54 protein-coding genes (1 of these 54 running past the window's edge) are annotated in these 57,671 nt (G+C 52.9%); 14 read left to right on the top strand and 40 right to left on the bottom strand.

From position 1 onward, the window contains the following. From ACFO1S_RS13825 to ACFO1S_RS13805, 5 genes are all read right to left on the bottom strand, one after another. Positions 1–894 carry the 5' portion of an NAD(P)/FAD-dependent oxidoreductase gene (locus ACFO1S_RS13825; RefSeq protein ID WP_204605989.1) on the bottom strand. 9 nt of this gene lie to the left of the window's left edge, so only the first 894 of its 903 coding nucleotides appear in the window; its start codon is at positions 892–894; the stop codon falls past the left edge of the window. 164 nt (positions 895–1,058) lie between these two features. Next, positions 1,059–1,673, bottom strand: coding sequence for a DUF1349 domain-containing protein (locus tag ACFO1S_RS13820; protein ID WP_204605988.1), 615 nt, complete (start codon positions 1,671–1,673; stop codon positions 1,059–1,061). A 91-nt stretch (positions 1,674–1,764) separates the two neighbouring features. Further along, the gene (locus tag ACFO1S_RS13815; protein ID WP_204605987.1) at positions 1,765–2,667 is read right to left on the bottom strand and encodes a cation diffusion facilitator family transporter; all 903 of its coding nucleotides are present in this window, start codon (positions 2,665–2,667) and stop codon (positions 1,765–1,767) included. Positions 2,668–2,911: 244 nt separating this feature from the next. Further along, positions 2,912–3,613: a type 1 glutamine amidotransferase gene (locus ACFO1S_RS13810; protein ID WP_204605986.1), complete on the bottom strand. Its 702-nt coding sequence runs from the start codon at positions 3,611–3,613 to the stop codon at positions 2,912–2,914. 26 nt (positions 3,614–3,639) lie between these two features. Further along, entirely contained in the window at positions 3,640–4,050 is a 411-nt protein-coding gene (locus ACFO1S_RS13805; protein ID WP_204605985.1) for a MarR family winged helix-turn-helix transcriptional regulator, read from the bottom strand. Between the two features lie 234 nt (positions 4,051–4,284). Between ACFO1S_RS13805 and ACFO1S_RS13800 the strand changes: the two genes are divergently transcribed. Next, the gene (locus ACFO1S_RS13800; RefSeq protein ID WP_204605984.1) at positions 4,285–8,424 is read left to right on the top strand and encodes a sulfite reductase subunit alpha; all 4,140 of its coding nucleotides are present in this window, start codon (positions 4,285–4,287) and stop codon (positions 8,422–8,424) included. A 23-nt stretch (positions 8,425–8,447) separates the two neighbouring features. On the opposite strand, the gene ACFO1S_RS13795 is transcribed toward ACFO1S_RS13800, so the two are convergent. Next, positions 8,448–9,443, bottom strand: coding sequence for an AraC family transcriptional regulator (locus ACFO1S_RS13795; RefSeq protein ID WP_378126960.1), 996 nt, complete (start codon positions 9,441–9,443; stop codon positions 8,448–8,450). 195 nt (positions 9,444–9,638) lie between these two features. Here ACFO1S_RS13795 and ACFO1S_RS13790 point away from each other — a divergent pair, with 195 nt between their 5' ends. The 5 genes from ACFO1S_RS13790 to ACFO1S_RS13770 all read left to right on the top strand — a co-directional run bounded on the left by ACFO1S_RS13790 (position 9,639) and on the right by ACFO1S_RS13770 (position 14,220). Beyond that, complete coding sequence (locus ACFO1S_RS13790; RefSeq protein ID WP_204606003.1) at positions 9,639–10,316, top strand: response regulator transcription factor; 678 nt, start codon at positions 9,639–9,641, stop codon at positions 10,314–10,316. Continuing rightward, on the top strand, positions 10,313–11,689 hold the full coding sequence (locus ACFO1S_RS13785; RefSeq protein ID WP_204605982.1) for a sensor histidine kinase: 1,377 nt from the start codon (positions 10,313–10,315) through the stop codon (positions 11,687–11,689). Before ACFO1S_RS13790 ends, ACFO1S_RS13785 begins: the two co-directional genes overlap by 4 nt. 65 nt (positions 11,690–11,754) lie before the next feature. Next, entirely contained in the window at positions 11,755–12,879 is a 1,125-nt protein-coding gene (locus tag ACFO1S_RS13780; protein WP_204605981.1) for an ABC transporter permease, read from the top strand. Beyond that, positions 12,876–13,553, top strand: a complete 678-nt coding sequence (locus ACFO1S_RS13775) for an ABC transporter ATP-binding protein (protein WP_204605980.1) — start codon at positions 12,876–12,878, stop codon at positions 13,551–13,553. Before ACFO1S_RS13780 ends, ACFO1S_RS13775 begins: the two co-directional genes overlap by 4 nt. 142 nt (positions 13,554–13,695) lie before the next feature. Next, a complete protein-coding gene (locus ACFO1S_RS13770) occupies positions 13,696–14,220 on the top strand; it encodes a Hint domain-containing protein (RefSeq protein ID WP_204605979.1) in 525 nt (174 codons plus the stop codon). A gap of 72 nt (positions 14,221–14,292) precedes the next feature. Here ACFO1S_RS13770 and ACFO1S_RS13765 read toward each other — a convergent pair whose 3' ends face one another. From ACFO1S_RS13765 to ACFO1S_RS13745, 5 genes are all read right to left on the bottom strand, one after another. Further along, positions 14,293–15,945, bottom strand: coding sequence for a helix-turn-helix domain-containing protein (locus ACFO1S_RS13765; RefSeq protein WP_204605978.1), 1,653 nt, complete (start codon positions 15,943–15,945; stop codon positions 14,293–14,295). Between the two features lie 200 nt (positions 15,946–16,145). Continuing rightward, positions 16,146–17,183 carry an ABC transporter substrate-binding protein gene (locus ACFO1S_RS13760; protein WP_204605977.1) on the bottom strand — a complete coding sequence of 346 codons (1,038 nt, stop codon included), beginning with the start codon at positions 17,181–17,183 and terminating at the stop codon, positions 16,146–16,148. Between the two features lie 318 nt (positions 17,184–17,501). Continuing rightward, positions 17,502–18,572, bottom strand: a complete 1,071-nt coding sequence (locus ACFO1S_RS13755) for a hypothetical protein (RefSeq protein WP_204605976.1) — start codon at positions 18,570–18,572, stop codon at positions 17,502–17,504. Between the two features lie 213 nt (positions 18,573–18,785). Continuing rightward, the gene (locus ACFO1S_RS13750; RefSeq protein ID WP_204605975.1) at positions 18,786–19,703 is read right to left on the bottom strand and encodes an aldo/keto reductase; all 918 of its coding nucleotides are present in this window, start codon (positions 19,701–19,703) and stop codon (positions 18,786–18,788) included. A gap of 122 nt (positions 19,704–19,825) precedes the next feature. Further along, positions 19,826–20,698 carry a hypothetical protein gene (locus ACFO1S_RS13745; protein ID WP_204605974.1) on the bottom strand — a complete coding sequence of 291 codons (873 nt, stop codon included), beginning with the start codon at positions 20,696–20,698 and terminating at the stop codon, positions 19,826–19,828. Positions 20,699–20,875: 177 nt separating this feature from the next. Here ACFO1S_RS13745 and ACFO1S_RS13740 point away from each other — a divergent pair, with 177 nt between their 5' ends. Next, positions 20,876–21,625: a M15 family metallopeptidase gene (locus ACFO1S_RS13740; protein ID WP_204605973.1), complete on the top strand. Its 750-nt coding sequence runs from the start codon at positions 20,876–20,878 to the stop codon at positions 21,623–21,625. Between the two features lie 77 nt (positions 21,626–21,702). Here the strand turns inward: ACFO1S_RS13740 and ACFO1S_RS13735 are convergent, their stop codons facing one another. The 4 genes from ACFO1S_RS13735 to ACFO1S_RS13720 form a co-directional block, all read right to left on the bottom strand. Beyond that, entirely contained in the window at positions 21,703–22,356 is a 654-nt protein-coding gene (locus ACFO1S_RS13735; RefSeq protein ID WP_204605972.1) for a FusB/FusC family EF-G-binding protein, read from the bottom strand. Positions 22,357–22,641: 285 nt separating this feature from the next. Continuing rightward, the gene (locus tag ACFO1S_RS13730; protein ID WP_378126957.1) at positions 22,642–23,664 is read right to left on the bottom strand and encodes an ABC transporter substrate-binding protein; all 1,023 of its coding nucleotides are present in this window, start codon (positions 23,662–23,664) and stop codon (positions 22,642–22,644) included. Between the two features lie 189 nt (positions 23,665–23,853). Beyond that, positions 23,854–24,525 (bottom strand): bacillithiol biosynthesis deacetylase BshB2, encoded by a 672-nt coding sequence (bshB2, locus tag ACFO1S_RS13725; RefSeq protein ID WP_204605970.1) that lies wholly within the window; start codon positions 24,523–24,525, stop codon positions 23,854–23,856. A gap of 24 nt (positions 24,526–24,549) precedes the next feature. After that, positions 24,550–24,894: a YojF family protein gene (locus ACFO1S_RS13720; RefSeq protein ID WP_204605969.1), complete on the bottom strand. Its 345-nt coding sequence runs from the start codon at positions 24,892–24,894 to the stop codon at positions 24,550–24,552. A 193-nt stretch (positions 24,895–25,087) separates the two neighbouring features. Here ACFO1S_RS13720 and ACFO1S_RS13715 point away from each other — a divergent pair, with 193 nt between their 5' ends. Then, positions 25,088–25,522, top strand: a complete 435-nt coding sequence (locus ACFO1S_RS13715; RefSeq protein ID WP_378126955.1) for a hypothetical protein — start codon at positions 25,088–25,090, stop codon at positions 25,520–25,522. Positions 25,523–25,612: 90 nt separating this feature from the next. Here ACFO1S_RS13715 and ACFO1S_RS13710 read toward each other — a convergent pair whose 3' ends face one another. The 11 genes from ACFO1S_RS13710 to ACFO1S_RS13660 all read right to left on the bottom strand — a co-directional run bounded on the left by ACFO1S_RS13710 (position 25,613) and on the right by ACFO1S_RS13660 (position 39,570). Beyond that, positions 25,613–26,260, bottom strand: coding sequence for a carboxylesterase family protein (locus tag ACFO1S_RS13710; RefSeq protein ID WP_204605967.1), 648 nt, complete (start codon positions 26,258–26,260; stop codon positions 25,613–25,615). A 10-nt stretch (positions 26,261–26,270) separates the two neighbouring features. Beyond that, on the bottom strand, positions 26,271–26,867 hold the full coding sequence (locus ACFO1S_RS13705; protein ID WP_378126953.1) for a hypothetical protein: 597 nt from the start codon (positions 26,865–26,867) through the stop codon (positions 26,271–26,273). Positions 26,868–27,367: 500 nt separating this feature from the next. Further along, positions 27,368–29,080 (bottom strand): ABC transporter ATP-binding protein, encoded by a 1,713-nt coding sequence (locus ACFO1S_RS13700; RefSeq protein ID WP_204605965.1) that lies wholly within the window; start codon positions 29,078–29,080, stop codon positions 27,368–27,370. A gap of 5 nt (positions 29,081–29,085) precedes the next feature. Then, positions 29,086–30,828 (bottom strand): ABC transporter ATP-binding protein, encoded by a 1,743-nt coding sequence (locus ACFO1S_RS13695; protein ID WP_204605964.1) that lies wholly within the window; start codon positions 30,826–30,828, stop codon positions 29,086–29,088. Positions 30,829–30,841: 13 nt separating this feature from the next. After that, positions 30,842–31,300 carry a RidA family protein gene (locus ACFO1S_RS13690; RefSeq protein ID WP_204605963.1) on the bottom strand — a complete coding sequence of 153 codons (459 nt, stop codon included), beginning with the start codon at positions 31,298–31,300 and terminating at the stop codon, positions 30,842–30,844. 44 nt (positions 31,301–31,344) lie between these two features. Next, positions 31,345–33,054 (bottom strand): FAD/NAD(P)-binding protein, encoded by a 1,710-nt coding sequence (locus tag ACFO1S_RS13685; RefSeq protein ID WP_204605962.1) that lies wholly within the window; start codon positions 33,052–33,054, stop codon positions 31,345–31,347. A gap of 32 nt (positions 33,055–33,086) precedes the next feature. Beyond that, positions 33,087–34,883: an NAD(P)/FAD-dependent oxidoreductase gene (locus tag ACFO1S_RS13680; RefSeq protein ID WP_204605961.1), complete on the bottom strand. Its 1,797-nt coding sequence runs from the start codon at positions 34,881–34,883 to the stop codon at positions 33,087–33,089. 18 nt (positions 34,884–34,901) lie between these two features. Then, positions 34,902–36,401, bottom strand: coding sequence for a class I adenylate-forming enzyme family protein (locus ACFO1S_RS13675; RefSeq protein WP_378126950.1), 1,500 nt, complete (start codon positions 36,399–36,401; stop codon positions 34,902–34,904). Between the two features lie 18 nt (positions 36,402–36,419). After that, the gene (locus ACFO1S_RS13670) at positions 36,420–36,641 is read right to left on the bottom strand and encodes an acyl carrier protein (RefSeq protein ID WP_204605959.1); all 222 of its coding nucleotides are present in this window, start codon (positions 36,639–36,641) and stop codon (positions 36,420–36,422) included. 89 nt (positions 36,642–36,730) lie between these two features. Next, positions 36,731–38,041, bottom strand: a complete 1,311-nt coding sequence (locus ACFO1S_RS13665) for a phenylacetate--CoA ligase family protein (protein ID WP_204605958.1) — start codon at positions 38,039–38,041, stop codon at positions 36,731–36,733. Between the two features lie 248 nt (positions 38,042–38,289). Next, on the bottom strand, positions 38,290–39,570 hold the full coding sequence (locus tag ACFO1S_RS13660; protein ID WP_204605957.1) for a hemolysin family protein: 1,281 nt from the start codon (positions 39,568–39,570) through the stop codon (positions 38,290–38,292). A 247-nt stretch (positions 39,571–39,817) separates the two neighbouring features. On the opposite strand from ACFO1S_RS13660, the gene ACFO1S_RS13655 reads away from it, so the two are divergent. The 3 genes from ACFO1S_RS13655 to ACFO1S_RS13645 all read left to right on the top strand — a co-directional run bounded on the left by ACFO1S_RS13655 (position 39,818) and on the right by ACFO1S_RS13645 (position 41,855). Further along, positions 39,818–40,612 carry an undecaprenyl-diphosphate phosphatase gene (locus ACFO1S_RS13655; protein ID WP_204605956.1) on the top strand — a complete coding sequence of 265 codons (795 nt, stop codon included), beginning with the start codon at positions 39,818–39,820 and terminating at the stop codon, positions 40,610–40,612. Between the two features lie 222 nt (positions 40,613–40,834). Further along, positions 40,835–41,467, top strand: a complete 633-nt coding sequence (locus ACFO1S_RS13650) for an SCO family protein (protein ID WP_378126948.1) — start codon at positions 40,835–40,837, stop codon at positions 41,465–41,467. A 25-nt stretch (positions 41,468–41,492) separates the two neighbouring features. Then, complete coding sequence (locus ACFO1S_RS13645; RefSeq protein ID WP_378126947.1) at positions 41,493–41,855, top strand: c-type cytochrome; 363 nt, start codon at positions 41,493–41,495, stop codon at positions 41,853–41,855. A 68-nt stretch (positions 41,856–41,923) separates the two neighbouring features. On the opposite strand, the gene ACFO1S_RS13640 is transcribed toward ACFO1S_RS13645, so the two are convergent. The 6 genes from ACFO1S_RS13640 to ACFO1S_RS13615 form a co-directional block, all read right to left on the bottom strand. Further along, the gene (locus ACFO1S_RS13640; RefSeq protein ID WP_204605955.1) at positions 41,924–42,469 is read right to left on the bottom strand and encodes a TlpA family protein disulfide reductase; all 546 of its coding nucleotides are present in this window, start codon (positions 42,467–42,469) and stop codon (positions 41,924–41,926) included. Then, entirely contained in the window at positions 42,466–43,179 is a 714-nt protein-coding gene (locus tag ACFO1S_RS13635) for an ABC transporter ATP-binding protein (protein ID WP_204605954.1), read from the bottom strand. The genes ACFO1S_RS13640 and ACFO1S_RS13635 overlap by 4 nt, the downstream gene beginning before the upstream one ends. Beyond that, the gene (locus ACFO1S_RS13630; RefSeq protein WP_204605953.1) at positions 43,172–43,993 is read right to left on the bottom strand and encodes an ABC transporter permease; all 822 of its coding nucleotides are present in this window, start codon (positions 43,991–43,993) and stop codon (positions 43,172–43,174) included. Before ACFO1S_RS13630 ends, ACFO1S_RS13635 begins: the two co-directional genes overlap by 8 nt. A 116-nt stretch (positions 43,994–44,109) precedes the next feature. After that, a complete protein-coding gene (locus ACFO1S_RS13625) occupies positions 44,110–44,658 on the bottom strand; it encodes a nitrous oxide reductase accessory protein NosL (RefSeq protein ID WP_204605952.1) in 549 nt (182 codons plus the stop codon). Between the two features lie 2 nt (positions 44,659–44,660). Next, positions 44,661–46,031 carry a right-handed parallel beta-helix repeat-containing protein gene (locus ACFO1S_RS13620; protein ID WP_204605951.1) on the bottom strand — a complete coding sequence of 457 codons (1,371 nt, stop codon included), beginning with the start codon at positions 46,029–46,031 and terminating at the stop codon, positions 44,661–44,663. Continuing rightward, entirely contained in the window at positions 46,028–46,426 is a 399-nt protein-coding gene (locus ACFO1S_RS13615) for a hypothetical protein (RefSeq protein WP_204605950.1), read from the bottom strand. Before ACFO1S_RS13615 ends, ACFO1S_RS13620 begins: the two co-directional genes overlap by 4 nt. Positions 46,427–46,632: 206 nt before the next feature. On the opposite strand from ACFO1S_RS13615, the gene ACFO1S_RS13610 reads away from it, so the two are divergent. Next, positions 46,633–47,055, top strand: a complete 423-nt coding sequence (locus ACFO1S_RS13610; protein ID WP_204605949.1) for a FixH family protein — start codon at positions 46,633–46,635, stop codon at positions 47,053–47,055. A 19-nt stretch (positions 47,056–47,074) separates the two neighbouring features. On the opposite strand, the gene ACFO1S_RS13605 is transcribed toward ACFO1S_RS13610, so the two are convergent. The 5 genes from ACFO1S_RS13605 to ACFO1S_RS13585 all read right to left on the bottom strand — a co-directional run bounded on the left by ACFO1S_RS13605 (position 47,075) and on the right by ACFO1S_RS13585 (position 52,010). Next, the gene (locus tag ACFO1S_RS13605; RefSeq protein WP_204605948.1) at positions 47,075–47,758 is read right to left on the bottom strand and encodes a sulfite exporter TauE/SafE family protein; all 684 of its coding nucleotides are present in this window, start codon (positions 47,756–47,758) and stop codon (positions 47,075–47,077) included. After that, positions 47,755–49,959: a heavy metal translocating P-type ATPase gene (locus tag ACFO1S_RS13600; RefSeq protein WP_204605947.1), complete on the bottom strand. Its 2,205-nt coding sequence runs from the start codon at positions 49,957–49,959 to the stop codon at positions 47,755–47,757. The genes ACFO1S_RS13605 and ACFO1S_RS13600 overlap by 4 nt, the downstream gene beginning before the upstream one ends. Positions 49,960–50,174: 215 nt before the next feature. Then, complete coding sequence (locus tag ACFO1S_RS13595; RefSeq protein ID WP_204605946.1) at positions 50,175–50,825, bottom strand: response regulator; 651 nt, start codon at positions 50,823–50,825, stop codon at positions 50,175–50,177. 34 nt (positions 50,826–50,859) lie between these two features. Next, positions 50,860–51,279: a disulfide oxidoreductase gene (locus ACFO1S_RS13590; RefSeq protein WP_204605945.1), complete on the bottom strand. Its 420-nt coding sequence runs from the start codon at positions 51,277–51,279 to the stop codon at positions 50,860–50,862. Between the two features lie 224 nt (positions 51,280–51,503). After that, entirely contained in the window at positions 51,504–52,010 is a 507-nt protein-coding gene (locus tag ACFO1S_RS13585) for a C40 family peptidase (protein WP_204605944.1), read from the bottom strand. A gap of 175 nt (positions 52,011–52,185) precedes the next feature. Here ACFO1S_RS13585 and ACFO1S_RS13580 point away from each other — a divergent pair, with 175 nt between their 5' ends. Next, positions 52,186–52,575 carry a VOC family protein gene (locus ACFO1S_RS13580; RefSeq protein WP_204605943.1) on the top strand — a complete coding sequence of 130 codons (390 nt, stop codon included), beginning with the start codon at positions 52,186–52,188 and terminating at the stop codon, positions 52,573–52,575. Positions 52,576–52,591: 16 nt separating this feature from the next. On the opposite strand, the gene ACFO1S_RS13575 is transcribed toward ACFO1S_RS13580, so the two are convergent. The 3 genes from ACFO1S_RS13575 to ACFO1S_RS13565 all read right to left on the bottom strand — a co-directional run bounded on the left by ACFO1S_RS13575 (position 52,592) and on the right by ACFO1S_RS13565 (position 54,793). Further along, a complete protein-coding gene (locus ACFO1S_RS13575) occupies positions 52,592–53,338 on the bottom strand; it encodes a spermidine synthase (RefSeq protein ID WP_204605942.1) in 747 nt (248 codons plus the stop codon). Positions 53,339–53,444: 106 nt separating this feature from the next. After that, on the bottom strand, positions 53,445–53,861 hold the full coding sequence (locus tag ACFO1S_RS13570) for a VOC family protein (RefSeq protein ID WP_204605941.1): 417 nt from the start codon (positions 53,859–53,861) through the stop codon (positions 53,445–53,447). 98 nt (positions 53,862–53,959) lie between these two features. Next, positions 53,960–54,793 carry a helix-turn-helix domain-containing protein gene (locus ACFO1S_RS13565; RefSeq protein WP_204605940.1) on the bottom strand — a complete coding sequence of 278 codons (834 nt, stop codon included), beginning with the start codon at positions 54,791–54,793 and terminating at the stop codon, positions 53,960–53,962. 193 nt (positions 54,794–54,986) lie between these two features. Between ACFO1S_RS13565 and ACFO1S_RS13560 the strand changes: the two genes are divergently transcribed. Further along, complete coding sequence (locus tag ACFO1S_RS13560; protein WP_204605939.1) at positions 54,987–57,212, top strand: heavy metal translocating P-type ATPase; 2,226 nt, start codon at positions 54,987–54,989, stop codon at positions 57,210–57,212. Positions 57,213–57,671: the final 459 nt, after the last annotated feature.

Raw genomic sequence — 57,671 nt, 5'->3', positions numbered from 1 at the left:
TTGCTCCTCGGTCAGGTCCATGTTGACCCCGACAGCCGCCCGGCTGCCGTCCGCTGCGGCGTAGATGAGCTGGGAGGGCATAACATACGAGGCATCTCCGGCCGAATACAATCCGGGTACCGACGTTCTGCCCCATTCATCCGTCTTGATTCCCCCGATCTCCAGCCTTTCGCATCCCAGCTCGTCCGAGAACGCGACGCTCTGCACGAGGGTTGGCGTCGCAAAGCCGCCCGTTCTGGGGATTTCGGTGCCGTCCGCCAGTCGAACGTATTCCAACTGGCCATTCTGTCCGACGAGAGCGGCAATCGGCCGCTCCTCAACGGTGATCCCCTTGGACTTCAGATGCGTCTTCTGCTCCTCCGATAACGTCTGCTTTCCGTTCGTGCAAATCACCAGATCCTTGCTCCAATTGTAGAGCGCTTTGATCATATGATAGACCGCCGGCGTTTCCGATATGACGACAAGCGGCTGATCCCGCAGCTCCCAGCCGTCGCAGTAAGGACAGTTGAACAGGCTCTTGCCGTAGAACGAGTGAAAGCCTTCGATCTCAGGGAAGATTTCCTTGACTCCCGTCGCCAGAATCAGCCTGCGCGCCTGAATGCGAAGATTATCCGAATCAAGCAGCTCGAATCCGGCTTCGCTTCGGTTCACCGCTACAATCTCCGTCTGGCGGTAATCGACGGACGGATACCGCTGCACCTCTTCAGTGGCGATTCTGCGAAACTCGGCGGGCGTGACGCCATCTCTTGTAATAAAGCCGTGCGAGGCATGGGTTACCGCATTGCGGGGTCGATTGCTGTCGAGCAATGCCACGCTCCTCCTTGCACGCCCCAGTACTAGAGCTGCATTCAGCCCGGCGGGGCCTCCCCCGATAATAGCGCAATCGTAGATCATATGGGATCTCCTTTTCTTATATAGATATTAAGGACTCTTTATGTCTTTAATATAAATGAATTATTCCCATTGTCAACCCCTTTCATTCCCAGAGCAATAAAACAGCGCTAACTTCGACTTGTCCAAGTTGAGCGCTGTCCCTTAAGTCCATATTCGCTTGTTCCTCAAGACGGATTTACGTTGCGAACGTCGCCCGATGTCCACTTGCTCAGCGAGAAACGATCGAAGGTCACCTTGCAGCCTTCACCGATCGGAGATTGCGCGACAAAACCAACCTTGATCTCCTCGCCGCAGGCCAAGCCGAAATAGCGTACCAGCTTCCATCTCTCGCCATCCAACGAATAATAGAATGCAAAGCAATTCCCCGCCTTGACGATTCGCAAATAGGGATTGTCCGAGCCCGCTTCTCCCGAAACGCAGTCATCCGAATGACCTCGAGTAACGACGCTCAAGATGGAAGGCTTGTTCTCGAAATACTCATAGCATACCTTGGCCCAATGAGCTTCGTCCGCCATCACCATCAGACATCCCGAGTCGTATTGGCGCTTCATCTCGACGGCCACTCTCGTTACGTAATCGAAGTCTCCCCGAATCTTTCGGAAGAGAAATGGCGCGCTTGCTTTGTTCGTCTCTCCCGAGGGGTCCCGGAAAAAATCGGTCATCCCCGAGGTCCGTACGGTTAAGGAATCGCTTCCGCTTCTCTCCCATTGCTTCGGCTCGTTCAACCATTGCCATCCCGAATTCGAATCCATACCCAGCTGCCCGTCTTGCTCACTCATCCTGCTTCCCTCCTGAATCGACGCTTCTATTAAAATAACGAATGAGGGAGATTTTGTAAACCATCAATCGGGATTTTATGTGCCGGACCGTCTAGCTTCCGCTTTGCGATATCAAGGGGTCGGAACTTGCCTCGTACGGCTCGATGTGAATATGTACGTGCGAGATGTTTCGCTCGGTTCTCATCCGCTCTTCGATCCGTTCGGTGATTGCATGGCTTTCAACGACGTTCAGATGATGGCTGACTTGAATAACCGCATCGACAAGAATCCGATTCCCGTGAACGCGGGCCTTAATATCCGTCACTCGTTTTACGCCTTTGCAATCCAGTATCGTGCGGCGGATTTCGGCCAGCTCCTTCTCGTCGAAGCCGTCGGTCAACGCATGGGAAGCGTCTTTGAAAATGTGCCAGGCCGTTCTGCATATGATCACTCCGACGACAACCGCCGTAAGCGGATCGAGCCAGGCCAAGCCGAACTGGGAACCGACAATCCCGACGAACGCCCCGATGCTCACCAATGCATCCGAACGGTTGTCCTGCGCCGCCGCCATCAGAGCATGGCTGTTGATTTTTCTCGCAAGCCGATAATTGTAGCGATAGACGAATAACATCGCGATGGCGCACAGAATGGCCGTCCATGCGGAGATCATGTCCGGGGATTGGATCTCCGGCTCCCAAAACTTCGAAACCGCTTCGTATAACACTTGGAAGCCTACCGCGATCATAATGAACGAAGCGATCAGCGCAGCTACCGTTTCCGCCCGAAAATGGCCATACCGATGATTGCGATCCGGCGGCTTGCGCGAAATTCTCAACCCGACAAGCACCGCTATCGATGCAACGATGTCGGTGGAATTGTTCAACCCGTCGGCCATCAGCGCCTCCGAGCCCGACAGCCTTCCGATCGTCAGCTTGACGGCGGATAGGACGATGTAAGCCAGGATGCTGACCCATGCCCCTTTCTCGCCCTGCTTAATCTCATTGTATGCTTCCACGCTGCTCCCCCTCTTATCCGGTCTTCAACATCATACAGAACGGATATCGTGTGGGTCTAGAGAAACAGTGTTGGCGCCAACCGTAAGAGTAGGAAGCGGGTAAAAGAGTGTTGTTCATATAAATTTGTTGCTTTTATCCAACACGAGAACAACCCTCCCCTCCGACCGCTCGTGGATCGTCTGCTCGCAATAAATAAGCCGGCCGCCTCAAGGAATGAGACGACCGGCTATTCAGGCGGAAAATCTAGGAGTGGTTCATGCGTACTAGGCCGTCTAGAAAGCGAACAAGAAGCGCATTCGACTCGGCCATCGTTTCCGACGCGCCAAGCATTTCATCCGCTTGCTGGATATAAGGAGCTTCAATGATTTCCTGTCCGCAATTGCTCACGATCGCGCGAACATTGTTCTCCATCATCTCCAAATGAAATTGAAAGCCGAATACCGTACCGTTCAATACGAACGCTTGATTCCTGCAAGCCTCGCTGGAGGCGAGCAGCGCGGCCCCCTCGGGAAGCTCGAAGGTTTCGCCGTGCCAGTGAAATACGACAGGCGCAGCCGGAAATGACCCGAACGGAAGCAGCGTCTGTCCGATCGGCGTCCACTGTACCGGAAACCATCCGATTTCCTTCTGCTCATTCGGGTACACCCGGGCTCCCGACACGTCGGCGATAAGCTGTGCCCCAAGACATATTCCGATCACGGTCTTCCCGATATCGAGCGCTTCCCGAATATATCTCTTCTCCTCGATCAGCCAAGGATGCTCCGACTCGTCATGGACGCTCATCGGCCCGCCAAGAATGACCAGCCAGTCCCAAGCTTCGACGGACGGAAGCTCTTGCCCTGCAAACAGCCGAACCGTCGAACAGACATGCCCGTTGTCCGACGCCCATTTCTCGATAGCTCCCGGTGTTTCGAATTGTACATGCTGCAGACATTGAATACGCATGCCGTTCCTCCTGCCTCTACGTGAATTCATGAATGCCGATCCGCCGCCTCGAAGTCAAGCAACCCCGCTCGCTTCAGCTCGTCCCGGTGAATTTCCGACAGCTCCTCCAGCGCCTTCATCGCGGATTCGGTCAGCCCGATGTATGTGCTGCGCCCATCCTGGGGGTTAGGAAAGCGCCTCACTAATCCCAGCTCCTCACAGCGCTTGATCAGCTCCACGCAAGAATGAGGGGTCACCTGAAGGCGTTCCGCCAGCTCAGTCGGCGTAGCGAAGTCCCTGTCGGGAAATCCCATAATCGACAGCATCAGCTGATGGTGCTGTGGCGTGATCCCTTTGCTCCGGGCTGCCTCCTCGCTGAAACGGATAAACTTGCGAATGCGATACCGGAACAGCGCCAGCTGCTCGTAGACCTGCTTAGGCAGACGCTCTTTCTCCATCGGCTCTCTCCTCTCTCCTTGCTGCCATCTGTTTTCCAAGTTTAGGTCAAGCTATCGTCAATTTCAATGATAAAATTCATAATCACGCGTTTAAATGTAATGTTGCATTACACAAAGGACTTATTAGGCCCGATTATCTACCTTTTATGTAATATTATATTACATATATAATTGACTTACTTCGTATGACGATATATATTATAACATATCGAAAACCGAAACAGGTGAACCACGATGTCAACGACGAAGGTAAGAAGCGTTTGTCCTTATTGCGGCGTCGGCTGCGGCATCGTTCTGGAAGTGTCGGACAATCGCGTCGTCAAAGTCGCCGGCGATAAAAAGCACCCCGCCAACTATGGCCGTCTGTGCACCAAAGGCAGCACCAGCGCGCAAGCGATTCGCGAATCCGGCCGTCTGGAGCACGCCTATCGGCGGGCAGATAGGGGAGCCGCTCCTTCGCGGGTCGGAATTGACGAAGCCATCCGTTTCACGGCGGCGAAGCTTCGCGGCATCCTCGACCGTCATGGTCCGGATTCGCTTGCTTTCTATGTATCCGGGCAGATGTCTCTGGAATCGCAGTATCTGATTAACAAGCTTGCCAAGGGCTTCGTTCGGACGAATCATATCGAATCCAACTCGCGCTTGTGCATGGCCAGCGCCGGGAGCGGCTACAAGCTGTCGCTTGGCGCGGACGGTCCTCCGGGCTCCTATCAGGATATGGATCAGGCCGATCTGTTCTTTGTCATCGGAGCCAATATGGCCGACTGCCATCCGATTCTGTTCCTGCGGGTCATGGATCGGGTCAAAGCGGGCGCGAAGCTCATCGTCGTCGACCCGCGGCGCAATGCGACCGCCGACAAGGCGACGCTCTTTTTGCAAATCCGTCCCGGAACCGATCTTGCTCTGCTTAACGGTCTGCTCCATCTGATCGTCAAGAACGGCCATACGGATACGGCCTTCATCGAGCAATTCACCTCAGGCTGGGAGGGAATGCCGGAATTCCTGGAGGATTACCCGCCGGACAAAGTAGCCGAGCTGACCGGAATCCCGGAAGCCGCTATCCGTCAAGCGGCGCAATGGATCGGCGAGGCCGCCGAGTGGATCAGCTGCTGGACGATGGGACTGAACCAAAGCACGCACGGCACTTGGCATACCAATGCGATCTGCAATCTCCATCTGGCCACAGGCAAAATCTGCAGGCCGGGAAGCGGCCCCTTCTCTCTCACGGGCCAGCCGAATGCGATGGGCGGACGGGAAATGGGCTACATGGGACCGGGTTTGCCCGGGCAGCGCTCCGTCCTGATCGAGGACGAACGTCAGTTCGCGGAAAGCTTGTGGGACCTCCCTCCCAATACCCTACGGGCGGAATCGGGCACGGGAACCGTCTCCATGTTCGAGAAAATGCGTGCCGGAGAGATTAAAGCCTGCTGGATCATTTGTACAAATCCGATTGCCAGCGTTCCCAATCGAAGCAATGTGATCGCAGGTCTGGAAGCCGCCGAGTGGGTCGTCGCTCAGGATGCCTTCTTCGACACCGAGACGAATCGCTTTGCCGACATGCTGCTTCCGGGCGCCCTGTGGTCGGAAGCCGAGGGCGTCATGATCAATTCCGAGCGCAACCTTACACTTATGCAGAAGGCGGTCGAACCGCCCGGAGAAGCCTTGCCGGACTGGCGAATCATCGCTCGAATCGCTTGTGAAATGGGCTACTCCAGCGCCTTCGCTTACGATACCGCCGACGATGTGTATCGCGAAATCCAGCAGGCTTGGAACCCGAAGACCGGGTACGATCTGCGCGGCGCTTCCTACGAACGGCTTCGCCAATCGCCGCTGCAATGGCCGTGCGCGCCGGAGACGAGCCACGACCGCAACCCGATCCGCTATTTAAACAACGGCATAAGTCAGAATTTGATGGAACGCCCTGACGGCACTCGGCCGCGCCTCGTATTTCCGACCGCCAGCGGCAAGGCCAACTTCCTCGCCCGCCCCTTCATGCCGCCCGCCGAGATGCCGGACGACGACTTTCCTTTCGTACTCAACACCGGGCGCTTGCAGCACCAATGGCACACGATGACGAAGACCGGCAAGATTCCAACCCTGAACAAGCTTAATCCGGGTCCGTTTGTCGAGATTCATCCGGAGGACGCAGCGGCGCTCGGCATAGCGGACAAACAACCGGTCACCCTCGCTTCCCGACGCGGCCGCGCCGTTCTTCCGGCCTCCGTGACCGATAAAGTTCTCCCCGGCAATTGCTTCGCTCCGATCCACTGGAATGACGTGTTTGGGGAGAACCTTGCCATCAACGCCGTGACGAACGATGCCCTGGACCCGGTTTCTTATCAGCCTGAATTCAAATTTTGCGCCGTTGCGCTCTCTCGCTCTGCAAGCGAGAGCCCCGTTCCCCCTTCTGCCCCGAGCGAAGGAAACGTCTTATCTCAATCCTTATCAGGCGACAAGGAGGAAATCTTTATGGCCAAAGTGGATACGCTCGCCAGCCTGCTCGGCATTGATTCCCTTTCGGAACTTAAGCTGGAAGGACACGAGAAGCTGTATATCGCCGGGTTCATGAAAAGCCTGCGGACCGACGACTCCAGAATGGCTTCGGGCATCCCCGTCCTCCCGCCATCAGCGCCTATGGACGCCTCCAAGCGCTATTGGCTCGACGGCATGCTGGCCGGCATGTTTTCTCGCACTTATTTTCCCGAGACCTCCTTGCCCATTCCGCCAGTCGAGATAAACCTGCCCGCGCAAAGCGCGGACGAGAATGCTGCGCCCCGCCCTCGTGTCGCCGTGATATGGGCTTCCCAGACCGGAAACGCCGAGACGGCGGCCATCGCGTGCGCGGCTAAGCTGAAAGCCGTTGGGTACGAGGTGCTTCTGACAGCGATGGATGCTTATGTCCTCGCGGATTTGCCTTCCGAATCCAACGTTCTATTCGTAACCAGCACCTTCGGAGCCGGTGATCCGCCGGACAATGGAGAAACCTTCTGGAAGGCGCTGCAGGCCGATCAAGCTCCGTCCTTATCCGGGCTTCGCTATGCGATTCTGGCTTTCGGCGATTCCAGCTACGACCTTTTTTGCGGCTTTGGCCGCAGTCTCGATGCGCGTCTGGAGCAGCTCGGAGCCAAGCGGCTTGCCGCTCGGCTAGACTGCGATACCGATGTGCAGGAGTCTGCCAGGCAGTCTTGGCTGCAAAGCGTCGAGGAGGCGCTCAAGCCCGCTGCCCACGATGCCACTCAGAAGACGGTTGCTCGCACGTATGATCGGAACAACCCGTTGCGCACAAGATTGCTGGTCCGTCGACAGCTGAGCAAGAACGGCTCCGAGAAGGACACGCGCCATTATGCATTTGATCTTCGCGACTCAGGGATGCGCTATGAGGTTGGGGATGCGCTGGGCATCCTGCCAACCAACTGTCCGACGGTGGTCGGTGAAATCGTCACGGCAACCCGGATGTCCCCCTCTGCGCCGGTTCAATGGAAAGGGCAGACGATCCCGCTGTCGGAGGCGCTGCTTCACCATTGCGAGATCGGGCGAATCGCGCCCCTGATGCTGACGTTCGTCCATGAACGCTCGCGCAGCGAGCAACTGGAACGTCTGCTTAAGCCCGAGAATCGCGCCGAATTAAAAGGCTGGCTGCACGGACGCCAGCTCGTCGACCTGCTGCAGCAATTTCCGATCGAGACGAACGCGGAAGACTTTGTCGGAGCGCTTAAGCCTCTTCAACCGCGCTTGTATTCGATCTCATCCAGCTCGAAAGCGACTCCGGACGAGGTGCATATCACGGTTTCCACCGTGCGTTACTCTCAGGACGGCAAAACCCGAAACGGCATATGCTCCGCCTTCCTCGCGGACCGGATTCAGAGCGATACCGAAGTTCCGATCTTCGTTCAGAAAGCGAATCATTTCCGACCTCCCGCCAATCCCGACTTGCCAATGATCATGGTCGGCCCCGGAACCGGAGTCGGGCCGTTCCGAGGCTTCCTGCAGGAACGGCAAGTTGTTGGGGCCAAGGGAAAAAACTGGCTTATTTTCGGAGAACAGCGCGCTGAATTCGATTTCTATTTTCAAGAGGAGCTGGAGGAAATGCAGCGAAGCGGCTTGCTCTCTCGTCTGGACACCGCCTTCTCCCGCGATCAGCCCGAGAAAATCTATGTCCAGCACCGCATGCTGGAGCACGGAGCGGAGCTGTGGTCTTGGCTGCAGGAGCAAGCGCACTTCTTCGTGTGCGGCGACGCGAGCCGCATGGCGAAGGAAGTCGAGACCGCGCTCGTAGCCGTTATTCGGGATCATGGTGGAATGAGAGATGAAGCCGCGGAGGCGTATGTGAAAGAGATGGCCCGGACCAAGCGCTACGCGCGTGACGTGTATTAAAGCAGCCGTTCGGCCGGTGCCAGTCAGCGCAGCAAGGCAAAGGACGATGTTTGATTCATGTATATCGTTGCAACTCCCTCTTCTCTATTCGGATATAGATTCTCGTTATCCATATAGAGTTGAGGATTTCGAGTCGCAATGACCGATCGAGCCGCAGCCGATGGCAGATCAGAACGTGACTCTCGTTTGGCATTGGCGGTTCGGTATCGGATCGGAGCAAGCCCTGCGTTTCTTTTGAACATTTTGGCGAAGTAGTAGCTGTCCGGATAGCCGATGCTATCGGCGATTTCCTGCAACGTGGCATCCGTTGTCAGCAGCAGTTGTTTGGCCTTGTCCATCCGCATGCCGATCAGGTAATCAATCGGGCTTCTTCCCGTAGCCTGCTTGTACAATCTGGTCAAATGCCGCGGGCTGCAATCGAATAAGGCCGACAATTGCTCCATCGTCACGCTCTCGGCGCAATGCTCCGCCAAATACCGTTTCACCCGGCGAACGAGATCCGTTTTCGCGGTCGAAATGCCGTTGCTGTGACTCTCCCAAAGCAGCTCATAGGCAAATTGGTAAAACTGTGCCTTCACATGAAACTCCACCAGCTCCCCCTGTCCCTCCCATTCCCGTTGCATAAGCTGAAGCTTGCTCACCAGCGACTTCGGATGCGCAGGAGTCATGCCATACTGAACTCGAAACGGATTGCTTCTTTCCGGCAGCTCCACCAGTTCTTGTTCGATCGGCTTCGTCAATACGGCGTTGTAGAAAACCACATATAATTCCAAGGCCTCCTCCAAAGGCTGCATATCCAGGCGGCAGCCTTTGACACCATGCAGAATATGATAGCGTTCGGTCCGATGCTCGACCCCGTCCATTCTCACCCTTGCGCTGCCGTCGATCGTCAAGAAAAAGCCGTTGGCTGGAAGTCGGAAGCCGTTAAGATTATCCCCGCGCCGCATGTAGACATGGCGAATATCCATAATGTTGACCGATGCCTGATTCCATATCATTAGCTGTTCGCTTAACCGCATCGCATTCCACTCCCGATTCCTCATCGTCTGTTTCAGGTACTTTCATTATACTCATAATTGATAATGATTATCAATCGCATGTACACCAAGCAGTCCGAAGCATGTTAGCCGGTTTCAATTCCAACCCTTTTTGCGCAGGCTCCCGCTAGCGTGTTAATGTTGGAGTAGCCACAATGAACGGAGAGGGATCTCATGATGAAGCATCTGCTGCTTGCCGACGATAATGCAAATATAAGAAAGCTGCTTCGATATGCCATGACCAAGGAAGGATATCAGGTATACGAGGCCCAGGATGGACTGGAAGCGGTCAGGCTGATGGAACAAGAGCCCATAGATTTGGCAGTAATCGACATTATGATGCCTGGAATGGATGGCTTCGATCTATGCGAATATATAAGAACGAATTACAATATCCCGATCATCATGCTCACTGCCCTGGATCAACTTACGGACAAAGCGCAAGGCTACTTGCGCGGTACGGATGATTACGTAACAAAACCCTTCGAACCTGAAGAACTCGTTTTTAGGGTCAAAGCGCTGTTCCGTCGCTATCATCGAACTTCCAGCGACCTCATTCGGATGAATCGAATCGTTATCGATCGGAAAAACAGAGAGGTCTCCGATGGTCATACTGTGTTTATAATGCCGATGAAAGAATTCGAGCTGCTCTCGCAGCTTGCGCAATATCCGGGGAGGCTGTTCTCCCGCGATGAACTGATCCGCCTTGTCTGGGGAGCGGATTACGAAGGCGATGACCATACTGTCGTTGTCCATATTAAGCGGCTGCGCCAACGTTTTGCTGATTATGCGGAGGATTTCGCCATTCAGACGGTTCGAGGGATAGGTTACAAGATCGAGGTGAAAACGCAGTGAGATCCTTGTACTTCAGAGTCTTCATCATGACGGTAGCCGTCATTTTAGCCAGCAGCGTGCTGGGATTTTTAATATCGAACACCTATTATCATGTGAAGCTAAAGCCCTTCAATGATGAGAAGCTGGTCGGCATTGCAGAGCAAATGAAGCAATATGTCGAGAAGGCCCCGGACAGCATGGATGATTATCTGCAAAATGCAGCGGCGCTTGGTTATGAAATTTATTTGACGGACGGTCAAGAAGACGACCGATTCTATGGAAGTGAATTTCGCAAGCAGGATTTAGACGACCAAGACAAAAAATCGGTGCTTGGCGGGCAAGTGTATCATGGCGTCGCCCAGTTCCCGAACAAGCTGTTTATATCCGGCTTTTTCGATAATCGATTAAGCAATACCGTGGGAATTCCCGTTCAGCTCGGCGATCGAAAATATGCGTTGTTTATGCGCCCTGACGTGATTTTGCAGTTTGGGGAATTACGCATTTTCTTCGCATTGATCGGTGTGCTCACTGTTGTAATCAGTATTATCTTCTTCTTAATCAGTACGAGATATTTGGTTAAACCGATTACGCGGCTATCCGATGCAACCAAACAAATTGCCCAAGGCAACTATAATCTTAGATTGCCGAGCAATAGACGGGATGAAGTCGGGCAATTAGCCGGGCATTTCATGATTATGAGTCGTGAATTGGAGCGAGTCGACCAGTCCCGTCAACAATTCGTGTCTAATGTATCGCACGAAATTCAATCTCCGCTTACCTCGATACAAGGTTTCGCCAAAGTGCTTGCCGAGCCGGATCTCTCCCAGGAGCACCGGGAGCACTACTCATCCATTATCGAAGAAGAGAGTCGCCATCTCTCCTTGCTAAGCAAGCAGCTTCTTCTGCTCTCTTCGCTGGATCGGGGACATGAGGCTTTAGCCAAAGCGACCTTCTCGCTTCGAAGTCAAATTCGCCAAGCGGTTCAAGTGCTGCAATGGCAGCTAGACGATAAGGAGCTATTGCTCAAGATCTCCGTGCCCGAATCCATGCAAATTCACGGGGACGAGGTATTGCTCATGCAAGTATGGATGAACCTGCTTAGCAATGCGGTGAATCATATTCCTGAGGGGAGAACCATTGAGATCCGCGCCGAGCAATCCAACGCTCACAATGTGATTTACGTCCGGGATACAGGAAACGGAATCCCCCCGGAACATCTGCCGTTTATATTTGATCGGTTCTATCGGGTAGACGCTGCACGTAAGCATTCCTCCGGCCGGACAGGCCTTGGGCTTGCTATCGTCAAGAAAATCGTGCAAATCCACGGCGGCCGCATCGATGCGGTCAGTTCCAGTGAAGGAACGCTCTTTACTGTGTCGTTGCCTCATCTGTAACAAGCTGTTTATTTGCCGTTTACTTTCGCTTCCTATACTTTGGTCATATCAAAGGAGGGAAGCTAATGTTTCTGGCCATTCGAGAAATGAGATTCGCCAAGGCTCGGTATTTATTAATCTCTACAATTATGGTGCTTGTTGCCTTTCTTGTATTGTTTGTTACGGGGCTTGCGCAAGGACTTGCCTATGATAACGCGGCTTCCGTCAAGAACATGGCTGCCACTCATTTTATTTTGGAGCAAGATTCCAATCAACGCTTTACCCGGTCCATGGTTGATCAGAATGAGCTTCAACAAGCTGCCGCAATCGTTGGTGATGAGAATGCCGAGCCCCTTGGCGTGAAAATGGCGACAGTGATTCCATCGGGAGAAACGGCGAAGCTTGATGTTACTTTGCTCTCCGTTCGTCCGGAAGGTTGGTTGGCGCCGAAAGTCGTAAGCGGCTCCGCACTCTCGGATCAGCTAAAAGATCATGTTCTCGTAGATGAAACGATGGCCGATAATGGCGTAAAAATCGGTACAGTCCTTGTAGATCAAGCTTCAGGAACAAAATGGACCGTTAACGGATTTGTCAAAAACGAATCCTTCAGTCATACGCCGGCTGTTTTCTTAAATCTGCAGGATTGGTCCGATCTTCAAGCGCAGGCGCTAACTCGTCAAGAGTCCGAGCCCGTAAGCGGCACAGGATACAATGCAATTGCTTTGCAAAACGCAAAGGAAAAAGTCAAGGAGCTTCAGGACGCGTTGCCTCAAACAGAAGTGATTACGAAATCCGAGGCCGTGTCTGCCATTCCCGGCTACAAGGAAGAACAAGGCTCGCTCCTGATGATGATTGCATTCTTGTTTGTAATCTCTGCTTTTGTGCTGGCCGTATTCTTTTACGTCATTACGATTCAGAAAACAAGTCAATTTGGTATTTTGAAGGCGGTTGGCACTCGTACTGCTTATTTAGCGGGCAGTGTGGCGATGCAGGTGGTGGTTCTATCGGTTGGCAGTTTGATGATCAGCATTCTGTTGGTGCAACTGTTTGAGGCCGTATTACCTAGTTCAATGCCCTTTCAGTTAGGATTCTCCACGTTGCTAATCACTAGTTTATCCTTTGTAGCAATGTCTCTGGCCGGCTCTCTATTTTCAGTGTGGAAGGTCGCCAAGATCGATGCATTGGATGCGATCGGGAGGACAGCGGCATGAGGAGCAGACTTGAGTTGCAGGAGATTACGCGTACTTTCCAAGATGGCGGTATTGAAAGAAAGATTCTGGATAAGTTAAACCTTCAGGTGGCAGAAGGCGAACTGGTCGCCATTATGGGCCCCTCCGGTTCAGGCAAGAGCACATTTCTGTCTATCGCAGGCGCACTTCTTGCCCCAACGAGCGGGGATGTCCTCCTCGACGGAGAGTCGATCATCGGCAAGGATAAGCATGAGCTTTCTGAGCTGCGACTTCGAAAAATCGGATTTATTTTTCAGAACGCCAACTTAATTCCATACTTGAAATTAGAAGAACAACTGATGCTGATCGCCAAGCTATCGGGGATGGAGAAGGCCAAAGCAGCCGAACGGGCAAAAGAGTTGCTCGATAAGATGGGATTGTCTCATCGACTACGCGCATATCCAGAGAAGCTATCCGGCGGGGAGCGGCAGCGGGTCGCTATCGCAAGAGCCCTGATGAATGACCCGGCTGTCCTGTTCGCGGATGAACCGACGGCAAGCTTAGATGCGGCGCGAGGGCTCGATGTCGTAAATATGATCGCGAAGCAAGTCAAGCATCGGCAAAAGAGCGCAGTGATCGTAACGCATGATGACCGGGTGCTGCCGCTTTGCGATCGAGTGCTCTTCCTAGAAGAGGGAAAGCTAATCCATAAATAAGACAAGGGCTGTCCCGTAAGCAGTTTTTCTACGAAAAAAACTCCCATGAGTAGAACGATTGCAAAGGAGAATTGACAATTATTGTCGAATTTAATGATGTAGTAATTCGAGGATATTTGGATAATTCGAAGGAGGAACCGGAATGTGCTATCTATGGGGGACGAAAATCGGAATTCAGAACGGTGTCAGGGCAATTGAAAGCTTCCAGACCGGCGATCAGGTATTAGCGGCTGGTTCGAGCCTGAGTTGGACAACCGCAAAAATTCAGTTCAGCAACGGAACCGGCCCTGAAGGTCACCAACCGATGGTCTGCATTCGTTATGGAGATGCCGGCACACTTATCGTGACGCCGGATCATCCGTTCCTGCTGCCAAGCGGTAATTTAAAGCGCGCGAGTCGCCTTGTGCCAGGGGGGGACCGTCTCGTATCTGCCAGTGGATTGCCGGTCGAAATTCATGAGCTTAGCGTCGGCGAATTTGTCGGAGGCGTGCATAATATCGCGGCGAGCTACTCGTTCACTGGTTCGATGGACGGACATCTTTTACAGTCCGAAGGGATCGTTTCCGGCGATTTTACGCTGCAAATACACATGAGGCAGTTGGAGGCGCACGACTCGGACAATGTTCTCGGCGAAATGCCGATCGCTCAGCCGCCCGAGGTGGGATAGATCATAGGCTTGCTTTCTTCGAGAAAAAGGACCTCATTCTCCACTTTACAGTGGAATTTGAGGTCCTTCCTTTTAGAAAATGGGATGTTCCCAGGACGCGGAGCCGCTCACAAGCAGCTCCGTCAGCAGCTCCAGCTGCGCCTCGCAGGATAGCGGATCGACATAAGAAATCTCCTCATGACGCAGCTCGAATAAACGATTCCGCTTCACGGCGGGAATGCGCATCCAATCCTCTTGATCCGAAACCCTATCCACCCCTTCGCCCTCGTTAACGACGAATAGCAGATCGGCTTCAGCGGTATAGTCGGCCAGCAATCGAAGCGGAATCTTCTGCTCCACCTGTCTTCCGCTGGCCATCAGCTGCCGGACCTTGTTCGGCGCTTGAAAACGAAAGCCCCGATAGACGGCCCAGCCGCCTCTTCCGTAATTGTCTCCGAAGATCGAGAACGCCGTCCCGTTTTCTTCTATCCGAATGATAGCCGCCGTATCCTTCTCGCTGGCTATGCCCGCAGCAGCGATTCTCTTTCTCGACTCGGCCGCTTTACGGTCGAACTGCGCGCTTAATCTCTCCGCAGATCGCGCATGGCCGATAAGATCGCCAATGATTCTGGCTTCCTCATAGACGCTCCTTTTGCCATCGTAGGGGATCAAGATGGAGGGGGCGATTTTCTTTAAATTGTCGTAATCCGCCCGATTGTTATCGTTCATCAGAATAAGATCGGGCTTAAGCATAGCGATCTCGTCCAAGGAGGGCGCTGCTCCTACATCCATTACGGTCGCTTCGATTTTTCTCAAATAAGCGCTCCCTCCCCACCACGTTAGATTGGCTCCGACCGGCTTCACGCCCATCGACATCAAGATGCCGCCATAATACAGCGCGACCACGCGAAGCTCTCGCCTTCGCTCATCGACATAATGCTTCGGCGATTGACCAACCAGTTGCTTAAATCTGCGGCTAAAATAATAGACGTCGTGAAAACCGACTTGCCGCGCGATCGCATTTAAGCTGTCGGACGTGAAGAGCAGCTGCTTCTTCGCCTGATCGATTCGCAGCTTCGCTACGTATTCCGACGGAGTTAAGCCGGTTAGCTCCTTAAACAGGTATGTGTATTGTCTTACGCCCAGATTGGCCATCCGCGCCAGCTGCTCGACCGTGATCGGCTGGGTAATGTCGGCATGAAGAGCGTCCAGCGTGCGGCTGATCGCCGCATATGGCTGGTCGCTGCTCGCTTGGGCATTGCGGCTGAACAAGTAATACAGCAGCTCCTGCAAGCGAATATGCTGCTTGAAGGCGTCTAACTCTTGCTCCTGCACTCGATTGGCATATAGGGCTCTTAGCTGCTTAAGCCACTGTCCGAGGGGCTGAATGTTTAATTTCCCCGCCAACGGGAACGCCGGGGACAGTTCGACCGGATGTCCGTCATTCCCTTCAACGCCGACAACCCGCTGCACGCGGAAAATCGCGAGATAGCATTCCAGCTCCCCGCCCTCATCGGCTTCGAGCTCGTATACGCTGGAAGGATGAATCAGGAAGCCTGCCGCTTTGCCCAGCCGATAACGCTTGCCGTCCAGCATCAGAATTCCCGTGCCCTGCTCGATGCCCAGCAACGTATAAGCTTCCGCCATCTGCTTGTCCATACGGGCACTCGGCAGCAAGCTTTCGAGCTTGATCTCCGTTAACGAGAACAAGCAGCTTCGGAATGGCAAGCGCATGCCGGTCGACATCGTAAGTACAGCCCCTCTTCAACAATAGTGAGAATGATTATCAATAACTCGTTTTCTTTATTCTACCGGAATCTCCCCCCGCTTACAACTCTGTTTGCACTGAAAAAAACCGCCAAATCGTGATCGCACCTCCAAAGGTTAGAACGTGTCTAAGCGTTGGGGTGCAGCTCATCGATGGCGGTTTTAACAGGGATCAAAGCCTATTTTTGGGCGAGAAGCATATCGGTTATTAGCATCAGCTGGGCTTCGACGGAGATCGGATCAAAGTAGAAATACTGTTTGCCGTCCAATTCCACGACCCGGTTGTTCTTGACGGCGGGCAGCGTCTTCCAGATCGCGCTGCCGGCTACGAGATCGAGCCCTTCTCCCTCGTTGGAAACGAGCAAATAGTCCGCATCGGCTACATAATCTGGCAGCAATTCCAGCGACAATTGCTGAACGATCTGCTTGCCTCCGTCCACGAGCTCCTTCTGAATTTTGTCCGGCATTTTAAGCTTAAGTCCTTGATAGATCGACCAGCCGCCTCTTCCGTAATTGTCTCCGAATACGGAAAATTCGCTGCCCTTGCCTTCGATGCGAATGATCGCCACCTTGGCGTTCTCATCGACGACACCGGCAATTTTCGCGCGAGCCTCCGCGGCCTTGGCCTCAAAGCGCTCCGCCAATTGCTGAGCCGCCTCCGATTTGCCGAGAAGGTCTCCGATCAGCTTCGCATCCTCGTACACGCTGCGATTGGCATCGTAGGGGATCAGCACGGATGGAGCGATCTTGGAAAACTGCTCGTAGTCTTCGGCATTGTTGTCGTTCATAATAATCAAATCCGGCTCCAGCTTGGCGACTGCCTCCAGAGAAGGCGGGCCGCCCACGTCCGTAATTCCGTCAGCCTCAAGCTGCTGCAGGAACGGACTTCCGCCCCACCAGGTCAAATTCGCTCCCACCGGCTTGATGTCCAGTCCAAGCAAAATGTGATGATAATACAATGCGACAATACGTTTGGGCTCGACGGGAATCTCCACTTCTCCTTTAATCGTGCTTACGATCTTCGTGGTTGCCTTCGGTGCTTGAGCATCCGTTGGTTTTGACGTTTCGGACGGAGCTGCGCTCGATGCGCTTGCCGTAGCCGCGGCGGACGGATCGGCGGATTTCGTATTTGCGGACTGCCCGCAAGCGGACATCAGCGCTACAGTCAGAAGCAGCAGCAGCCCTAGCATTCTTTTGTAAGCGGATTGAATGTACATTCTCGAAGCCCTCCATGTTGATAATGATTCTCATTACTTGATTCAGTATAAGGAATGTCACACAGTCCGGACAATAGAGAAATGGGCGGAATAATTGATGCAATATGCAAAATTGTGTAGATTTGTACAAAAGCCGCTCAATGTCCATTCTAAAATGACTTCGGGCTGCTTCCGATTGGCGATATGACAGAAATCGAGGAGCAATACTTCCGTTCATAGCAAAAAAACCGCAGCATGACGGACCTGCGGCTCCTGTTCTTTCTCTATACAACGCAGCCTAGCTTGCCTCTCTCTAAGCGCCGTCCCCCATGAGTCCGCCTAGTCTCGCTCGTCAGCACAGTCGTCATCTGAAAGATCCGGCAAGCCGAACATTTGACGGGCAGCGTTCTCTTCGTCAACCGTAGGGAATGCGCCGGAAAGTATAGTTTGACGTGAGAGATACATTTCCGCTCGCTGCCGGGCATCAACTCCAACCGCTTTAACATCCGAGCCATCTGTATGTCCTACTGATGCCATGTTTTCCACCATCGTGTTATACGAATCTGTAGCGGCTTGACCTTCTAGCGTTTGCAATTCCGTTTTTGTTTCCGGATCAAACGCGTAGCCTAGTTGGTTAAGCTGTACGGCGCTGCTAATGTCACCATCTTGAATGAGTGACCTCTGGCTATCTCGATAGCTTTGGGAAGTAAAACCCGAGTCATCGGGGCTGCCCCTTGTACCTGTTCCGATATGCTCTCGATGCAACGACTTGACTTCTTGGTAAGCTGGAGCCAGATTCTCCAACCTTCTTGCTTCCTGACTTTTGCCTCGCTTCGCATCAAGGCCCCGGCTCAGCACTTCATATCCGATGGCATGCTCCGATTCGTGTGATTTTCCCGAGACCCTTATCCCATGTTCCCTTGACAATCGCTGCTGTTCTCGTTTCTTGGCTCCGTGCATTCCATCCGAATAAAGCGTCCGTCTTCGTTTTGGTTCAGGCTTTACTTCCTCTTCTTCCTCTTCTTCTTCCTCTTCTTCCTCGTCATCGTCATCGTCTGACAAACTTCTTATATCCTTGCTATCTACCTCGTCCCCTTCCCCCTCCTCTTCTTCGCCCTCCGACAATTCCGTAGCAACAGCCGCATCCACTGCTGAATCCATACCCTGATCCGACTTCTCCATGGTTTTCCGTTTCCGTCCGAGACCTGCGCTGGAAGCCGAAGTTACAGCCGATGAAGCTGCAGCACCGCTGTCCTTCGTCTCCCCCTGCGCTATAGATTGTTCTTCTTCCTCATCCTCCGAACCTTCACTCGTATGCCCTCCGATACCCGGAAGTCCTATGCCCATCCCCATACCGGATACATGCGCGATTACGGCCTGGTTTCCTGCGGTTTGCTGCAGATCGTGCACGAGCGAGTCGCTTGTCGTCGACGCTGCAGCGGCTGCCGCAGCCCGACTTGATGCTGAGGGGGTGCTGGTTCTCCTAGTAAAACTTCCACGCGATCCGAACATCCCGTTTCCCTCGCTTTAACGACATTAAAGGCTTAGCTTCTACAGCTTAACGCGATTCAAGCATTCATAAGCAGCCCGACAAGCGCACTTCCTTGCTTCATCAAGCGAGGGTCACGGCAGAATGTTGCCTGCTGCACGATAGATCTCGTACCATTCTTCGCGGGTCAGGCGAATGTCGCTTGCGCGGCAGCAATCGATGAGCCGTTCCACGTTCATCGTACCGGTCACCGGCTGCATGCGAGCCGGGTGCCGGAGCAGCCACGCGATGGCAATCGTCGTATTGCTGACCTCATACTTCTCCGCGATCTCGTCGATCGCCTTGTTCAGCTCGGGGAACTTGTCGTTGCCGAGAAACACGCCTTCGAAGAAGCCGTATTGGAACGGCGACCAAGGCTGTACCGTAATGTCGTTCAATCGGCAATAATCCAATATGCTGCCATCCCGATTAATGGCCGATTCATTCTCCATATTAACGTTAATGCCGTTCGAGATCATATTCGCATTCGTGATGCTTAATTGAAGCTGATTGGCGACAATCGGCTGCTTGACCGACTTCTTCAGCAATTGTATCTGCATCGGATTTTGGTTGGAAACTCCGAAATGCCTTACCTTTCCGGAGCTCTCCAGCGCGTCGAACGCCTCGGCCACTTCCTCGGGCTCCACCAGCGCATCTGGACGATGCAGAAGAAGAATGTCCAGATAGTCGGTTTTCAGCCTGCTCAGAATGCCGTCGACCGAGGCTAGAATATGCTCCTTCGAGAAATCAAACTGGCCCTTGCGGATGCCGCATTTGGATTGCAGAATCATCTGCTCCCGGATCGAAGCGTTCATACCGACGGCATCCGCGAATATCTCTTCGCAGGTTCCACTGCCATAAATATCTGCGTGATCGAAAAAATTCGCCTCTTGCTCCATCGAAGTCCGTACGAACCGCTCCGCCTCCGCGCGGCTTAAGGAGTTAATTCTCATGCAGCCGACCGCGATTACCGGAACTTCAAGCGTACTGACGCCAAGCTTTATTTTCTTCATATGTTCAAGAGCCTCCCAGGTTGATATTCATCGGTTATTGCTGCTTACATTGTCCCATAGCGTTCGAACTCCGGCAAGCTGATCTTGCAGCCATCCCCAGCGATGAGGTTGAATAACGACTATTAATTGCCGGTAAGCGGCGGCAGGCCGAATTTCATTCGGGCGGCATTCTCCTCGAGTATCGTTGGGAATTTTCCCGAGATAGTCGCTCTGCGTGCCAGGTACATCTCCGCCTTCTGCTGTGCATCGACCCCGACCGTTGTCTCTCCGGGACCGGATGCATAGGTTACTGAATCCATGTTTTCTACCATCGTGTCGTAGGAATCGGTTGCCGCCAGGCCCTCCTGCGTAGTCGTCAGCTTAGATTTCGCCGGATCGAAGGCGTAGCCCAATTGATTAAGCTGCACGGCGCTGCTGACATCGCCTTTCTCGATCAAGCTTCTTTGGCTATTGCGATACTCCTCCGAGTTGAACCCCGATTCATCTCGAGCTTTCTGAGTTCCCGTGCCGATGTGCTCCCGGTGAAGCTCCTTCATTTCTTGATAAGCCGGCGCTTTATTTTCCAGCTCCCTCGCTTGCTGGCCGACTCCGCGCGTATTGCCTGAGGTTTGGTTCAACGGCTCGAAACCGATGGTGTGCTCCGATTCATGCGTAGTTCCGCTCACCTGGATGCCATAAGCATTAGATAGCCGCTGCTGTTCAGATTTCTTGTAGCCGTGCATCCCGATACGATACTTTCTTTTCGCGTCGAGCTTTTCCTGACGCTTTTGCTTGCGTATTTCGTCCAATGTCTTGTCGCGATAGCTCCGAGTCTCACTCATCGCAAGCGGCTCTTCTACGCTCATCGCAAGCGGCGCTTCCACGCTCTCCTGGGTAACCGGTTGGCTGAACAAGCCGCCGCCGACCGAACCGAGGACGGCCTGATTGCCTGCAGTTTGCTGAAGCTGAAGCAAGGGAGCGAACATCCCCATCCCGGGGCCCATGCCCGTGGTCATACTCCTTGTTGCATTACCCCTTGCTGCATTGGCGAACATTCTAAACATGCTCACACCCCTCGCTATTTCAACAATGTTCGATAGAATGTTTACATCTTGGATACAACTTCGCCTTAAAAGGATACAACTCCTGCTTATACTGTACGAATCGTACGATAAGGAGGAATTTCAGCCCCGATGAGAAGACAACGCATAGCGCTGATATGCGGCGCTATACTCCTGCTTCTGACAGCAGGCTGCGGAGAGAAACAACCGGAGAAGGCCGCCGCTCCTCCCGTTCGCCAAATTCCGATCCAGGAGACGTCCGGCAGCATTGGCGACCTGATGGTCGTAGCCAACCCCGCCAGCGTCGAAGTTCTGGTCAATAAGAGGTATGCGCTGCCTGAAAGCTATGAGCCGTCCGATTTGGTCTTCCCTGATGTGCCCTTTACCTTCGAAGAGAGAATCGACAAGAGAAAGATGCGCTCGGAAGCGGCCCATGCGTTGGAGAGGCTATTCGAAGGCGCGAAGCAGGACGGTATTTTCCTGGCGGGTGTGTCGGGATACCGCTCTTACGATCGGCAGAAGGTTTTGTTTCAAAGCTATGTGGAACGGGATGGCGAACAAGCCGCTCGTCGATATAGCGCATTCCCCGGCACAAGCGAGCATCAGACCGGACTGGCTGTGGATGTGACGGGCAGCGACGGCCGCTGCGCCGCCGAAAGCTGCTTTGCGGGAACCTCCGAAGCCGAGTGGCTTGCGGCTCACGCTTACGAGTACGGCTTTATCATTCGTTATCCGAAGGACAAAGAAGAGATTACAGGCTACAAATACGAGCCGTGGCACATTCGTTATGTAGGCGAGGAAATGGCCGGAGAGATAGAAGAACAAAGCACAACGCTGGATGAATACTACGACAGCGTGCCTGTATCGGGAATTCGTTACTAGTTCCTGATCGTCTTCATCCCCGTTGAAGAACGCAGAAGGCTGCCGGACATAACCCGGCAGCCTTCCTTCGTGATGAATTAACCTATAATGTCGCGGATGAATTTCTCCAATGCGGAGAGATCGGTAATATTATGGTTGCATGTCTCGCTGTCCACGCACACATAATTGCCGATCGCCTTATAGTAGTCAGGCGAAGCATTGGCCGGTCTTTTTCTGGTTACGACCGTAAACATGGCAAGCTCTGTATTCCGATTGCACAGGAAGCAATAGCCTTTCTTGTTCGTCGGAACGAGCTTCCCTTCAACACCCACCCACTTGCCGTCCAACGGGTAGACGAGGTACAGCCGATTCGAAGCGATGTCCTGCCAGCCGAGATAGGTAATCCGGCGAAAATCGAATGTCGCCAGGTCTGGAACCTTCAGCTTCTTCTGCTTCGGGAACAATTTCTTGATCTGCTGCTCCTTGATCGGCCCGAACGGCGCCAGCTCCGCCTCTAGCGAATGCAAGTATTGCTGAAATTCTGCTGTCGTTGTAAAGGCGTCCAGCTTCCCCAGCGTCACTCTTTGAGCCTCGGAGGCATCCGGGAACGCCTCCATAATGGCGGCTTCCGCGCTATACTTGACGGCTTTCACCACCTCCGGATCGGAAGCGGTGCTGCAGGCATGCCGCAGTAATCCGGCTTGTTTCTTAATCAGATTATATTGATGGTTTCTAATAAATGGTTGACTCATCGCTTTTCAGCCCCTTATTGATTACTCTTGAGAATAAGGTGCAAAGCCCATTATTAGAAACGATAAACTGCCTCTTTAGAGCGATATCCTGTTCGTTCCCCTGTCCGCCCCACGCAAAGTATCGCCCCTATTCTAGGCTTTGCATGAGTCGTTGCCGATCCCGGCAAAGTGATTTGCCATCCCTACCGACCTCCTCGTTACGAACCATTATAGTATAGTTCCGTTACGAGCGGCAACCAACCTGCCGCTTCGGCAGCCTGTAGGGACGGCATCCGCGATTCGTCGTTATTTAACCATGCTCTCAAGCACGTCGTCGATAATCTGAGAGTTGGCAATCGTACCGGTGTACAGCCAGCTGCTGGATCTCGGATATTCGTACACATGACCGCTCTTCACTACAGGGAGAGCTTGCCAGAGAGGGTCCTGAAGTGCCTCGGAGCCGGTATCCGCATCGCTGTTGATCAAGAAGAGATTGTCGACGTCCAGCTGGGCGATCTGCTCCATCGAGATCGGCAGCCAGTTGCTCTCCTGATCCTTCGAAATGTCTTGAACCAGCTTGGGAACGGTCAGGCCAAGGTCCTGATACAGCACGCTTCCGCTCGACAGATTCTGGCTGACGACAAAAAACTTCTTGGATACGAGCCAGATCGCTGCCGCGTTCTGTTCAGGAGCCGCTTGCTGCAGCTTGGCCTTCGCTTCGGCGGCTTTCGCCTCGTAATCCGCCAAAGCCTTCTCGGCGACGTCGCTCTTGCCCAGCACTTCGCCGATTTTCAGCAAGCTCTGACGCCAATCGTTGTTGATCTTGTCGCCAACGACATAGGTTGGAGCGATTTTTGCGTACTGATCATACTTGTCGCCTTCGACCGTGGCCGCCGACCCAATAATAAGCAGATCGGGCTGGAAGCTCATGACCGACTCGAACGGAAGATCGTACGGTATCGTCGGAATGCCGTCCAGATCGGCCTTCAAGTAGTCCTGAGTGCCGTTGGCTACGGACCATTGCGCGACAGGCTTCACGCCCAACGCCACCAGATGGTCTTCCAGATAAGAGGCTACGATGCGCTGCGGGTTGGCCGGAATTTTGACCTGATGACCCAGGCCATCCGTCAATTCTCTGTCGCCGACTGCTTCGGAAGAAGCCGAAGGGCTCGGCGAGCTTGCAGCCGATTGCGACGGCGAAGCGGACGGCGACGCAGAGGGCGAAGCTTCCTGCGACGGCGAGCTTTCCTTGTTTCCGCAAGCCGATAAACCTAGTGCAATAACCAAACATGCCGCGATCCAAATGACGTTCTTCTTTCTCTTTTTCACAAGCACAATAATGCCTCCCGAATGGATAATCTGATATGCTGCCGATCTTAAGATAGCACCCATTCAAATGATAACGATTATCATTTTCATAGTCAAGAAAAAAAAGCGATGCCCTCTCATGCTTGTTCGCACTCGGGGCGTCGCTTCTCATCCTGTATTCAAATCCCATTGCTTGGTTAACCGCTACAGTTAAGCTTGTTTTTGCTTGCCGAACGGATAGCTCCAGAAGCGTTCCGTTCCGAACCGCTCCTGAAGCTCCTGGTCGCTCAACTCGTTCCTGCCTAACAGTTCGGCAGCTTGAAATTGGGAGCGATGCGCTCGTATTGAAGCCAGCTTCTGGGGCAGGAACTGCTTAACGTCATTAACAATATCATGCCTGCCAATGGCCTGCTCATGATTCTTGGAGAAGGCCATGCAATGTACGGTCGGCCTTCTCTCCTCGGGTAGCCGTTCGATAGCGCGAATGACGGCTGCGCCGCAGGCGTCGTGATCCGGATGAACGCTATAGCCCGGGTAGAACGTGATCACCAGCGAGGGAGTCAGCTCGTTCAGCAAGCTTTCAATGCTGCCGTCCAAACGCTCCCGGTCTTCGAATTCAATCGTCTTATCATGAAAGCCGAGCATTCGCAGATCCTGTATGCCGATCGCGCGGCAGGATTCCTCCAGCTCCAGCTTGCGAATGTCCGGCAGCGTTATCCGATTGGCGAATGGCGGAATGCCCATGTTTCGTCCCATCTCGCCTAATGTCAAACAGGCATAGGTCACTTGATCCCCTTCACTCACATGCCGGGCAAGCGTGCCCGATACCCCGAAGGCTTCGTCATCCGGGTGCGGAAGCACAACAAGAATGCGTTTATTCATAGCAGTATTCATCTCCTCGTCCAGTTAGAAGGGATCCCGGCTTAGCTGCAGGGCGACAACGAGCTTTCCCTGACGATCGTGGCCGGCCATAATCAATCTGTCCCGTTCCGTCTCCTCGTAATGGGTAAGCCCCTCCGAGTATACCCAGCCTTGCTCCATTTTCAAGCCGACCCGATAAGTCTCGTCGCCGGAGATCGAGCCGTGCGTGTAACGGATGACCGCGTTGGAAACGAAGGTGGCGGCTGGATGCTTGGTGCTGTCGAAATGAGCGGCATACGCTCCCGTCGTCAGCTCAAGATGCATGTAGAGCTGCTGATCCTTCAATTCCTCTATTCTCTCTTGAATAACGGCTTTATCAATGGGCTGCATCTTCCTACCTCCGAATGTGCCGACTGCACAACCTTTGTGATATGAAACGAGTTTATTTTATCACACCTGGCCTCCTATTGCTCCTTTTGCGATTCGACTCCATCCTCCGCCCCACGGGTTATGCGCACAATCAGCGAGCGATTGCTCGAATAAGCTGTAACAAGAAAATATGACGAACAAGGAGCCTCCTGCCATGCGCCAGATGAACAATAGGGTAAGAGAGAGGGCCCGCAAGATGATCGGGGTTCCCGTGTGCATTGAATTAAAGGACGGGAGTTGTTACGTCGGTCGAATTGCCGGAATCGACAAGGGCCAATTGATGTTCTCGGGAAAAAGAAGTCGGAAGATGCGGCCTCCGCTCGTACGGAAGCGCACCTCCAAAGCGAGCGTGTCCGGGCTGTTTCCCGGCTTGGGCGCGTTAATGGGTATGCCCGGCGCTCTCCAGGGGGCGGTCGCCGAGCCGGGAGCTGCGGCAGCTCCGGCAGGCGCAGGGGCCGGAGGCTTGCTCGGCGGCTTCGGGGGACTGACGGAATTCATGGGCATGATGAACAAAGCAATGCCTATGATCCGAATGGGAATGGGCATGGTCAAAACGATTATGCCTTTAATCAATGGCATGAAAGGTTAAACGCGAAGAGCGCACCGTCCCGGATTGAGGGACGATGCGCTCTTCGGCGAGAGCTCCGGCAATAAATTAGAGGTTGTTCGAATAGATCGATTAACTTCTTCTTTCATATTGCTTAAACCATTCATACAAAGCTGAATTCGAATAGACTTTATTCATGATGTCGTGATTTTGATTATCATAGCAGGTGAGCTTTATATTTCCCCCTATACTTGCCAAAGCATCGGCAAGATTCTGCGTATTCTGTACGGGGACGACGTCGTCCTCTTGACCATGAAAGGCCCATAGCGGCATATCTTTCAATCGGTCGACTTCCTCGATTCGATACCACCCCGCAAGCGGAGCCGCTGCGGCAAAATGCTGCTGGTAATGCGCAGCCAAGTGCCAAACCCCGTTTCCTCCCATGCTGAAGCCCGTCAAATACACTTGATTCGTACATACCCTGAAATCACGGGTAACATGATCGATCAGCGCAATAACGGCATCGCTCTCGATGACCCAATTCGAGCTTTTCGGGCATTGCGGGGCCAGTACGATGTAATTAAAGGAATCGTTGCTCGCAGATACGCCAAGAAGACCGTAATGATCGAGCAGGCTTAGATCCTCTCCTCGTCTATTAATCCCATGAAGAAACAAAATTAATGGCCAACGCCTGCCCCTCTCTTCTTGATAACCTTCAGGCAAGACGATCTGATACCCAAGCCGCTCTCCTTCTAACGGTCGTTGTACGATTCTAGCCATATAATCCGGTTCACAAGCTCCTCTCGGGAATGAATTCTCTAGCCGCATTCAGCTCGACTAACAAGGGGAGAATCTCGGTCAGCACTTCGATATCATTCTCGCAGATCGCCTTTATTTGCGAGGACATTCTTCTGGGCAGACTTCGATCCGAGGTAAGATTCGCGCGGAGCGACATGTTTTTGAGAACCTCTGCATCGCGGTAGATTTTGTCGAATCGAGCAATAAAGGAATTCAGTATGACTCCGTCATACGACTGATTATTCATCATATAGATAAATCGGTCTCTCATGCACTTCTTATGCTCCCATAGAATGTGCGAAGCAATATAGTGATTTCCCCTGAACGCCCCCTCCTCCAGCTCCTTGGCAAACCTTCTTAAAGCATTAACGCCATATAGAGAAGGAGGCCGCTTCGTGTATAAGCGCGCGCTTGCCAGCGAGTCTGTCGATTCCAAATAGTGCCGGATATTCTCGATTACCCAACCGCCGTCAAATGTGTAGTCACTTCCGGGCAAGGGGGTGAGCAAATAAATATAGTTATCCCACGGCAAGAGGTTCGGGGTGTTATCGAAGGCATGATCCAGTTCGGAATAAGATACTTCCTCCATGCCAAGCTGCCCATTTTTCTTAAAACCGACGATATTGAGTATTTGCCTGTCAGCATCATAACCTATGATCATACAATCTCTGACAATGTGTTTTTTATTTTGATTTTTAAGCGGAAGTAAGAATTCATCGAAGAAGGTAATGACATAACGGTCCTGTTGTATGCAGCGCTCAACAAATGAACTGAGTCTGGGGGATATGATTTCTTTCAACGTCTCTTTTTTGATTTTTTCCACCCAGAAGTTGGGGAATCGATGCTCGAAGACAATACAATCATAGAAGTTAAGCTCATAGCTTCCCCCCTCGGCCTCATAGCAAAACAGCTGAATATAGTTACTGTAAAACCATTGCTGAAACGAATCGTTTTCCATTGAAATCGTGGATAGAGGAAGACCATGATGCAATCTTCCGTAAATTGGAGGTTTGTGAATAGGCAGAATTTTCGAGTTCATCACCATACAATCCCCTCGTACGCTTTCGCGTTTCTATTTTTGATTTGTCTTTACGATTTATGCTCTTGCTTTAGGACAAGATTCCGGTACAGAGAATCTGTGCTCATCAGCTCATCGTGCGTGCCCTGCTCCAGCACCGCGCCCTGGTCAATCACGACAATCGTATCCGCATTCTGTACGGTAGATAAGCGATGGGCAATCATGATCGTAATTTGCTGGCTCCTTATTCTATTTATCTGCTCCAATACCTGTTTTTCGGAAATCGTATCCAGCGCAGAGGTCGCTTCATCCAAGATCAGAATCTCCTTATTTTGAATCAGGGCTCTTGCCAAAGCCAACCGCTGCCGCTCGCCTCCCGACAGCGTCACTCCCCGCTCCCCAATGACAGTCTCGTATCCCTGCGGCAAATTTTCGATCGTGTCGTGAATCAACATCGCTTTGCAGCAAGCCGTCATGTGATCGTCAGTCACGTCTTGATGCCCGAAAAGCAGGTTATTCCTGACCGTATCCGGAAACAGGTACGGCTCCTGGAATACAATCGTTATCCTCTTGAGCCAGTCCTTTTGTTTGATCTCGCTTAAGGGAATGCCATTGATTAACAATGCGCCTTCGGTAGGCTCGTAAAAATGAAGCAACAGGTTGGCCACTGTCGTTTTGCCGCTACCGCTTGGACCGACTAGCGCCGTTTTGCCGAAGGGGTTAAGGCTTAAGTTCATCTGCTTTAACACTTTTTTGCCGTTAAGATCAAGCGTAACGTTATCGAAAGCGATAGATTTAATAGGGGCCTTGAAGGACAAGCCTTCATCGGGTATTTTGTCGCTCTCGATGATGGCTCTAATTCGTTCTACGCTCGATGTTTTTCCATAGTAATCCATAACGAATTGGTAGATTCCATTAAAAGATTCCATCATAATGGCGGTGAACTGATAGGATATAAAAAACATGCCTACCGTGATCTCCTTGTCCAGAACCAGAAATCCGCCATATAAAATGACGAAGATCAGCGCCCCCCATTTTAAGGGATCGCTAAGCAATGTCTGTTTATTAATTACCTTTGCTTCATTTAACGCCGCTTCATAATACAATTCGAACTTGCCTTGATACTTGCGCTTCTCCCATTCCTGATTGTTGAATGCGATGACTTCTCGGGTCGAGGAGATTCCCTCTTCCAATTGAACGATAACATCTGATTTCTTCCTATTAACCGAAGCCAATGCCGATTTACGAAGATTGGCGAACTTTCTGCCAAAGTAAATATATAGAATCGAAAATATAACCATGCCTGATAATAAAGCCGCATTCATGCTGCCGAGTATAGCGATAATAAAAACAGAGCTGGCGATCAATTGAGCCAGTCGAGGAGGATCTCCGCTGGCTACCCATGCGCTGGAGTGCAAATCGTTAGTAAAATTGTAGACCAGCTTTCCTGTTCTTTCATTCTGCAATTGAAGGATGGGAAGCCGATAGATGTGATTCATGAATTCGGTAAACATGGAGGCTCGGATTCGATTCAAAGCCCGATGCATAAAATGCGGGCCTATCGTAAACAGCAGCGAGTAGGAAACGAACATAAGCCCTATTAAACAGACTAAGGGCCAGAATCGTTCGAAGTCCTCTCCGAATAGCACTTCATCAAAAAAGAACTGCAATAACCATGTGCCGGCAAGATTGGTTAGAGACTCGCACACCATGAAGGCAATGGCCAGAAAAAAGAAGGACTTTGCTGTTCGAATGTGTTTCCACATCCAATTAAGATTCGCCACGCCTCTCACCCCCTATTCCCGCCCGCCATTTGGTAGAGCAATCCTCTTTGGCTTGCCAGTTGCTCATAATTGCCGCTTTCCGCAATCTCTCCTTGATCGAGTACAATAATTCTGTCAAAATTCTCGATCGTGGAAAGCCGATGCGCGACCGCAATGACCGTCCGTCCCTGAAGTAAGGTCTCCAATGCCTTCTGCACTTCAATCTCGCTGACCGTATCCAATGCGGAGGTTGCCTCATCCAACAAAACGACGGCCGGATTGCGAATGATCATCCGTGCAATGGAAATCCGCTGCTTTTGTCCTCCGGAAAGGGTATGTGCCCGTTCTCCGACGATCGTGTCGTAGCCATCGGACAAATTGACAATAAAGTCATGCGCATAAGCGGCTTTGGCCGCAGCGATAACCTCTTGATCGGTTGCCTCGGGCCTACCGAATCTGATGTTCTCTTTCACGCTGCCGCCAGTTAAATACGTATCTTGGAATACATAACCGCACCCTCGCCGAATAGAAGCCAAGGACATATGCTTCAGCGGAATTCCGTCCAGCAGAATTTCGCCTTCGCCGGGATCGTAGAATCTTCCAATGAGCTTCAATATGGTCGACTTTCCTTGCCCGCTTGCCCCTATGATCGCTACATGCTCTCCCGGCTTAATCAACAAGTTAATATGCTTCAGCACTCTATTGCCCTTGACATAGCTGAAGGTCACGTCGCGAAACCGAATTTCACCTCGAATATTGTCCACAATAACGGGATCATCGCACTCCGCAACCGCGGGCGTAATTTGCAAAAAGCTGTACAGCTTCTCCGCCTGGAAGATCAGAATCTTCTGCTCGGTGATATTGGTGATGACGGCGGTCAGCTTCTGCATAGTAACGAAGAAATAGAGGATAAAGGCCATCAAAGCGCCGGCCGACAACGAATTCGATCTAAACAGAGAATAACCGTACATGATGATAAAGAGGCCGCCCGCATAATAAATAAGTCTGCGGTTGGTGCCCCGCAAATGATTGTACCAGTAGGTCCATATCATGCTCTGATTAAATCTTCTCACCCTGGCAAGAAAACGCTCAAAATCCCAGGACTCCGAGGAGCTGGCGCGAATATCCCTCAACGCAGAGATGGATTCGTAGATTTTCTGATTCTCGTCGATACGATTCTGTGAGAGAAGCTTGGCATTCAGGGACGCCTTTCTTTCCAGCTTAGGACCAAAAAGAAAATAGAAAAGAAGACAGGGCAACACGATCAAAGTCAGCTTTACATTGGTGAATGCCATATAAACCAGCGATACGACTGAGAAGATCAGATTCTCCAGCAGCAAAGGGAAGCTTTGTCTGTATAACTCCTGAAGCGCCGCAACTTCAGTATTCATTAACGATAACAGCTGGCCCGCAGGCGTCTTCTCGTAATAAGAAAAACCCAGCTTTCGAATATGCTCGAAAATGGATAGCTGAACATCTCTGGAGGACTTTTCCTGAAGCTGTCTTCGCAAAGTGTTTTGAGCCAGCGTTGCCAGCACAATGCAAACAATGATGCCTGCAAGTAGGCCGGTTGTCATTAGAAACTTCATGCGATCGCCGCTAGGTAGAATCGTATCTACAAAATATTGAATGAACTTGGGAATGGCCAGCTCCCCTATTGTCATTAGAGTGACAAAGAGAAGGACAAGCGATAACATGCGGCGATATGGCCGAAGATAGGATAGAGACCATTTGTAGACGGGCCACAGACGAGGCTTCGTTTTTTCCATAATCCGAAGCGCCTTATTCTTTCACTTCAAAGACCGATTCCACAATAATCGGAAGGTTGTCTCGAAGCGATATTGCCCCTAGCACCGATCGGGCGTGCGAGCCCATCCCTCCAAATACTTCCGTCATTAAATCGGAACAGCCGTTTAGCACAAGATGGTGATCCTCGAATTCGGGAGTTGCATTGACGAATCCTTGAATCCTCACCACGCGATTCACCTTATTCAGAGAGCCTAGCGCAGATTGGACCACGGCCAGAACCTCTAGGCCCGTCTGCCGCGCAAATCGGTAGCCCTCCTCCGTTGTATAGGCTGCTCCGAGCTTTCCCTTGGGATTCCCGGATGGACCCTTGCCGGAGACGTAAAGCAAGCCTTTAACAATTACGAAGTTGGCATACTTGGCCGCAGGCGCGCTTGCGGTCGGGAGCGTGATTCCCAGCCCTTGCAATCTTTGTTCGGGCGTTGCATCAATCATGATAGAAACATCCTTTCTATAATGGGGATTCAATTCGGCGATCGTTAAGTATTCACCCATTGCAGCTTCCTTACGATATCTGCCGCGCATTTATCGGCGTCAAGGAAGGCGCGCAGCCGACTTTCAGGCGACGGAATGTACAAATTCAGGTTTCGGCTGCCTTCGGTGATCAGACCTAATACATAAAGTAAAGGCTGCGATTCCTTGCTTTGCGAGATGGGATTGAAAGCAGGATTGATTGCGATGCCGCTGTTCACCTCCGAATTTAATCTCTTAAAGCGTCCGCTCCTAAACAAGTTATTAAGCAGTACAGACGACATCTCGGCGGGCATAGGTTGAACATAACCGAGAATGAGATGATCTGCGGTTCGGGTTGAGGCAGACTTAAGACTGGTCGATCTGGCCAGCCATTTTCCCCTCTGGAATACGATATCCGGGCTCTTGCCGAAAGGGTAGTGCAAGACGCCTGCTTCTACTAACGCTCTAAGCTCCTCTACCTTGTGTACGGGCGGCCCTACTGCCGTTCGATAGAGCATTGGCACAATATTGCTGTGAAAATCGACAAAGGAAGATTCGGTGAGCCCCCCGAAATCAACGGCATATCGAAAAAGATCCCGCAGTACCCGTACCAACTCGATCGCGCTTTTAGAAGCTGTACCTTGATTGGCTTCAAGGATATCCAAGCCATATTGACGAAGGACGGCTTGCTGATAAGCTGCCGAGTCTTCGTAACTGCGATTTTCTCCCCAAAACCGCAGCTCCGGATCAAACTCCAGTTCGGCTCCATTTTTAGAAGCAAGGCGATACAAGGAATGCATCTCTTGCCACAGAAGCGGTAGAATGTCCTGCCTGAAATCTATTTTTCTCTGTTCTTTTATGCGGTCTATGTTTTCTTTTGTCACAAAGGTTGGCGTATAAGCGCTCAAGTCATATTCCATTCTTGCAGGCCTGGACAAATAAGGCAGCCCGCTTCGCGAGCATTGCAGCAGGACAGGCTCGTTCCCGCTGGGCAAATAGGTTAATTTGCCGTTGCCCCGCCTCTCGAATTTTCCTCCATTGCCTACGGTCAAGCATGTAATCACATCGACAGAGGTAAGGCCCATTCCTTGTACGATAACGGTCTGACCGGGGAGAACAGTCGACAGCAGTCTTTGATAGGGAAACGCGTCGAGCGGCCTTCCTGCGGAGACCGGATCTTGCGCCGCAGATACGGTCTCCGCATGTCCGACAGTCACGATCGCGCAATCGACAACTAAAGCTTCTTTATTTCTTAGCCTAATGGCTTCTCGATCGCCCAACGAAAGGATATCGTCCGCATAATCGCGATGGATTCGCACGGTTAGATTCTCCGGAAGATGGGCGATCAGCGTCAGGAATACCCAATGCAGATAACGCCCCAGCCATGCCCGCGGTAAGAAGTCCGAACGCTGAACCTCCCTTTGGCTCCCATAATCATCCGTTTGATACTTGTTGGCGCGCAGCCATTCATAGAAAGAAAGCGGTTCGTACGGCGCTGTATGCTCCCCGTTAAGATAACGATGCCCGAATAGATCGATTTGCCCGCAAACCGTATTAAGCAGAAAATAATCCGGTGTATGCTGCTCGTATACGCCTACTCCCGGAGCTTTAGGCTCAACAACATGAATTTCAGCCCTCAAGCCCTTGCGATCTTCGCGGGAAAAATGATAGATAAGCCTTTCCAGAACAGCCAATCCCCAAGGTCCGCATCCGATAATCGCCACTGAATTGGTCAAGCCTTTGTTCCTCCATATTCATTCATATGAAATTAAGTATAGGTAAGCAGCCCGCTCCCCTTCGGAACGAAGTTGAAAAATCTCCGCAGCCTCTCGGGATGATAAAGAAAGTGCATCTTGTTGGCTTTGCCTTCGATCGCATCGAGGACCGCTCTTGCGATTGCGGGAGATTGGGCAAAACCGCCCGTATTGTGTCCGCCTGTCAGAATGAACAAGCCGCCCTCGGCGTTCGGTTTTACTTCTAACAATCCCAAGCAGGATGGAGTCCAGGGGCGAATACAGTATCTTGGCTCTTCGGGAATCAAGCCGTTACGCAGGCTTTGTTGATATACCTCCGGGAATAGGCTTTCTGCTGTCTCATGAACGGCCTTTGCGAGCGAATTCAAATGACCTTTGCTTATGTTGTTTGGGTTCAGCCCGATAAATCCGTGGCCTGAACTGAGATAGAGCAATGGCTTGCCGTCCGGTCCTGTTCCTGGAATGAGATTTGCTCCTGCAGCCGCCTCTTCGGATGCGTACCCTGAACGTCCGACTTTAATCGGATAACGCAAATTCAATTCGTCATTAGGCAGCGTGAGCCAGCACCCCAGCATGGAGCCAATCTGCTTGTCTGACGCCATGCCCTGCAGGAAATTAGCGCTGGGTACGCCGGGAGAAGCGACCACGTGCTTGGCCTTAATCGCTCTTTTGCTGCTTATGAGCGCCTCAACTCGTCCAGAAGACGTGTACTTAATGCTGCTGATCTCCTCCTCCCAATAGAAGTCTACGCCGGCCTCCCTCAAGCGGTTGATAAGCTGATGCGAGAATTTATGAATATTGAGTCCGAACCCTTTGACCTCTATCCCTCCGCTTAACCGTTCTTGGTTTAAGGCTTGGCTAAAGCAGGGAAGCTCCTGCTCGTAATCGGAGAGATGAAGCTCCCTGACATAAGCGCCGATCTCTCTTTCCGACTTGCGCCCCTTAAGCAAATCTCCCTCCGAGGAATAAACCCGGAATAGCCGCCCTATGTAGCCGGAATTATGGAACATCTCCGGATAATCAAGGATCATGCGATTCCAGCAATCATAGCTTTCACGATTGAATTGAATGATTTCATGCTGAATTTTTTCAAACATCCACTGCGGGTAGGCCTCATATTCTCTTATCCATTCCAAGTCCTCTTCCTGAAGAAGCTCAGGTGGACAGCTCAGCCATCCATTGGTCTCCACAAGCTTGCGATACCGATCATTGGCTGCTTCATCCAGCGGGGTTCCGTGATAATGATGCTGCCTCGACTCATTGAAGGAAAAGATTCTGGCGTCATTTCCCGCGAAGGTGCATCCGTATTTTCGCCATTGCTCATCCTGGGTTGGCTCGGGTGTTGCGGAATAGATGCTCACCTTATAGCCGTTCTCTACCAGCGTCATGGCAGTGATAAGGTTCACGATTCCGGCCCCGATCAGTGCGACGCTCGAATCGTAATCTCTCTCCTCGATAGGCTTGGGAATATAGGCTTTGTTGGCATGCATCTCCTCCAAATATTGCAGCGCCTTTACCTCTTGAATCGTTGGGTCGGAAGCGCAAATGACGATCGCGCCGGGTACGTTCTGCTCCCCGGTATCCGTTATCCAGATCAGCTGTACGCACGAATCTACCAACCGGCTTTCGATCAGTCCTTGAACCCGAAGCACAAACTCGATCTCCCGAGAAAGGAGAGCCGTTGCGCCAACTTGATGGATAGCGGCGACCAGTTCATGATCTGGCATCATTAAAAAATCCGTTCTTTCAATCAGCGGAATGCCTCCGGTAGAGTACCCCTTGCTCTTAGGGTAGGTTGTAACAATACTCATGCGAGCCCCCCTATCCTTCTAATTTTGACTTAGGGTGAACCGAGCCAATTTCCCTGTGGACGTCTTGGGAAGCTCATCCATGATGTACCACTTTTTCGGAACCTTATAGGCCGAGAGCCTTTTGAGACATCTTCGCCGCAGCTCTTCTACGTCGATGTTCATTCCTTTGCGTAAAGTCAGATAGGCAATCGGGACTTCGCCCATCAGCGCATCCGATTCTCCGAGAACGATCGATTCTTTGATTTCTTCGAAATGAGCAAGCATCTCCTCTACTTCCTCCGGATATACGTTCGCTCCGCCGACAATAATCATATTTTTCTTCCGGCCGGTGACGGTCAGGCAGCCGTCTTCATCGATGTAGCCCAGATCCCCGGTATATAGCCAGTTATCGATGATCGTAGCCCCTGTCGTTTCTTCATCCTTGTAATAGCCTCTCATGACGTTTGGACCCTTTACCAGAATCTCGCCAATTCTCCGTCCCGAATAGGTCGAATCCTGAACATCCGTCACCTTTACGATAACGCCGTCCACCGGCTTGCCGCATGAATACTTGGTGTCGCCGCGTCCCATCATGCTCACGCGAGGGGAAGCTTCCGTAAGTCCATAGGTTTGAACAATTTCCGCGTTACGGAAAACTCTTTTTGATTCTTCGAACAGCTCCGCAGGGACAGGCGCTCCGCTTACGACCACGAAGTCGATATGATCTAAATCCGCTTCATGGGCTTCGAGCTTCTCCATCTCCTGAAATAATTGGCGAAGGATCGTGGGTACCGCGGAAAAGCAATTGCTTCTTTTTTCTTTCAAGTGAGCCAGGAAAACCTTAGGAACAAGCGGCAGGCTCATGATGGACAGCTCGGCGCGAAACAGCATGCCGGCAATCATTTGCGTCGTGATTGTCGAGCTGAAGTGCATTGGCATAGTCACGCAGAAGTTATCGCTCTCCCCCAGCACAAGTCGATTCCCATGCGCCAATGCATTGGTAACTATATTATCGTGGGACAGCATCACGACCTTGGACTTCCCTGTAGTACCGGATGTGGGCATTAGAAAAGCGATGTCGTCCTGAGCAGCGGATATCGAGGATAGAATTCGTTGCTCCCGTTCAAGATCGCTCTCGGACAATACAATGTTCGAATCGAGATCGGCCATAGCTACCCACATCACGTTTGGATCGATGTCGGAGGGGCGTGGAACATTGCTAATGCAGATCTTTACATCGCAATAAGTCAATATTCCGTTCAATTCGTTTCTTGAAGCGGTGTACGCGATGGGTACGACGGCATTCCCGTTTAACAACGCCCCAATCGACGCAAATACAAAATTCGGATCGTTATTGAAATAAAGCGCAACATGCTCGCCCTTCTCTACCTTCAGTCCTTGCAAGTGTGCGGCTATCCGTTCGCTTTCGGCGAATAACTCCCGATAATTCCATGCTCTTCGCCTATAGGCGATAACGTTTTTCTCCCAGCTTCCTCGACAGGCTTCGACTATTGCCTTTACAATATTCAGAATGATCACCACGAATCATCGAATTTTTTAAGGTTGAACCGTAAATTCAGCTTGAGTCAGATAATCTTCGATCAATGCAACTGTACGGAAGTTATCGAATAGCAAGTCATCATCGGGAATCGCTATGCTGAACTCACGCTCAAGATTTACAATTAAATTGAGGAACGCCACTGAATCAAGACCGATTTCCAAGAGATCGGTCTGTTCATGATCGGGGCTCGGCAACCCCATCTCTCCAAGCACCTTCATAATTCTCTCTCCTGCAGCTTCCATACCTTATACAGCTCCTCCGAAAACGTTTTCTTAATACCGTGCAAAAAAACGCTTCAATCAAGCTCTTATCCTTGAATCCTGGACAAAAATGAATAATTTTTACCTTCGAATACGGGATCGTCTGCGGATTTTTGCAAGAAGTTAAACACTGCGCCTTCTCCGATTCTCAACGTCGCGTAGTGTGTGAATGATTCCGTGAGCCGCTCGGTAAGGGCTTCATGAAGCATGAGATATACATCAAAAACGTCCGTTGAGGTTTGAATAATTTTATAGCGAATGATATTTTGGACAACGTCCGAGTATCCGCTGGCTACGAGATCGCTGAATACGCCCTTGAAGAGACTGACCCCGTTAGTGAGCGTATTGTCGTTGGTTAATCGGTGAATAAGGTTAATTTTCCGTGCCTCGTAAAGCTCTAACACTTCGTTCTCTAAGCCGCAAGCGCATTCTAGACGGGATAAACGTCCAATGTCGCCTAATCTATATCTGATAAAAGGAAAATGCTTGATAGGCAATGCAGTTATGACGACTTCGCCATAGTCCGATGAGCCAGGCTGAATTAAGTCACCCGTCTTCATATCTATAATTTCTACATGCACTTCATCAGACAAATGCAGATTGCCTTCTCTACACTCGTAGGCAATGTTCCAAGCTTCTCTGCAGCCATAATTATTAATGACTCTTGTTCGAAATCTTTGCGAGATTTTTTGCTTCTGTTCTAGCGTGAGCACCTCGCTATTCGTTTCAATAAAGCCCAGCTCCCAGTCCTCAAGAGAGAAGTGTTCCCGTTCTATGAACTTGGCATATTCGAATATATCCGAAGGACTGCAATGAATAATTAACGGCTTGAACTCGTCCCTAAGATAATGCAGTACTTTGGAAATATTTTGCGAGTGCAAATTCCTCATATTATCCACGACTTTTTTCTGACTGCTGTGGGAGTGCAGCAGACAGAACAGGTTGCTTTGATTCACTCTTGCATCGATGGCCCTGCGTTGCTTCCATGCGGAAAGAGCCAGTTGAAATCTTTCTTCCTTCGTTTTATAGCACATAATAGGCAAGCCGCTTGATCCGGTTGTCACTTCAGCGATAAGCAGATCTTCTCTGCGGCTCTTATCGATTCGTTCGGAATAGAACTGCTCCGCGTGATTATGCAAAAGCGCCTTTTCCGTAATAGGCAGCCGAGCTAGCGCTTGAACAGGATCGTCGTACGTATCCGTCGACTCAAGAAACTGCTTATAATACGGCACGAAATGGGTGACCTCACGAATCAAATTCGATAGCTTTTTTCGTTTACTCAATTCAGCGCTTTCCCCCTCTATCATCGAATATTTATATTTCGGATGGAACCGAGATTTATTTTCAAGCACCTCCAATTCATTTGGCGACCTGTAACCTCTCTGAGAGATATAGATCACTTCTATAAGAAATGGCACAAATATACATTTCATTATAACTTAAGGGAATGTCGATTGTTGTTGTTTGATGTTGTCGAATAAGAAAAAACAGGATTTATGATTGATTGAGTCGCTTCCGCAGATAAGTCCGGCCCGGACAACGCAAAAAAGCCAAAGGATAACGATCCTTTGGCGAGTCTGCTTACTATTCAAGGGTTGCCCCTTCTCTAAGCTTGTCTAATCTCCAGCTTTCGAATCCGATGCTTGTCCCGCTCCCGAACGATGAAGCGAAGCGATTCGAAGCTCCATTCCGTGCCCTTGGCCAGATCCGGCTGCTGGTTGTACAGCCAACCGCCGATGGTGTCTACTCCCTCATGCTCCAGCGCAATTCCCAGCAGCATATTGATTTCGTCGATCGGCGTCAGGCCGTCTACCAGATATTTGCCGGCAGCCAGCTGTTCGATCGGCTTTTTCTCGTCGCTGTCGAATTCGTCGCGAATTTCGCCGACGATTTCCTCCAGGATATCTTCAATCGTGATCAAGCCCGATGTGCCGCCATATTCGTCAAGGAGAATCGCAAGATGGACCTGCTCCTGCTGCATTTTGGGCAGCAGGCTCTTGAGCGGAGTCGCTTCGGGCACTGTCATGGCAGGCTGGATCAGCGAACGAAAATCAAACTCGGGATTGTTGTCATACTTCAAGAAGAATTGCTTTGTATTCATAAACCCGATGATATGGTCCTTGCTCTCTCTGGCCACAGGAAACCGGGTATATTGCTCCTTCTTTACGATGTTGAGCAGCTCGTCAAGCGTCATATCCTCATATAGACAAACCATATCCGTGCGAGGCACCATGATTTCTCTGGCCATCAATTCATCGAACAAGAAAATCCGGTTCACATAGCCGTATTCCGTGTTGTTGATTTTGCCGCTCTCGTAGCTTTCCGACAAAATAATGCGGATCTCTTCCTCCGAGTGGGCTTCCTCATGCTCGCTGGCCGGCTTCATACCGAATAGGCGCACAAGCGTATTCGCCGAGCCGTTCAGCACCCAGATGAATGGGTACATCACCTTGTGGAACAGAATAATGAGCGGCGCGGTAAATACCGAGATCGCTTCGGCCTTGTGAATCGCCATCGTTTTCGGAGCGAGCTCCCCGAGTACGACATGAAGAAACGTAATCGATACGAAGGCAATACCGAAGGAGAGGATATGTCCCGCCTTCTCTCCAACGCCCCACTGCTCGAATAAGGGATAGAGCAGCTTCTCGACGGTCGGCTCTCCCAACCATCCGAGACCCAGGGCCGTAATCGTAATCCCCAATTGACATGCGGACAGATAACCGTCCAGATTACTCGTAACCTTCTGCACTGCGAGCGCGTTTTTCTTCCCTTCTATCACCATCTGGTCAACCCGGCTGGGGCGAAGCTTAATGACGGCGAACTCCGTAGCGACGAAAAATGCGGTTAGAACGATAAGCACGGCGACGAGAAACAAATTGAGGATCAATTCAGACTTCCTTTCAAATTTTATTAAAGGTATTAGAGGTTTATACGAAGCTGAAGAGCAAATGTGTCAAATTTCGGATGGAACTTCATCGAAAATCACGATATCCCTCGATAGTTGTACACAAAACTGTCGCATTTGTCCCCTTGACTTCTTTTCAACAACTTGCTTCATCCTGAATCGCTTTTTTGTCTTTATTTTTGTCATGCTACAATGAGGCGATAGATGTTATGTTGAGCGAGGGATAAGAATGGACATATTAAGCGCAATTATTATGGGAATCGTGGAAGGCTTGACGGAATTTCTGCCCGTATCGTCGACTGGACACATGATCATGACGGCAGACCTGCTTAATCTGAGCGGCGACAAGCTTAAGACGTTCGAGATCGTCGTGCAGCTTGGAGCGGTGCTTGCTGTAGCCTTGCTCTATTGGAGGAAATATATGCAGATTCTACGTCATTGGCGCGACGTCAAGACGGAGAAGAGGCTGAATCTCGTCCATCTGTTTCTGGCCATGGTGCCAGCTGTCGTCATTGGGCTAGCCTTGCACAGTCTGATCAAGGAATATTTGTTCGGGTCCCAGACGGTGCTGATCAGCCTCGTTGCGGGCGGGGTGCTTATTCTGATCGCCGATCGCAAGAACCGCAAAATAACCGCCGAGACGATGGACGATATCAGCTATCGCCAAGCCTTCGGAATCGGACTTTTTCAGTGCTTGGCGCTCTGGCCGGGCTTCTCCCGTTCCGGGTCGACCATCTCGGGGGGAATGCTGCTCGGAACAAGCCAGAAGGCCGCCGCCGACTTTACCTTCCTAGTGTCCGTTCCGATCATGTTCGGAGCCTCGGGCTTGGATTTGTTCAAAAGCCGCGATTTGCTGGCCTCCTCGGATTTGGGCTTTTTCGCGGCCGGACTTGCAGCCTCGTTCATCGTGGGCCTGATCTCTGTCGTGACGTTCCTGAAGGTCATTAAGAGAGTCCGGCTTTCGTGGTTTGCCTACTATCGCTTTGCGATTGCGATTCTGTTCTTCCTGCTGGTCGTTCGATAAGATCCGCTTTACCTGCGAAAATTCTTCAGTGCCAAATGAAACAGCGGTCAGGGAGCCTATTCCCGAGCCGCTGTTTTTTTCGTTCGCGCGCAGCTCTCCGAAGTGTCATCGTTCGGCCATAATCCCGGCTCACTATAGCTATATCGAGTCATTTTATCGCGGATGAAATATACCTATACTCGAAATGTCGGCCAATGCCGGCGAGAATGAGGAGGTGAGAGCTTGCCTGAGGATTCCGCACAAGCCGGCAAAAGGAGCTACGTATTCCCATTGGCTTTACTTGCCATCGTCATCGGCCTCGGAGCTTATTTCATCCTGGACGCCAACAATTCGGGCCCTTCCCTGCCCGTCGTCAAGCCCGCGCCCGATTTCGAGCTGCGCGATTGGGACGGATTGCCCGTGGACTCCGGCAAAAACAAAGGCAAAGTCGTCTTGCTTGAGTTCATGTTCACCAGTTGTCCTGACATCTGCCCTCTGACGACTTACAGAATGGCTCAGCTTCAGGAGACGCTCAAGCAGCGGGAGCTGTTCGGCACACGGGTTCAATTCGTCTCGGTCACATTTGACCCCGAACGCGATACGCCCGAGGTGTTGAAGGCGTATGCCTCCCGAATGAAGATGGACACTGCCGGTTGGGACGTCCTACGGGGTGATATCGGGCAGGCCGAAAAGATTGCCTCCCAATACGACGTTACGGTTCAGGACTTGGGGGAAGGTCAATTCGTGCATACGGTGACCTCGCTGCAGCTGATTGATGCCGATCAACGTATTCGCAAGGTATACCCGATGGGCGACGAATTGAACAAGGATGAGGTTCTCGCCGATATCGAGAGCTTGCTTGAGGAGGGGGCTTAAGCCCCCTACAAGAGGAGGGATTGAGTTGTACAAAAGGATCATGGCCGTTCTGATCGGCATCGCTTGCGCTTTTGGCGTATATCTCATCAGCTCAGGCTTGCCCGAGAAAAAGGATGCCGTTGCCGAAGGCGGCAAATTCGAGGTGCCGGAAAGAGCCGTGGATGCTCCCGCATCCGAGCAGTTGTATCAAAGCCTCTGTATTTCCTGTCACGGGGATCAATTGCAAGGCGCGATGGGACCCGAGCTTGCTCATGTCGGCGGCAAATTGACGAAGGAGCAGCTATTCAAGAAAATCTCCACCGGGGGACGCGGTATGCCTGCCTTTCAGGAGCGTCTTACCGAGGAAGAAATCATCACGCTCACGACATGGCTGGCCTCGAAGCAATAAGAAAAGCGCGCAGCTCCATACGAAAGCAGGGCGGTCCGGGAATGCGATCCGGCCGCCCTGCTTTCGTATTAGCTCTCCTCGCCTGCCCCGGACAATAAGGCGTCCAATTGCTCGCGATCGGTCAATTCGCCGACGCCCATCCGACTCAATCTGCCCTGCTCATCGATTACGAAGGTCGCCGGCAGCCCAACGACCCGATAGCGATCGGAAGCTTGACCCGTCGCATCGATTAACACGGGAAAGGAAATCCCGTGCTCGCGCAAATATTCGTTCACCGTGCCCTTCGATTCCCCTGCGTTAACGGAGATAAGCTTGAATTTGCCTTCTCGATACGCCTCGTCGATCAGCGGCATCTCTTGCACGCAGGGCTTGCACCAGGACGCCCAGAAGTTGACGACCACCGCTTGACCGCGATAGTCCTGCAAGGCGATACGCTGCCCCGCGGTATCCACGCCTTGGATCGGAGGCGCTTCTTCCCCGAGCGCGAAGCCGTCCGATCGGGTATCCCGATCGGAGAGCAGCGTCGTCGCCAGTACAGAGATCAATCCGGCAAGCGCGAGAACAACGAGGAATGCGGTCAGCCTCCTCTTGAACGAATGCCCTTCTCTCTTCATGCCAGAACCTCTCGGAACGCCGCGTGAAGCGGATGGTCGCCGTAGCGTGCGCGATACTGCTCCACGCTGCCCTCTCCGCATTTTTTGCCTTGGTTCAAGAAGATGACCTGATCCGCCACCTCTTCGGCAACGGGAAGCTGATGCGTGGAAAAAATAACGGCATGTCCCTCCCGTTTTACTTCGCGAATCAGTCTGACGAACTCATCCATCCAATAAGGGTCCAGCCCGTTGGTCGGCTCGTCCATCATCAGCAGAGGTGGCTTGGCTAGTATCGCTTGCGCGAACAGCAGACGTTGACGCATCCCTTTGGAGAAGGTTTGCACTTTGGCGTGCCGCTTCTCCTCCAGCCCGACGATTGCCAGCGTCTCCAGCACTCGCGTCTTGTCGACTCCGCGAAGCGAAGCCCAGAACGACAAGGCCTCCATCGCTGTCAGCCCTTGCGTAAACTGGTAATCGTCCGGCATATAGCCGATCTGTCTCGCGAACTGAGCCCGGTTCCCCGCCCAGGTCAAGCCATTCACCTGGATCTCTCCGGAGGTCGGTTGCAGAATGCCGGCGATCATTCTCAGAATCGTGCTCTTGCCCGCGCCGTTCCCGCCGCACAAGGCCAACACTTCGCCGGCCGCAACCTTCAGGTCGATGGGCTCCACCAGCGTCTGCTTTTTGATCGATTTGCCGATGCCCGTTGCGAGGACAAGCGGATTAGCCATTAGAACGCCCCCTCTCCCAGATCCAGTAGACGAGAGCAGCCGAGACCGCGAGCCAAGCGATGCATACGCCTAGGAAGATCAGCGTGCCGCCCGAACCGCTCACCCAGCCGACCCATTCGTAGTATTCCGGCCCCAGCACCGAGCCCCCGCCCAGCTTGATGACGACGAATAGACGGACCAGCTCCGCCGGATTGAGGAAGGTCATGACGACGAGAACAGGCTTGATCCACAAGTACGGCAGCCCGCCAAGCGCGGCGATCAAGATCGTAGACCATCCGATAATCAGGAAAAACCAAAGGGCTACGCTGATCGTCAACGCTTGCCAGCGATTGCGCGACAGAGAGCCGACAATCATGGCAATGGCCAGAAACAGCAGAACCAGCCCGACTGAAAAAGCGGCAAACAGCAAATAAGTGCTTAAAGCAAAGCCCGTACCGGTAAAGGCGCTGACGACGCCCATCAGGCCATAGCCGAATGCGACGATCGTCACCAGCACGAGCGAAAGTCCTGCGTATTTGCCCGCCACGAACGACATCGTGCCGATGGGATAGGTCGAGAGCAGCTGCCAGCTGCCCTCCTCCTTCTCGGCCGTAAGCGAGAAGGAGCCCAGAAACAGAGTCATTAACGGCAGCAGGTACAGCGTCAGACTGAGCATGGAGCCTGTGACCCCGGTGTAGCCTTCGACGATATTGCGCGAGTTGATCAGCAGCAGGCTCAGACTGAATATGGAAAACAGCGCCAGGAAGGAATAAGCCCACGGGTTGCGAAAGCCGATCCGAATCTCCCTTTTGGCTACTTGCAGCAAATCCGCCATGTTGACCTCTCCATAAGTTCGTTGATAGTGACTCTCCGGCTTAGCCCGTTCACTTGGAAAAGAAGGCTCGTCCGCGATGGACCGCAAACCTCGGCGCCGCGAAATCCGCGCTGCGCTTAATGGGTTTTTGCGTCCGTGTTCATGTCCATGCCTTCGCCTTCATGTCCGCCTTCCTCGCCATCGTGGGTGTGGCCCATGTTCATGCCGCTTTTGTTTTGCTCCCACGTATGCTGGGTCAGCTCCTTGGCGCTCATCAGCTTCCCGACGCCCTGCTCGGCAATGAAGGCTTCCGCCGACTTTTTGTCTTTGAAGCTGACAATCCCGTACGCCATTGGCGTGCGAATCGAAGCGTCATAGACGTAAGTCGCTTCCTCGTACTCCACCCAGTCCTTGTCGTTGTAATCCCGAACATAGTCCTTGCCGATGTTGTCGGTGCCGTTGCGCGACTTCCATTCGTTCATGCAGCCGATATCGTCGAACTTGTAGTTTTTGCCGTCTTTGGTCGTGAGCTGCGTCGCATAGGCATCGTCCTTCACCTGCATATTGCAGATCGCGCACACGTCCACATCTTCGTTAATCGCCACGGGCTCGTATTTGTTGCCTCCGCATGCGCTTAATAGAGTAATCGCCAGCCCCATGACCAATGCCATCGTCCACTTCTTCATCCTTATCTAGCTCCCTTATACATAATAAATACCGAACCGCCCAGCAGCGCCAGCCCCAGCAGCCACACCATCGAGCCTCTTTCCGGCTCCGACTGGGACGGGTTGGGTACTCCGTCCGGCAAACTCATCAACGGCGCGGCATCCCTTGCCCACTCGCCCCTGTCAGCCGTGAACATCTCGCTTAAATAAACCATGCCCGGCGATTGAAAAAACAATTGAAAGGCCGGCGTTCTATCGATGAGCTGCGAATAAAAGGGATTGATCTCATAGGAAATATCGCTCAAGCCGTCTCCCTGCAAATCGAGTCCCTGTACCGCATCCCAGAAGTTCCCGTCCATCCGGTTGCCCGCGCTGTCCGATGCCTCCGCCTCGATCACGTTGGCGATAAACCGGTTGTCGCTGAATCGGTTATTCGCCGATTCGAGAAACTGAATCCCCATGAAGTTGCGCTCGACGGCGTTGCGGGTCAACAGATTATCCGACGACTGCTCCATGTAGATGCCGACTCGATTGCCTTCGAACAGATTGTTCTCGATTCGGGACGTCTGGACGTCGAACAGCAGCAAGCCCTGCGAATTGACATTCTCGCTCTGCTTGCGAAAGGAGTTGTCCTTCACAAGGGCGTCCGTCACGCCCATGACCATGGCGCCGGTCACATTGTACTCCCCTTCGTTGCCGACAATCTGCGTACCGTCGGTATACATGCAATGAATGCCGTAGCGCGAGCGGTAAACCCGATTCTGCTCCACATTCGCGCGGTGACTGTTCTCCAGATATATTCCGTCCCGCATGTCGTAGACCTCATTCGACACGATTGCCGCGTCATGCGAATCGTAGAGATCGATCCCGTTGCTCTTCCTGCCGACGCCGACACGATCTTGCGCCCCTCCGGCGCCGGTCCAATCGATTCGATTGCCGCTCAGCGCTGCCCGATCGGCCCCGCGCAGCTTGATTCCGTAACCGTCGGTTTCGATCACCAGATTGCTCAGCGTTGCATCATCCGCCTCTTCCACCAAGACTGCCGTCGCTTCTCCCGATTGCGGCTGCCGAAGGGTCAAGCCGTCAAGCACGACGCCGTCCGCGCGAACGACGATAACCGCATCCTCGCCGTTGCCGGTCACCTGCGCCCGACCGCCGCCCGCAATCGTAAGCTTCTTGTCGACGATGATCGGCCCCGCATAACGTCCAGCCTCCAGCTCCAGCCTGTCTCCGGGCTCCGCTTCGTCGATTGCGGCCTGCAGCGCCCGCCCCAGCTCTTCCGGCTGCCGCGATTCGCCGTGGACTGCGCTAGCCCCTAGAGCGAAGCTCAGAGCCGCGCCGGCCAGAAGCAGCCGAAGGCTCTTCCTAGCGCCGCGTTGACTGAAAGGCTTCATTCGATCACTTCCACAGGTTTCTTCTTCGTAATGTGAAGCTCGCCGCTATAGATGTGAATATAGACGTCGTAACTTGCCGGCTCCTTGAACGTAAAGCTCGCGGAATACAAGCCGTCGCCGGAATGCTCGACTTCCTCGATCAGCTCGGGCAGGCTCTTGTTGCCCGCCTTGCGAATCTCGAATTGGACGATGCCGTCTTTGGCGTTCACAAGCCCCGTAACGGTAGCGAGCAGCTTCGTCGCTTCCCCCGCGCGTGCTTGCGCAGGCTCCGTCGCCAATTCCACCTTAATGTCCTTAGGGTCTTGATCTCCCGCCTGGGAGGACGAAGAGCAAGCCGTCAGGCTCACCGCCGCCAAGAGGATCAGGACCAGCCACCCCGTTCTGTTGAATTTCACCCTCTCACTCCTGTCTATACAATGGCTTTCTGCTATTATTCTAGCCCATCGCCATTTCTATGACATAACTCTTTAGGGCTAGTTTCGATGGCATTCTTGTGACAGTTGCCGAATATCCCCAATTCGGACCTTCGGTCGATAAGGAATAGATGGCACATGCGGAGGATATACATCTTTAACAGCAATCATGCGGAAGAAGGGATACCGTGTCCAATAAACTCGTCTTGGGGGCTGCGGTTGTCGGATTGTTGTTGATCGGGGGGAGCTTAAGCAGCGGAATGCTGCAGCGGGGAGGAGATTCGGAGCGCGCGACCAGCAGTGTCGCCGACGGAGCGGGCCTTCGGGCGGAAATCCGTTCGCAGCCTGTCGCAGCCGTCATGTCGGCAAATGTCCTCTTGCTGAGCTTGACGAATGCAGCGGGCTATCCTGTTCAGGATGCCGAATTGACCGCTTATTTCGTTATGCCGGGCATGTTCTGCGGACATATCCCGGCGGTGGTGCAGCCGCTTGCCGCAGGGGAATATGAGATTACGGGCATTCCGGTTATGGAGGGCGCATGGCAAGCGAACGTCACAATTAAGCAAGGCGAAGAAACCTTGGTCGCCGTGCATTCTTTCAAGGCAAAATAATTATTAATGACATTAATGATCACCAAAGCCAAGGGTGAACCCCCGGAATCCAGTCGTTGGCGGACAGGCCTTTTAGGATCGAGAGTAAGCCCATGATATAAGCGAGAGCGGCTCCGGTCACCCTCATGCCCTTGCGATGCGTCTTGTTTAAGCGAAGCGCAAAAATCGTCAGCAGAATAAACACCGGCAGCGTCGATAATCCGAACACCAGCAGCAGAAGCATGCCTCCCGCCCATGTCCCGGAAGCCGCCGCCTGGATTTGCATCGCGTAAGTGAGTCCGCATGGGATAAAGCCCAGCATGACGCCAGACAGATAGACTCCCGGCCACTCCCGACGTATGCCAGCGGCGGCCAACGCCTCGTTCGCCCTCCGTCCGATCACGCCGATTCGATGCTGATAGGGCAACGCGTATCGTTTGTACGTCCATACGATGATTAGGATGCCGCCGACAATGCTCGCGATGCTCTGCAAGCCGATATAGGCGCCCGCAACGTTGAGAAAGGAGCCGATCAGCCCCATCAAGCCGCCAGTAACGGTATAAGTCGTGATTCTTCCGGCATGATAAGCGATGGCCGAGGCCATCGGATTTCGCGGCGAGTTTAGAATATAGGACGACGAGATGCCTCCGCACATCACCAGACAATGGGGGGCGCCCATAAGGCCGGCCAAGGCGACGAGCAGCAGCGTTTGAGCGGAGATCATTCGCGGCCCCTCTCCGCAAGCGCCACCGATTGAAGCCTCAGCGCGTTGGATACGACAAGCACGGAGCTGGCGGCCATGCCCAGGCAGGCGATTTTGGGATCCAGATAACCCGCGGCAGCCAGCGGCACCGCTGCGGTATTGTACACAATGGCAAAGGCGATATTCTGCTTAATGTTCTTCAGGGCGGCCTTGCTGAGCCGGAAGGCATCCGCAATCCCGGACAGGCTATTGCGAGCCAGAACGATATCCCCTACTTGCATGGCCGCTCCCGCCCCTCCGCCCATCGCGATACCGACGTCGGCGGCTGCGAGCGCGGCTGCGTCGTTATTGCCGTCGCCGACGAAGGCGACGATATGACCGCCCCGACGCTCTTCCTCGACAACGGCGGCTTTGCGTTCCGGAGAGCAGCCTGCGCGAACCTCCTCTATGCCCGCTTGGCGGGCGATGGCGTAAGCCGGAGTCGGCTGGTCTCCCGTTACGATGCTCAGCTTCGCCGCAGGCTTGAGCTTCGCCACAACCTCTGCCGCCTCGCTTCTTAACGTATCCGACAGCAGAAGGGCTCCCGAATGTCTGCCTTCGATAGTCACGTACAGCACGGTCGCGGCCGCATCGGCCGGCAGCTCCCCGAAGATCGCGTCCATATCGGAGGCTTCTCCCGCAGCGGACTCGATCCATTGCCGATGGCCGACCCGAACCTGCTTTCCCTCTACAAGGCCTTGTACGCCGCCGCCGGGGATTTCCATCGTTCCCGTCGCCTCGGGAACCACGATCCCCTGTTTTTCCGCCGCTTCCATGATCGCTTCGGCAAGCAAATGGGCGGATTGGCGCTCGACGGCAGCGGCCATGCGAAGCAGATAGGCTTTGGAATAGCGGGTGGTCTGGATCGCCTTCAGCCGCGGCTTGCCCTCGGTTAATGTTCCGGTTTTGTCGAACAATAAGCGATCCACTTTCGCCAGCGTCTCCATAGCGCCTCCGTCCTTGAACAGAATGCCCTTCTTCGCCGCCAACGCCGTAGCGATCAGGATAGAAACGGGGGCGGCCAAGCCAAGCGCGCAGGGACATGCAATCAGCAGTACGGCCAGTGAGTGACGAATCGCCAGCTCGGCGGACGCGCCTTCCGCTCCCCATGACCAATAGGCATAGGTAAGGACGGCGCATAGCACCATAATCGGCACGAAGACCGCCGCCGCCTTGTCGACCTTCCTCGCAAGAGTCGGCTTCACGCTTTGCGCGTTCTCAACCATCGCAATCATGCGCGACAGCCTCGTGCCGCTCGCGTCGCATGACGCCCGGATACGCAATGCCCCGTTCAGACAGCGCGTGCCGCTGTACACGTCGTCTCCGACAGATTTCAGCGCCGGTGCGCTCTCCCCCGTCAGCAGCGCCTCGTCGACCTCGGCTGACCCCGCTATGATTTTGCCGTCGGCTGAAATCCACTCTCCCGCCTCCACGATCACTTCCTCGCCCTTTCTCAGCTCTTCTGCCGGAATCCACTCCTCGCCCTGCCCTTTTCTCACCCGCACAAGACGAATCTGTAATCCATACAGTTCGTTCAGATCCTTCAGCGCTCTGCCCTTTGCTTTCGCCTCCAGCAGCTTGCCCAGCAGGATGACCGTTAGAACCATGGCAATCGTATCGAAATAGAGCTGATCGTGCGCGATCTCGAAGCGCGCTTGCAGCAGCAGATAGTGACTGTAAAAGTAGGCCACGGAAGTGCTTAACGCCACCAGCGAATCCATATTGGCGCTTCGTTGCTTCAGAGCCAGATAAGCTCCCCGATAGAAAGGATACCCTACGTAGAATTGCAGCACGGTAGCCAGCCCCCACTGCAAGAGCGGCGATAAGAGCACCTCGGGAATCCATAGGCGATCAAGCAATGGGATATGGGAAAGCATCGCCCAGAAGAGCGGCAGCGACAAGAGGAAGGACACCGCGAACCTTGCGCGAAGGCTGCGGATTTCGGCTTCGTGCGTTTCATGAGGCGCAGTGATCGCTGCAGAGGCGCCGTAGCCTAATTGCTCGATCTTGCTGCGAATGCCGTCATCTCCGACCTTTCTCCGATCGTAGCGGACAATGGCCTGAGCCGTCGCCAGATTCACCGAGGCCGCCTGAACTCCGTCCAGCCGCTGCAGCCCCTTCTCAATGCGGGAAGAGCAAGCCGCGCATGTCATTCCCGATATTTGCAAGCGCAACGTATCCATAGGGCACCTCGTCCTGTTCGAAGTTTCGGCTGTCGCCTGTCCTTCTTTACCCTATGAGATCAATACGCGGAACAGAATAGCTCCTATGGGTTGCCGGGCGCTTATTCGTCTCTCTCCGTATACGGTTCGCATGATTGGAGAGACTGGCCGCAAGCAAAAAGACCGCTCCCCAGAGCGACCCATAACGTTCTCTTTCCCGGCTTTGCCGTCAACCGTCAATTTTGAAAAAAACCTTGCTCATAGGCGTAACGCGTCAATTGCACCCGGTTATCGAGGTGAAGCTTGTGAAGAATGTTTTTCAGGTGGTTTTTGACCGTATGCTCGGAAATATCAAGCTCATGCGCGATTTCCCGATTCAAGTAGCCCTTGGCCACCCAGCGTAAAATTTCCTGCTCGCGTGGAGTCAGTTGGCTGCCGCCCGACGCGGGCTGAGCTTCCTTCGGGGCAAACTCAAGCAGAATCCGATGGGCCAGCTCGCGCGAGAGCGGCGCCTCGTCATCGATGACCGCTTTCAGGTATTCGTGCCATGCGGAGGGATTCAGGTTTTTCAGCAGATAACCCTGTGCGCCTTTCTTGAGCGCTTCGAACAAATGCGCAATATCGTCCGACACGGTCACCATAACGATTTTCACGTAAGGAAAACGGGACTTGATCGCCTTCGTGGCCTCCAGCCCGTTCATTCCTTTCATATTGATGTCCATCAGGATCAAATCGGGCATACATTCCCCGGTCAAGCGTATCGCTTCCTGTCCGTCAGCCGCCTCCGCAACGATCGTGAAGCTAGGATCCGAGCCCAGAATCATTCTCATGCCCTCTCTGGCATGGCTGTGATCGTCGACGATAAGAATCCGAATGGCGGACAGCATGGCTCATTTCCCCTTTCGCTTCGAAGGTGTCGGCTCAGCGGGTTTTGCGAGCCTTGATCAACGAGAAGACAATCAGCGCGAATGCGGCGAACGCCAGCATAGGCACCGTCAGAAACCCGAAAGCGTCCAATACGTCCTCCGCGCAGGAGGTTGGTCCGCAGGATGCGACGAAGGAGTCGTGCGGCATCTCCTGCAGCAAAATATGATACGCGGATACTCCCCCGCCAACAATCGCAAGCGGCAGCGCATAGATCAGCGCGTCGGGGCGATCCTTGGCCGAAGCGATGCCGAGTATGAACGTTAACGGATACATAAAAATGCGCTGATACCAGCACAGGCTGCAGGGGACAAACCCTAGAACCTCGCTTAAATACAGACTGCCCAGCGTAGCGATGACGGAAAACGCCCATGCGACGAACAGCCAGGTGTTTTTCTGCTGCGGATTCGTTTTCATCGAAAGCCCTCCTGCTTCTCATAATAAATAAGCTCGAATAAACCCATTCTTTAACTATATCTCGCCTGAAGCCTTGGCAACATGACTCGAAGGAGCTATATTGCGGCTATTCGTGACAACGCCGTGACAATCGGTGGGCCATTCCGACAAACAAAACCGCCAACCCTTGCGCTCCTGCGCATCCGTTGGCGGTTCGTTCGCTGCATATGATTAAGCTGTAACGGCTAGTCGTCCAATACTTCGGAGTCGTCTTCCGCTCCCGGCTCTTCCTTGACCATTTCCGCATAGTTCTCGCCTGAAGCGATCCGACGAGCAGTAACGTATCTCTTGGAATAGTAGGATTCGGACAGCTTGTTGATCCGCACGCCCTTGCTGCTGGAGGAATGGGCGAACTTGCCGTCTCCTACGTAGATGCCCGCGTGGGAAATGCCTTTGCCGCTCGTATTGAAGAACACCATATCTCCGACACGCAGCTCGTCCTTATCGACCTTGGTCCCTACCTTCGCTTGCGAGCTTGAGGTGCGGGGCAGCTTGATGTCGTACTGATTGAAAATGTACCGTACGAATCCGGAGCAATCGAATCCGCTTGTTGTCGTTCCTCCCCATTTGTAAGGGGTGCCTACCACTTCGTTGATCGCTTCCTTGAGATCCTTCTGACTTGCGTAAACGTTTCCTCCCTGAAAGGTGAAAAATAAGATTACGCTCAGCAACGACAGGACAGCCTTCTTCAAAACGGTTACTCCCTTCGACACAATCGATTATCGCTCGTATACTTGTCTTATGCTTAATTTCGATGATTTGTGTCGAATCCCTGCTTTATTAAGATTAGAATTCCTTCATTTTAAGATTGACACCTCCAATCGCCCAAGTTAGGATAGACTCATTTCACAGACGGAGGTCATGAAGATGGCTGTAAAGAGAATCGATCATGTCGGCGTGATGGTATCCGATATGGACCAGACTATCCGCTTCTACACGGAAATCGTGGGATTGGAGGTTAAGAGCCGGTTTACGCACACGAACGGCCTCCTACAGCTCGCCTTTCTGGGAACCCCGGGTGCAGAGGGAACAGAGATCGAGCTGATTCAAGGCTACAACGCCCAATTGCCTACGGAAGGAAAAATTCATCATTTCGCGATCACCGTAGACGATATCGAAGCCGAATACGAGCGGTTAAAAGAACTGCACATCGAATTCGTGGACGGCTTTGACCAGATTACCGCGCTTCCGAACGGTCATCGCTACTTCTTCTTTCACGGCCCGGATCGGGAATGGATCGAGTTTTTCCAGCGCTAACCGACAGTCCGGCGCCTTAGCGTATGCTATCCCGGATAAGATGGCCTTCTTCCGGCACGAATTCTCGTAGCCCCAGGCCATCCGGGAGGCCTTGCCGAAGCGGTTCTTCCCCTGCGGCAAAAAGGATGTTGCGGCTGTCGCTGTCCCGCTCAGTCGGCATGGAATAGGCCTGAACGCTGTCGTAGGTCCGCTTGAGCGTCGTGGCCAGCGCCGCGATAAACCTGTCGTTTCTCGGTCTGCCCATCACATTCAGGAGCAACGTCCCGCCCGGTCGCAGCTTGTCCGAGGTCAACGCGAAGAACTCCTCGCTAGTCAAATGAACCGGCGTCCCCTTGCTCGTAAATGCGTCAAGCAGGATATAGTCGAATTCCTTCGACGGCTCCTCCTCCAGCAATTGCCGCCCGTCCCCCACCAGAACGTTGTTCAGGCGATAGTCGAAATATTTTCTGCTGATCTCCACGACGGCAGCGTCAACCTCCGCCGCTCTGATCTTCTTATGGCTGAAATGCCTTGAGATCGTTCCGATGCCGTGTCCGATAAGGAACGCTCGCTCGAACATCGGATTGCCGTGCTCCATTAAGCCAATTAGCGCTTTCTGATAGCCGAGAAGGACCCGATCTCGATCCTTCAGGTCCATCGCCCCCTGCACATCTTCGTCCGCGAAGCGCAAGCAGCGGAACTTCCCCTCGCACCCTGCGAAATGCGAAGTCTCGTAGACCGTAATCTCGTTAAACGGACTCGTTTCTTTAACCAGTGGATGCATATTCGCGACTCCTCTCCGCTCCTCATTCTCCCTATTATATAAGCGAACGGTTGTTTATAAAAAGAAAAACCCGCGATAATCGCGGGTCGGTGCGTGTGTTCGTTCGTTACTCTTGCGCAATCGCGCTCTGATCCATATACATGATCTCCCAGAGATGGCCGTCGAGGTCCTGAAAGCTCCGAACGTACATAAATCCGTGGTCTGTCGGCGGGTTGGACGGCTTGCCTCCCGCTGCCAGCGCTTTGTCCGCGATCTCGTCCACCTGCTCCCGGCTGTCGGCAGAGATCGCCACGATCGCTTCGGTCGTTACGGACGGATCGGCAAGCTCCTTGCCGGTGAACGTCTTGAAGAAATCCTTGACGAGCAGCATGACGAAGATGTCTTCGCTGACGATCATACACGCCGCGTTCTGATCCGTGAACTGGGCGTTGAATTCAAATCCGACCGCGCGGTAGAAGGCCATCGTTTTGTCCAGATCGCTGACTGCCAGGTTCAGGAAAATCTTTTGCGCTGTAAGCGCCATAGTCAATTCACCTCTTAAGTATAGTGTAGTCGTCGTGGGACGACTTCAAGCTAGATTCATTGTAGCATGTCCAGCTCCCGAATATTTCTTACCGATTGCTAACGCATACCGTCTCCGGCGAAGGACGGAATCTCCGTCGTTCTCCTCCCGCCGCTTACTCGGTTAAGAAAACGGTTCATCAGCAGCGGCAAGGAAATTAATATCGGAGGATCGTCCGGCAAGGGCGGATGCAGCGTCACAGGCAATTCCAGCACGGAGGAATACGGCTTGACGACGATCGGCTCCCTGGAACGGGTACGCAAGGTGGCATGGGGCAACAGAAACTCCCTCGCGCTTGCGCCCCAGGACACGGACGTTGCCATCAGGTAATAGGTCCCCGGCTTTATGTCGGACAGCCAAAATTCGCGCGAGGACGAGATCAATGTTCCGTACAGGGGGAGCCCCTCCGGAATCGGCTTGGGGAACAACCCGATCAGAATGACCCCTTCGAACGGAATTTCGGTAAATACGGTTCCTCTGATCGCCCCATGAGGCATAAGCGACGGCCGACGCTCAGACCAATCGTTCAATTCCCGCAGCAGGCGAAGATGAGCTCCTGCCGCTTCCGAAGAATGGCGAAAATGGGACGGGCTCATGCCGACGCGATCCGTAAAGCGGGTCGTGAACGTGCCCAAGCTCTGCTGACCGATCTCCAGCCCGACATCCCGGATGCTCAAGCTCGTCTCCAGCAGCAAATCCTTTGCCTTCTGCAGCCTTAGCGCGGAGGCATAATAGAGCGGCGGCAATCCGATCCTTTTCTTGAACATTCGCGTAAAATGAAACGGACTGTATCCAATGTGCCTTGCAAGCTTGGCCAAGGGCAATGGCTCATAGAGGTGTCGCTGAATATAAGCGATCGCTGCGTCGATTTCCGAATTAAGATCATCTCCCACGCGCTGGCCCCTTCCGATTCTGGATAGAACGTTTGTTCCCGTTCAGAATAACACATTTTTCACATGAAGGAAATGGGAAATATTCAGGCTGTGCAATCTTAATAATTGTCATCTTTTGTTGTCATTTTTGCATTTGAGGAGTAATATGTGAGCAAGTATTCATTTAATATCGCAATTTCGGAGGATGAGCAGCATGAATGAATATCGGGTGAAAGGCCTGTCCTGCGGACATTGCGCCCAAACGCTGGAGAACGAAATTCGCGGACTGGAGCACGGTGCGACCGCCAAGCTTAGCTTCAACAGCGGCAAGCTGCTTCTGGACGAGCGCGTATCGCTGGATAAGGTGAAAGCCATTCTGAAATCGGAACGCGCTTATATCGATCAGCGCAGCGAATCCGAGGTGCAAGCGCAGTCTAATCAGGATCTGCCCGCGCATACAGCTTCAGGCCTGGAATCAAGCGTCAGCCCCTCTCCGCTTAAGAAGTCTTCTGGTCGCGAGAATGACCATGGTCATTCTCACAGCCACAGCCATGATCATGACAACGACCACAACCACGATCACCAACACGGACAAGGCACCGTCAGGATGATCGCGCTTCTGGCCGTGTCCGCTGTGATCTATTTGGGAGCTATGGCCATGGACGGCCTCTGGTCTGCCCGAATCGTCGTCCCGCTCTATCTGGCGGCCGCCGCTTTGAGCGGATATTCGACCTTCTACAAAGGGCTTCGCAATCTGCTTCGCCTGAAGTTTAACATCGATACGCTGATGACGATCGCGCTGGTCGGCGCCGTCTCCATCGGGGAATGGAAGGAAGCGACGCTCGTCGCCATTCTATTCGGATTGAATGAGCTGCTCGAAGGTCTTGGCATGGAGAAGGCGCGACGCTCGATGGAAGCGTTGCTTAACGTTGCGCCCAAGGAAGCCGTCAGGCTGGAGGAGGACGGTCGGGAAACGACCGTTCCGATTGCCGCCCTTCGCGTCGGCGATACGGTAATCGTCAAGCCCGGCGCGAAAATTCCGTCGGACGGAGTCGTCGCGCGCGGACGAAGCTCTGTGAATGAAGCGGCCATCACAGGGGAATCTCTGCCCGTGGAGAAGGCTGAAGGTCAGGCGGTATTCGGCGGAAGCCTCAACAACGAAGGGCTGCTTCACGTTCGCATCGACAAGGCGTATCGGGACTCGTCCTTGGCCAAAATCCTTCACCTCGTCGAAGAAGCCCAGGAGACGAAGACGCCTACGGAGCTGTTCATTAACAAGTTCGCCAAATACTATACTCCGCTCATCATGCTCGTCGCCGTACTGGTGATCGCCATTCCTCCCTTGCTGCTGAACGGAAGCTGGACGGAGTGGCTGTATCAGGGCCTGGCTGTCCTTATCGTCGGATGTCCCTGCGCGCTTATTCTGTCATCGCCGATCGCGATCATTGCCGGCATTGCGCGCAACGCGAGGCATGGCATTCTGATCAAGGGCGGCGTTCACCTCGAACAGCTCGGCAAGCTGGACACGCTCGCCTTCGACAAGACGGGTACGTTAACCAAAGGCGAGCCCCACGTCGAGAAGATGCTCGCTTACGACGATCGCTTGCTCGAAATTGCCGGCGCGATCGAGAACGCCTCCTCCCATCCATTGGCCAAAGCCATTATGAAGGAAGTGCGCCGGGCAGGCATCGCCTTCAAGCCGGCCGACAGCGTTCGCGCAATACCCGGACGCGGCGTCGAAGCCGAATATGAAAGCGAAGCCTACACGCTGGGTAGCGAGAGCAGCCTGACGCAGCTCTCTCTGCCTCCCGAAATCGCCTTGGCCATCGATGAAATGAAGCAGGAAGGGTTAACTCTGGTCCTCGTTGCGGATCGGCGACGGGTGCTTGGGCTGTTCGGAATCGCCGACGAGATTCGGGAGGAAAGCCCCTCGGTCATCTCCGATCTGCGGCGTAGCGGCATCCGGCGCACCGTTATACTTACGGGTGATCATCAGAAAACGGCCGAGAAGGTCGCCAATGCGGTCGGTATCGACGAGGCGATCGGCGGCCTGCTGCCCCAGGACAAAGTGTCGCTGATCCAGAAGCTGTCCCGGCAGGGAACCGTCGGGATGATCGGCGACGGCATCAATGACGCTCCCGCCCTAGCTACTGCCCAGCTCGGCATAGCCATGGGCAAGGGAACGGACAGCGCGATTGAGACAGCCGACATCGTTCTCATGCAGGATCATCTCGGCAAGCTCCCAGGCGCGATTCGGTTATCGCGGCGGGTTAACCGAACGATAGCCTTCAACATTTGCGTATCGATGGGACTTAAGCTTCTGGCGCTGGCGCTGGCCGTACCCGGCTGGCTGACCCTATGGGTGGCGATCCTGTCCGATATGGGCGCAACCGTGTTCGTCACGCTGGTGAGCCTGACGATTCTGATTGAGCGCAAGTAAACACACGGCTTCGCCGTCATTGGGCGCAGCGGCACACGTTTTGTATCACGCTATGCGATGAGTATAAAAAGGGGCTGGCTCTAAAGTGCTAAACTTTTGAGCAGCTTCTTTGTTTTATCTCGATTATGGTTTTGCGGCTCCGCTCCTCCAGGAGATACATGCCCTATTTTTACATCGATTCCGTTAGGCGAATGATTGAGCCGGAAAGTGTGTTTGGACAAATCAAGAATAACCGGGGATTCCGACGGTTCCTGCTTCGTGGCTTGCCATAGGTACGCTTAGAGGGAGGCCACTGAAAAAGTCTTTCAACTAAAAGAAGGTAACGTTCCTCAATTACATTGAGAGAGCAGTACCTTCTCTGCTGTATAATTAAAGTATTACAGCGAAAGGCGTGAAGTCAGTTGTTCCAGCCTCAAATCTCTTTTGCGATTAGTCCCTATGCGGCACTATACGACCTTA

This window comes from Cohnella boryungensis (assembly GCF_042651945.1).
GTDB classification, from domain to species: domain Bacteria; phylum Bacillota; class Bacilli; order Paenibacillales; family Paenibacillaceae; genus Cohnella; species Cohnella boryungensis.
This window is presented reverse-complemented; position numbering and strand designations above follow the sequence as displayed.

Bases quoted from the DNA above. Each gene is read 5' to 3' on its own strand.
- ACFO1S_RS13780 (WP_204605981.1), top strand. From the start codon at position 11,755: ATGTTTCTGGCCATTCGAGAAATGAGATTCGCCAAGGCTCGGTATTTA.
- ACFO1S_RS13720 (WP_204605969.1), bottom strand. From the start codon at position 24,894: ATGCAGCCCATTGATAAAGCCGTTATTCAAGAGAGAATAGAGGAATTG.
- ACFO1S_RS13775 (WP_204605980.1), top strand. From the start codon at position 12,876: ATGAGGAGCAGACTTGAGTTGCAGGAGATTACGCGTACTTTCCAAGAT.
- ACFO1S_RS13640 (WP_204605955.1), bottom strand. From the start codon at position 42,469: ATGAAGAGAGAAGGGCATTCGTTCAAGAGGAGGCTGACCGCATTCCTC.
- ACFO1S_RS13570 (WP_204605941.1), bottom strand. From the start codon at position 53,861: ATGGCGCTTACAGCGCAAAAGATTTTCCTGAACCTGGCAGTCAGCGAT.
- bshB2 (WP_204605970.1), bottom strand. From the start codon at position 24,525: ATGAATAAACGCATTCTTGTTGTGCTTCCGCACCCGGATGACGAAGCC.
- ACFO1S_RS13670 (WP_204605959.1), bottom strand. From the start codon at position 36,641: ATGAAGGTGCTTGGAGAGATGGGGTTGCCGAGCCCCGATCATGAACAG.
- ACFO1S_RS13695 (WP_204605964.1), bottom strand. From the start codon at position 30,828: ATGGAAAAAACGAAGCCTCGTCTGTGGCCCGTCTACAAATGGTCTCTA.
- ACFO1S_RS13605 (WP_204605948.1), bottom strand. From the start codon at position 47,758: ATGATCTCCGCTCAAACGCTGCTGCTCGTCGCCTTGGCCGGCCTTATG.
- ACFO1S_RS13635 (WP_204605954.1), bottom strand. From the start codon at position 43,179: ATGGCTAATCCGCTTGTCCTCGCAACGGGCATCGGCAAATCGATCAAA.
- ACFO1S_RS13740 (WP_204605973.1), top strand. From the start codon at position 20,876: ATGAGAAGACAACGCATAGCGCTGATATGCGGCGCTATACTCCTGCTT.
- ACFO1S_RS13810 (WP_204605986.1), bottom strand. From the start codon at position 3,613: ATGCGTATTCAATGTCTGCAGCATGTACAATTCGAAACACCGGGAGCT.
- ACFO1S_RS13820 (WP_204605988.1), bottom strand. From the start codon at position 1,673: ATGAGTGAGCAAGACGGGCAGCTGGGTATGGATTCGAATTCGGGATGG.
- ACFO1S_RS13795 (WP_378126960.1), bottom strand. From the start codon at position 9,443: ATGCGGTTAAGCGAACAGCTAATGATATGGAATCAGGCATCGGTCAAC.
- ACFO1S_RS13630 (WP_204605953.1), bottom strand. From the start codon at position 43,993: ATGGCGGATTTGCTGCAAGTAGCCAAAAGGGAGATTCGGATCGGCTTT.
- ACFO1S_RS13800 (WP_204605984.1), top strand. From the start codon at position 4,285: ATGTCAACGACGAAGGTAAGAAGCGTTTGTCCTTATTGCGGCGTCGGC.
- ACFO1S_RS13625 (WP_204605952.1), bottom strand. From the start codon at position 44,658: ATGAAGAAGTGGACGATGGCATTGGTCATGGGGCTGGCGATTACTCTA.
- ACFO1S_RS13655 (WP_204605956.1), top strand. From the start codon at position 39,818: ATGGACATATTAAGCGCAATTATTATGGGAATCGTGGAAGGCTTGACG.
- ACFO1S_RS13590 (WP_204605945.1), bottom strand. From the start codon at position 51,279: ATGAAAACGAATCCGCAGCAGAAAAACACCTGGCTGTTCGTCGCATGG.
- ACFO1S_RS13770 (WP_204605979.1), top strand. From the start codon at position 13,696: ATGTGCTATCTATGGGGGACGAAAATCGGAATTCAGAACGGTGTCAGG.
- ACFO1S_RS13750 (WP_204605975.1), bottom strand. From the start codon at position 19,703: ATGAAGAAAATAAAGCTTGGCGTCAGTACGCTTGAAGTTCCGGTAATC.
- ACFO1S_RS13715 (WP_378126955.1), top strand. From the start codon at position 25,088: ATGCGCCAGATGAACAATAGGGTAAGAGAGAGGGCCCGCAAGATGATC.
- ACFO1S_RS13705 (WP_378126953.1), bottom strand. From the start codon at position 26,867: ATGGAGGAAGTATCTTATTCCGAACTGGATCATGCCTTCGATAACACC.
- ACFO1S_RS13580 (WP_204605943.1), top strand. From the start codon at position 52,186: ATGGCTGTAAAGAGAATCGATCATGTCGGCGTGATGGTATCCGATATG.
- ACFO1S_RS13595 (WP_204605946.1), bottom strand. From the start codon at position 50,825: ATGCTGTCCGCCATTCGGATTCTTATCGTCGACGATCACAGCCATGCC.
- ACFO1S_RS13760 (WP_204605977.1), bottom strand. From the start codon at position 17,183: ATGTACATTCAATCCGCTTACAAAAGAATGCTAGGGCTGCTGCTGCTT.
- ACFO1S_RS13560 (WP_204605939.1), top strand. From the start codon at position 54,987: ATGAATGAATATCGGGTGAAAGGCCTGTCCTGCGGACATTGCGCCCAA.
- ACFO1S_RS13600 (WP_204605947.1), bottom strand. From the start codon at position 49,959: ATGGATACGTTGCGCTTGCAAATATCGGGAATGACATGCGCGGCTTGC.
- ACFO1S_RS13745 (WP_204605974.1), bottom strand. From the start codon at position 20,698: ATGACCACGGGCATGGGCCCCGGGATGGGGATGTTCGCTCCCTTGCTT.
- ACFO1S_RS13710 (WP_204605967.1), bottom strand. From the start codon at position 26,260: ATGGCTAGAATCGTACAACGACCGTTAGAAGGAGAGCGGCTTGGGTAT.
- ACFO1S_RS13735 (WP_204605972.1), bottom strand. From the start codon at position 22,356: ATGAGTCAACCATTTATTAGAAACCATCAATATAATCTGATTAAGAAA.
- ACFO1S_RS13765 (WP_204605978.1), bottom strand. From the start codon at position 15,945: ATGTCGACCGGCATGCGCTTGCCATTCCGAAGCTGCTTGTTCTCGTTA.
- ACFO1S_RS13805 (WP_204605985.1), bottom strand. From the start codon at position 4,050: ATGGAGAAAGAGCGTCTGCCTAAGCAGGTCTACGAGCAGCTGGCGCTG.
- ACFO1S_RS13620 (WP_204605951.1), bottom strand. From the start codon at position 46,031: ATGAAGCCTTTCAGTCAACGCGGCGCTAGGAAGAGCCTTCGGCTGCTT.
- ACFO1S_RS13575 (WP_204605942.1), bottom strand. From the start codon at position 53,338: ATGCATCCACTGGTTAAAGAAACGAGTCCGTTTAACGAGATTACGGTC.
- ACFO1S_RS13680 (WP_204605961.1), bottom strand. From the start codon at position 34,883: ATGAGTATTGTTACAACCTACCCTAAGAGCAAGGGGTACTCTACCGGA.
- ACFO1S_RS13690 (WP_204605963.1), bottom strand. From the start codon at position 31,300: ATGATTGATGCAACGCCCGAACAAAGATTGCAAGGGCTGGGAATCACG.
- ACFO1S_RS13790 (WP_204606003.1), top strand. From the start codon at position 9,639: ATGAAGCATCTGCTGCTTGCCGACGATAATGCAAATATAAGAAAGCTG.